At 72.2% G+C, this 50,473-nt stretch carries 36 protein-coding genes and 1 pseudogene; 11 read left to right on the top strand and 26 right to left on the bottom strand.

All coding sequences use genetic code 11. From position 1 onward, the window contains the following. Nucleotides 1-267: 267 nt before the first annotated feature. From AC27L3_RS27750 to thyX, 3 genes are all read right to left on the bottom strand, one after another. Complete coding sequence (locus AC27L3_RS27750; protein WP_487236816.1) at nucleotides 268-1,953, bottom strand: ribonuclease J; 1,686 nt, start codon at nucleotides 1,951-1,953, stop codon at nucleotides 268-270. Between the two features lie 124 nt (nucleotides 1,954-2,077). Beyond that, on the bottom strand, nucleotides 2,078-2,977 hold the full coding sequence (gene dapA, locus AC27L3_RS27745) for a 4-hydroxy-tetrahydrodipicolinate synthase (RefSeq protein WP_487236815.1): 900 nt from the start codon (nucleotides 2,975-2,977) through the stop codon (nucleotides 2,078-2,080). 207 nt (nucleotides 2,978-3,184) lie between these two features. Continuing rightward, nucleotides 3,185-3,931 (bottom strand): FAD-dependent thymidylate synthase, encoded by a 747-nt coding sequence (thyX, locus tag AC27L3_RS27740; RefSeq protein WP_487236814.1) that lies wholly within the window; start codon nucleotides 3,929-3,931, stop codon nucleotides 3,185-3,187. A gap of 217 nt (nucleotides 3,932-4,148) precedes the next feature. Here thyX and AC27L3_RS27735 point away from each other — a divergent pair, with 217 nt between their 5' ends. Beyond that, the gene (locus AC27L3_RS27735; RefSeq protein WP_487236813.1) at nucleotides 4,149-4,391 is read left to right on the top strand and encodes a hypothetical protein; all 243 of its coding nucleotides are present in this window, start codon (nucleotides 4,149-4,151) and stop codon (nucleotides 4,389-4,391) included. A gap of 71 nt (nucleotides 4,392-4,462) precedes the next feature. Continuing rightward, nucleotides 4,463-5,017: a hypothetical protein gene (locus AC27L3_RS27730; protein WP_487236812.1), complete on the top strand. Its 555-nt coding sequence runs from the start codon at nucleotides 4,463-4,465 to the stop codon at nucleotides 5,015-5,017. Between the two features lie 240 nt (nucleotides 5,018-5,257). On the opposite strand, the gene AC27L3_RS27725 is transcribed toward AC27L3_RS27730, so the two are convergent. From AC27L3_RS27725 to eccD, 6 genes are all read right to left on the bottom strand, one after another. After that, on the bottom strand, nucleotides 5,258-5,710 hold the full coding sequence (locus tag AC27L3_RS27725; protein WP_365967531.1) for a tetratricopeptide repeat protein: 453 nt from the start codon (nucleotides 5,708-5,710) through the stop codon (nucleotides 5,258-5,260). Between the two features lie 5 nt (nucleotides 5,711-5,715). Continuing rightward, nucleotides 5,716-6,468 carry a 4-hydroxy-tetrahydrodipicolinate reductase gene (gene dapB / locus AC27L3_RS27720; RefSeq protein ID WP_487236811.1) on the bottom strand — a complete coding sequence of 251 codons (753 nt, stop codon included), beginning with the start codon at nucleotides 6,466-6,468 and terminating at the stop codon, nucleotides 5,716-5,718. Between the two features lie 28 nt (nucleotides 6,469-6,496). Beyond that, nucleotides 6,497-7,876 (bottom strand): M16 family metallopeptidase, encoded by a 1,380-nt coding sequence (locus tag AC27L3_RS27715; protein ID WP_487236810.1) that lies wholly within the window; start codon nucleotides 7,874-7,876, stop codon nucleotides 6,497-6,499. Continuing rightward, a complete protein-coding gene (locus AC27L3_RS27710; RefSeq protein ID WP_487236809.1) occupies nucleotides 7,873-10,089 on the bottom strand; it encodes a polyribonucleotide nucleotidyltransferase in 2,217 nt (738 codons plus the stop codon). The genes AC27L3_RS27715 and AC27L3_RS27710 overlap by 4 nt, the downstream gene beginning before the upstream one ends. A 348-nt stretch (nucleotides 10,090-10,437) precedes the next feature. Then, nucleotides 10,438-10,725, bottom strand: coding sequence for a 30S ribosomal protein S15 (rpsO, locus tag AC27L3_RS27705; protein WP_365967536.1), 288 nt, complete (start codon nucleotides 10,723-10,725; stop codon nucleotides 10,438-10,440). Between the two features lie 193 nt (nucleotides 10,726-10,918). Next, on the bottom strand, nucleotides 10,919-12,352 hold the full coding sequence (gene eccD, locus AC27L3_RS27700) for a type VII secretion integral membrane protein EccD (RefSeq protein ID WP_487236808.1): 1,434 nt from the start codon (nucleotides 12,350-12,352) through the stop codon (nucleotides 10,919-10,921). A gap of 195 nt (nucleotides 12,353-12,547) precedes the next feature. Here eccD and eccCa point away from each other — a divergent pair, with 195 nt between their 5' ends. The 5 genes from eccCa to AC27L3_RS27675 all read left to right on the top strand — a co-directional run bounded on the left by eccCa (nucleotide 12,548) and on the right by AC27L3_RS27675 (nucleotide 20,883). After that, nucleotides 12,548-16,504 carry a type VII secretion protein EccCa gene (eccCa, locus tag AC27L3_RS27695; protein ID WP_487236807.1) on the top strand — a complete coding sequence of 1,319 codons (3,957 nt, stop codon included), beginning with the start codon at nucleotides 12,548-12,550 and terminating at the stop codon, nucleotides 16,502-16,504. A 35-nt stretch (nucleotides 16,505-16,539) separates the two neighbouring features. Further along, nucleotides 16,540-17,091, top strand: a complete 552-nt coding sequence (locus AC27L3_RS27690) for a hypothetical protein (protein ID WP_487236806.1) — start codon at nucleotides 16,540-16,542, stop codon at nucleotides 17,089-17,091. A 94-nt stretch (nucleotides 17,092-17,185) separates the two neighbouring features. Next, entirely contained in the window at nucleotides 17,186-17,611 is a 426-nt protein-coding gene (locus AC27L3_RS27685; RefSeq protein WP_487236805.1) for a hypothetical protein, read from the top strand. A 16-nt stretch (nucleotides 17,612-17,627) separates the two neighbouring features. Then, a complete protein-coding gene (locus AC27L3_RS27680) occupies nucleotides 17,628-19,814 on the top strand; it encodes a DUF6571 family protein (protein WP_487236804.1) in 2,187 nt (728 codons plus the stop codon). Between the two features lie 4 nt (nucleotides 19,815-19,818). Next, nucleotides 19,819-20,883, top strand: coding sequence for a hypothetical protein (locus tag AC27L3_RS27675; RefSeq protein WP_487236803.1), 1,065 nt, complete (start codon nucleotides 19,819-19,821; stop codon nucleotides 20,881-20,883). Nucleotides 20,884-20,955: 72 nt separating this feature from the next. Here AC27L3_RS27675 and AC27L3_RS27670 read toward each other — a convergent pair whose 3' ends face one another. The 7 genes from AC27L3_RS27670 to AC27L3_RS27640 all read right to left on the bottom strand — a co-directional run bounded on the left by AC27L3_RS27670 (nucleotide 20,956) and on the right by AC27L3_RS27640 (nucleotide 27,537). Next, nucleotides 20,956-21,264 carry a WXG100 family type VII secretion target gene (locus AC27L3_RS27670; RefSeq protein ID WP_487236802.1) on the bottom strand — a complete coding sequence of 103 codons (309 nt, stop codon included), beginning with the start codon at nucleotides 21,262-21,264 and terminating at the stop codon, nucleotides 20,956-20,958. A 64-nt stretch (nucleotides 21,265-21,328) separates the two neighbouring features. Then, nucleotides 21,329-21,652, bottom strand: coding sequence for a WXG100 family type VII secretion target (locus AC27L3_RS27665; protein WP_487236801.1), 324 nt, complete (start codon nucleotides 21,650-21,652; stop codon nucleotides 21,329-21,331). A 61-nt stretch (nucleotides 21,653-21,713) separates the two neighbouring features. Beyond that, entirely contained in the window at nucleotides 21,714-22,949 is a 1,236-nt protein-coding gene (locus tag AC27L3_RS27660; RefSeq protein WP_487236800.1) for a S8 family serine peptidase, read from the bottom strand. Nucleotides 22,950-22,969: 20 nt separating this feature from the next. After that, nucleotides 22,970-24,373, bottom strand: a complete 1,404-nt coding sequence (locus tag AC27L3_RS27655) for a hypothetical protein (protein WP_487236799.1) — start codon at nucleotides 24,371-24,373, stop codon at nucleotides 22,970-22,972. 14 nt (nucleotides 24,374-24,387) lie between these two features. Beyond that, nucleotides 24,388-24,849 (bottom strand): hypothetical protein, encoded by a 462-nt coding sequence (locus AC27L3_RS27650; RefSeq protein ID WP_487236798.1) that lies wholly within the window; start codon nucleotides 24,847-24,849, stop codon nucleotides 24,388-24,390. Between the two features lie 89 nt (nucleotides 24,850-24,938). After that, nucleotides 24,939-26,372, bottom strand: coding sequence for an outer membrane protein assembly factor BamB family protein (locus tag AC27L3_RS27645; RefSeq protein ID WP_487236797.1), 1,434 nt, complete (start codon nucleotides 26,370-26,372; stop codon nucleotides 24,939-24,941). Further along, a complete protein-coding gene (locus AC27L3_RS27640) occupies nucleotides 26,287-27,537 on the bottom strand; it encodes an outer membrane protein assembly factor BamB family protein (RefSeq protein ID WP_487236796.1) in 1,251 nt (416 codons plus the stop codon). Before AC27L3_RS27640 ends, AC27L3_RS27645 begins: the two co-directional genes overlap by 86 nt. A 320-nt stretch (nucleotides 27,538-27,857) precedes the next feature. Here AC27L3_RS27640 and AC27L3_RS27635 point away from each other — a divergent pair, with 320 nt between their 5' ends. After that, nucleotides 27,858-28,091 (top strand): DUF397 domain-containing protein, encoded by a 234-nt coding sequence (locus AC27L3_RS27635; RefSeq protein WP_487236795.1) that lies wholly within the window; start codon nucleotides 27,858-27,860, stop codon nucleotides 28,089-28,091. A 16-nt stretch (nucleotides 28,092-28,107) separates the two neighbouring features. On the opposite strand, the gene AC27L3_RS27630 is transcribed toward AC27L3_RS27635, so the two are convergent. The 4 genes from AC27L3_RS27630 to eccB all read right to left on the bottom strand — a co-directional run bounded on the left by AC27L3_RS27630 (nucleotide 28,108) and on the right by eccB (nucleotide 34,022). Next, complete coding sequence (locus tag AC27L3_RS27630; RefSeq protein WP_487236794.1) at nucleotides 28,108-29,523, bottom strand: outer membrane protein assembly factor BamB family protein; 1,416 nt, start codon at nucleotides 29,521-29,523, stop codon at nucleotides 28,108-28,110. Nucleotides 29,524-29,608: 85 nt separating this feature from the next. Further along, nucleotides 29,609-31,177, bottom strand: a complete 1,569-nt coding sequence (locus AC27L3_RS27625) for an outer membrane protein assembly factor BamB family protein (RefSeq protein ID WP_487236793.1) — start codon at nucleotides 31,175-31,177, stop codon at nucleotides 29,609-29,611. Nucleotides 31,178-31,193: 16 nt separating this feature from the next. Then, on the bottom strand, nucleotides 31,194-32,447 hold the full coding sequence (gene mycP / locus AC27L3_RS27620; protein ID WP_487236792.1) for a type VII secretion-associated serine protease mycosin: 1,254 nt from the start codon (nucleotides 32,445-32,447) through the stop codon (nucleotides 31,194-31,196). A gap of 9 nt (nucleotides 32,448-32,456) precedes the next feature. Further along, nucleotides 32,457-34,022, bottom strand: coding sequence for a type VII secretion protein EccB (gene eccB / locus AC27L3_RS27615; protein ID WP_487236791.1), 1,566 nt, complete (start codon nucleotides 34,020-34,022; stop codon nucleotides 32,457-32,459). Nucleotides 34,023-34,327: 305 nt separating this feature from the next. Here eccB and eccE point away from each other — a divergent pair, with 305 nt between their 5' ends. From eccE to AC27L3_RS27600, 3 genes are all read left to right on the top strand, one after another. Next, nucleotides 34,328-35,647, top strand: coding sequence for a type VII secretion protein EccE (gene eccE, locus AC27L3_RS27610; RefSeq protein ID WP_487236790.1), 1,320 nt, complete (start codon nucleotides 34,328-34,330; stop codon nucleotides 35,645-35,647). After that, nucleotides 35,647-36,429 (top strand): hypothetical protein, encoded by a 783-nt coding sequence (locus AC27L3_RS27605; RefSeq protein ID WP_487236789.1) that lies wholly within the window; start codon nucleotides 35,647-35,649, stop codon nucleotides 36,427-36,429. Before eccE ends, AC27L3_RS27605 begins: the two co-directional genes overlap by 1 nt. Nucleotides 36,430-36,717: 288 nt before the next feature. After that, the gene (locus AC27L3_RS27600) at nucleotides 36,718-39,615 is read left to right on the top strand and encodes an SCO5717 family growth-regulating ATPase (protein WP_487236788.1); all 2,898 of its coding nucleotides are present in this window, start codon (nucleotides 36,718-36,720) and stop codon (nucleotides 39,613-39,615) included. 77 nt (nucleotides 39,616-39,692) lie between these two features. Here the strand turns inward: AC27L3_RS27600 and AC27L3_RS27595 are convergent, their stop codons facing one another. The 6 genes and pseudogenes from AC27L3_RS27595 to infB all read right to left on the bottom strand — a co-directional run. Further along, on the bottom strand, nucleotides 39,693-40,658 hold the full coding sequence (locus tag AC27L3_RS27595) for a bifunctional riboflavin kinase/FAD synthetase (RefSeq protein ID WP_487236787.1): 966 nt from the start codon (nucleotides 40,656-40,658) through the stop codon (nucleotides 39,693-39,695). Nucleotides 40,659-40,710: 52 nt separating this feature from the next. Continuing rightward, nucleotides 40,711-45,654, bottom strand: coding sequence for a hypothetical protein (locus AC27L3_RS27590; protein ID WP_487236786.1), 4,944 nt, complete (start codon nucleotides 45,652-45,654; stop codon nucleotides 40,711-40,713). Nucleotides 45,655-45,894: 240 nt separating this feature from the next. Then, the gene (gene truB / locus AC27L3_RS27585; protein ID WP_365967499.1) at nucleotides 45,895-46,797 is read right to left on the bottom strand and encodes a tRNA pseudouridine(55) synthase TruB; all 903 of its coding nucleotides are present in this window, start codon (nucleotides 46,795-46,797) and stop codon (nucleotides 45,895-45,897) included. Beyond that, nucleotides 46,794-47,240: a 30S ribosome-binding factor RbfA gene (gene rbfA / locus AC27L3_RS27580; RefSeq protein ID WP_344435988.1), complete on the bottom strand. Its 447-nt coding sequence runs from the start codon at nucleotides 47,238-47,240 to the stop codon at nucleotides 46,794-46,796. Before rbfA ends, truB begins: the two co-directional genes overlap by 4 nt. A gap of 60 nt (nucleotides 47,241-47,300) precedes the next feature. Beyond that, nucleotides 47,301-47,597, bottom strand: coding sequence for a DUF503 domain-containing protein (locus tag AC27L3_RS27575; RefSeq protein ID WP_344435987.1), 297 nt, complete (start codon nucleotides 47,595-47,597; stop codon nucleotides 47,301-47,303). Nucleotides 47,598-47,723: 126 nt separating this feature from the next. Further along, nucleotides 47,724-50,394 (bottom strand): annotated as a pseudogene (gene infB, locus AC27L3_RS27570) (translation initiation factor IF-2); the annotation flags it as partial. Between the last annotated feature and the right edge of the window lie 79 nt (nucleotides 50,395-50,473).

Here is a 50,473-nt window from a genome sequence, read left to right as displayed (position 1 = left end):
TTCGGGCTTTCCTCCGGGCGCTTCCCTTCGGTGTTTCCAACCTTACCAGATCCGATTTCCGTTCCGTTTCCGGTTCGGAATTCGTTTCCGGCTCCCTGTCGGAGCGGGGTTCCGACTTTATCATCGGATTTTCCCTCCGCTGACCGGGAGTCGATCGTGCACCCGGAGGCGCTCGCTCTTCCCGTCGCGGCGGAGTCGTAAACGTACTGGACGGCCGCGCCCGGACGCAAATCGAGCCGGGGCGGCCGTCCGTACGCTGACGGAGGGTCAGACCTCCACGACGACCGGGAGGATCATCGGGCGTCGGCGGTAGCTGTCGGAGACCCACTTGCCGACCGAGCGGCGCACCAGCTGCTGCAGCTGGTGGGGCTCGGCGATGCCGTCGGCGGCGGCCTTGGCGATGGCCTCCTCGATCTTCGGGACGACGGCCGCGAAGTCGGCGTCGTCGATGCCGGAGCCGCGGGCCTGGATCTGCGGGCCGCTGACGACCTTGCCGGTCGTGCTGTCGACCACGACGAAGACGGAGATGATGCCCTCGTCGCCGAGGATGCGGCGGTCCTTGAGGGATGCCTCGGTGACGTCGCCGACCGAGAGGCCGTCCACGTACACGTAGCCCGCCTGGACCTTGCCGACGATCTTCGCCTTGCCGTCGACGAGGTCGACGACGACGCCGTCCTCGGCGATGACGATGTGGTCCTTGGGGATGCCGGTCAGGGCACCGAGCTCCGCATTGGCCCGCAGGTGGCGCCATTCGCCGTGCACCGGCATCAGGTTCCTGGGCTTGCAGATGTTGTAGAAGTACAGCAGCTCGCCGGCCGAGGCGTGCCCGGAGACGTGGACGCGGGCATTGCCCTTGTGCACGACGTTGGCGCCCCAGCGGGTCAGGCCGTTGATCACGCGGTAGACCGCGTTCTCGTTGCCGGGGATGAGGGACGACGCCAGGATGACGGTGTCGCCCTGGACGATGCGGATCTGGTGGTCGCGGTTGGCCATGCGGGACAGCGCGGCCATCGGCTCGCCCTGGGAGCCGGTGCAGACCAGCACGACCTCGTCGTCGGGCAGGTCGTCGAGCGTCTTGACGTCGACGACGAGGCCCGCCGGGATCCGCAGGTAGCCCAGGTCGCGGGCGATGCCCATGTTGCGGACCATGGAGCGGCCGACGAAGGCGACCCGCCTGCCGTACTCGTGCGCGGCGTCCAGGATCTGCTGGATGCGGTGGACGTGGCTGGCGAAGCTGGCCACGATGATGCGCTTCTGGGCGCCCGCGAACACCTGGCGCAGGACGCCGGAGATGTCGCGCTCGGGCGGGACGAAGCCGGGGACCTCGGCGTTCGTGGAGTCCACGAGCAGCAGGTCGATGCCCTCCTCGCCGAGCCGGGCGAAGGTCGGCAGGTCGGTGAGCCGGCGGTCCAGCGGGAGCTGGTCCATCTTGAAGTCGCCGGTGTGCACCGCCATGCCGGCGGGGGTGCGGATGGCGACGGCCAGGGCGTCGGGGATGGAGTGGTTGACGGCGATGAACTCGCAGTCGAAGGGGCCCAGGCGCTCGCGGTCGCCCTCGGCGACCTCGAGGGTGTAGGGGCGGATGCGGTGCTCCTGGAGCTTGGCCTCGATGAGTGCGAGGGTCAGCTTGGAGCCGATCAGCGGGATGTCCGGCTTCTCGCGGAGCAGGTAGGGGACGCCGCCGATGTGGTCCTCGTGACCGTGCGTGAGCACGATGCCGTCGATGTCGTCGAGGCGGTCCCGGATGGACGAGAAGTCCGGCAGGATCAGATCGACTCCGGGCTGCTCCTCCTCGGGGAAAAGCACTCCGCAGTCGACGATCAGCAGGCGACCGCCGTACTCGAAGACGGTCATGTTGCGGCCGATCTCTCCCAGGCCGCCGAGCGGGGTGACGCGCAGGCCGCCCTCGGGAAGCTTCGGCGGGGGGCCGAGTTCAGGGTGCGGGTGGCTCAAAAGACTCTCCTCACCACGCACGCCACATGTCCATGGGACACATGGCGCGCGTGACCTTGGTGCACTTGCAATTGTCGTTTTCGATCATGAATGATCGTCGATGTTCAGTTGTGAAGTCTTGGTGTTAGAGCTGTACCCCGCCTGCGGCGAGATCGCTCGTCAGCCGGTGGGTCTGCTCGTCGGTGAGCTCGACCAGCGGCAGCCGCAGCGGGCCGGCGGGCAGGCCCTGCAGGGCGAGGGCGGCCTTGGTGGTGATGACGCCCTGGGTGCGGAAGATCCCGGTGTAGACCGGCAGCAGCCTGCGGTGGATTTCGGTCGCCTTGGCGACGTCGCCCGCGGTGTAGGCCTCCAGCAGGGCGCGCAGCTCGGGGGTGACGAGGTGGCCGACGACGGAGACGAAGCCGACCGCGCCGACGGACAGCAGCGGCAGGTTCAGCATGTCGTCGCCGGAGTACCAGGCCAGGTCCGAGCGGGCCATCGTCCAGCTCGCGCCGGCGAGGTCGCCCTTGGCGTCCTTGTTGGCGACGATGCGCGGGTGCTCGGCCAGGCGGACCATGGTGTCGGTCTCGATGGGCACGCCCGAGCGGCCGGGGATGTCGTAGAGCATCACGGGCAGCTCGGTGGCGTCCGCGATCGCCGTGAAGTGGCGGACGAGCCCCTCCTGCGGGGGCTTGTTGTAGTACGGGGTCACGGCCAGGATGCCGTGGGCGCCGGCCTGCTCGGCCGCGCGGGCGAGCTCGATGCTGTGGCGGGTGTCGTTGGTGCCGGCTCCGGCAACGACGTGGGCCCGGTCGCCGACCGCCTCGACCACGGCCCGGACGAGCTGTGCTTTCTCCGCATCGCTGGTGGTCGGGGACTCACCGGTGGTGCCGTTGACGACCAGGCCGTCGTTGCCTGCGTCGACGAGGTGGGTGGCGAGGCGCTGGGCGCCGTCGAGGTCGAGGGTGCCCTCGGCCGTGAAGGGCGTGACCATGGCGGTCAGGACCCGCCCGAAGGGCGTCTGCGGTGTGGAGGTCGGAGCCATGGGGGTCACGCTACTCGTTGCTCACCGTGAGGTGCCCCCTCGGGGAGCGCCTAAGGGATCCCGGCACTGCCTGCTCGGGGGTTCAAGCAGTGCCGGGTCCGTTTTTTCAGCCTAGATGAAGGTGGTTAAACGCCGCAATACGGACACCTGGCTCGCTGGGCCACGCAGCGGGATGTCACCGTCCGTGGCGGGCGCGCCGGGCGGGCCTCAGGGGGCGACGCGGCCGTTCTTGTTGAAGGCCTCGTAGGTGAGCGGCATGAGCTGCGCCCACGCCTCCTCCATCTTCTCGCCCACCATCTCGATCTCCCGCTGCGGGAACGAGGGGACCTTGGCCAGCTCGTGCTGGGTGCGCAGGCCGAGGAAGTGCATCAGCGAGCGGGCGTTGCAGGTGGCGTACATCGAGGAGTACAGGCCGACGGGCAGGACGGCGCGGGCGACCTCGCGGGCGACGCCGGCGTCCAGCATCTCCTGGTAGGCCTCGTACGCCTGGCGGTAGCTGTCCTCCATGACGCGGCCGGTCAGCTCGTGCTGCTCGTCGGTGCCCTGAACGAAGACGTACTTGCCCGGGCGGCCCTCCTGCACCAGCTTGCGGGACTCGCCCGGCACGTAGAAGACCGGCTGCAGCTCCCGGTAGCGGCCCGACTCCTCGTTGTAGGACCAGCCCACGCGGTGGCGCATGAACTCGCGGAAGACGAAGATCGGCGCGCTGATGAAGAAGGTCATCGAGTTGTGCTCGAACGGGCTGCCGTGCCGGTCGCGCATCAGGTAGTTGATCAGGCCCTTGGAGCGCTCGGGGTCCTTGGTGATCTCCTCCAGGGACTGCTCGCCGGCGGTGGAGACACGGGCCGCCCACAGCACGTCCGTGTCGGCGGCGCTGTGCTTGACCAGCTCGACGGTCACGTCGCTGCGGAACGTCGGCTTGGCGTCCTTGACGACGTCGGGGGTGTCGGTCACCGGCGGGGTCCTTCCATGTGCGTTTCTCGAACCGCCGCCAAGACTACGGGCCGCCACTGACAGCCGGCGGCCACCGGCCCGCCGGTCCCTTGCCACAGCGGGCGCCGGGATTCCAGTTGATATTTTTCACAGAAGTTACGGAAAACGGGCACCTGTGCGGCTCTTCGCGCGTCTATCCCTGTGACAGCCCACATCGAGGTTCCTAGGAGAGCCCAACATGTTCCGCCGGCGAGAGCCCGTGCCGTTCGCCTTCGTCGCCGAGGCCGAGCGTTACCGCAGCAACGTCACGCCGCCGCCCCGAGATCGCGCCAGCCGTGTGGAGATAGTCGGCCGCACGCTGGTGGGGCTGACGGTGGCCGCGGGGCTGGTCGGGGCGCTGCTGTTCGGGATGCCGTCCCTGGAGACGGGTCCGCAGAACACCCATCACTCGCAGAAGTCCGAGGCCAACGCGGGCCGCTGATCCCCACCGGGGGCACGGCGGGTACCCTCACGCGGCACGCAAGTTCGAATGTGCTCGAGTGAGGATCCTCTGTGCCCCTGTCCAACCTGGCTGCCGCCGAGTCGGCAGCCCAAGAAGCGAGACCGTCGGCGCCGGAGGACCTCTACGAGGACCGCCGGCGCTGGCGTCGTCCGTACCAGCCGGGGCCCCTGCGGGTCGGTGGTGCGGCGTTGCTGCTCCTGACGGCCGCCGGGCTGATGCTCGCGACCCTGATCACCGCCCTCGCAGGGGCCCTGATCGCCGCCGCCGTGTGCCTTGTGCTCGCCACCGTGCTGGTGACGCTGGCGGTGCGGCTGGTGCGGGCGGGCATCTGGGTCGGCGCCGAGGGGCTGCGCCAGCAGCGGCTGCTGTCCGGCACGACGCTGCCGTGGGTCGAGGTCGGCGACATCCGCGTCGTCCCGCAGCCGGTACGGCGGCTGGGCGTGTTCCGTACGGTCGAGGGGCAGGCCCTGGTGGTCCACCGCGCCCAGGGCGAGCCGCTGCCGGCCCTGGTCGCCGACCAGGGCACCGACTTCCTCGGCCGCCCGCAGGCGTTCACCACGGCCGTCGCCGCGACCCGGGCCTGGGTGGCCGAGCTCCGCGGCTGAGCGCCGGTCCTCGCCATGCGGTGCGCCCCGTAGGGGCGCGGGGCGGTGTCGATGTGCGGCTGCGCCGCGTGGGCGCGATCGGCCGGCGACGGCCCGCACCTGACACGCCACCCCGGGCCCCGGGCAATCTGCGGGCACGTCGTGGCTTGTCGCGCCCACGCGGCGCAGCCGCAGATCGGCACTGCCCCGCGCCCTACGGGGCGCCCTGGTATCGCATGGCGAGGACTCGCCGGGCAAGCCCTACGCCCGTACCGGCCGGCCGTCGTGCAGGGCGATCGCCCGCTGCATGGCCTTGCGGGCCCGGGGGGTGTCCCGGGCGTCGTGGTAGGCCACGGCCAGGCGGAACCACGAGCGCCAGTCCTCGGGGGCCTGCTCGGTCTCGGCCCGGCGGCGGGCGAAGACCTCGTCGGCCGAGTCCCGGTCGATGCGGCCGCCGGGGGTGCGCACCAGCTCGTCGACCGGGAGGCCGCCCTCGGTCTCCAGCTCGCGGGCCAGCCGGCCCGCGTCCCGGGCGAACTTGGTGGTGCGGTAGAGGAACCATGCGCCGATGAAGGGCAGCACGAGCACCGCCAGCCCGAAGGCGACGGTGACGGGGGTGCCCTGTTCGATCAGCAGCACTCCCCGGCTGCCGACCAGGACGAGGTAGACGACCAGGACGGCGGCCAGGGCACTGTAGACGACCTTTGCGCGCACGGTGCTCAGCCCAGATCCAGGAAGTTTTCCAGCCCGAAGGTCAGGCCGGGGGTGGAGACCACGCGCCGTGCGCCGAGCAGGATGCCGGGCATGAAGCAGCTGTGGTGCAGGGAGTCGTGGCGGATGGTGAGCGTCTCGCCGGTGTCACCGAGCAGCACCTCCTGGTGGGCCAGCAGCCCGCGCAGGCGCACCGAGTGCACCGGGATCCCGTCGACGTCCGCGCCGCGGGCGCCGTCGAGGGCGGTGGTGGTGGCGTCCGGCTGCGGCGCGCAGCCCGCCTCGCGCCGGGCGGCGGCGATGAGCTGGGCGGTGCGGGTGGCCGTGCCCGAGGGGGCGTCGGCCTTGTTCGGGTGGTGCAGCTCGACGACCTCGACGGACTCGAAGAAGCGGGCGGCCTGCTGGGCGAAGGCCATGGTCAGCACTGCCCCGATGGAGAAGTTCGGGGCGATGAGCACGCCGGTGGCGGGCGACTCCGCCAGCCACGAGCGCAGCTGCGCGAGCCGGTCCTCGGTCCAGCCGGTGGTGCCGACGACGCCGTGGATGCCGTTGCGCACGCAGAACTCGAGGTTGGTCATCACCGAGTCCGGGTGCGTCAGCTCGACGGCGACCTGGGCGCCGGCCTCGGTGAGCGCCCCCAGGTCGTCGCCCCGCCCGAGCGCGGCCACCAGTTCCATGTCCTCGGCGGCTTCGACGGCCCGTACGGCCTCGGAGCCGATGCGGCCCTTCGCGCCGATGACGGCGACGCGCAGCTTGCTCATCGTCCCTGCTTCCCCTGGATCGACCAGATCACGAAACGGCTTCGTGCAGGCGCGCGGCCTGCTTGTCCTTCAGCGGGCCGATGACCGACAGCGAAGGACGCTGCCCCAGTACATCGCGTGCCACCTGGCGGATCTCGTCCGGGGTGACCGCGGCTATGCGGGCCAGCATGTCGTCGACGGACATCTGGTCGCCCCAGCACAGCTCGCTCTTGCCGATGCGGTTCATCAGCGCGCCGGTGTCCTCCAGGCCGAGCACGGTGGAGCCGGAGAGCTGGCCGATGGCGCGGGAGATCTCCTCGTCGCTCAGGCCGTCGGCGGCGACCTTGTCCAGCTCCTCGCGGCAGATCCGCAGCACGTCGTGGACCTGGCCGGGGCGGCAGCCGGCGTAGACGCCGAAGAGGCCGCAGTCGGCGAAGCCGGAGGTGTAGGAGTACACGGAGTAGGCCAGGCCGCGCTTCTCGCGCACCTCCTGGAACAGCCGCGAGCTCATGCCGCCGCCGAGGGCGGTGTTGAGCACGCCGAGCGCCCAGCGGCGCTCGTCGGTGCGGGACAGGCCCGGCATGCCGAGGACGACGTGCGCCTGCTCGGTCTTGCGGCCGAGCACCTCCACGCGGCCGGCGGTGCGGATGGTCCGGCTGCCGGTGCGGGGCGCGGTGGGCACCGCGTCCGTACGGGTCAGGGCGCCGGCCTTCTCGAAGGCGGCGCGGACCTGGCGGACGACCTTGGCGTGGTCGACGTTGCCGGCGGCGGCCACGACGAGGTGGGTGGGGTCGTAGTGCCGCTTGTAGAAGCGGGCGATCTGGTCGCGGGTGAGCGCGTTGATCGTGTCGACCGTGCCCAGGACCGGGCGGCCGAGGGGGGTGTCGCCCAGCATGGTGTGCGCGAACAGGTCGTGCACGCAGTCGCCGGGGTCGTCCTCGGTCATGGCGATCTCTTCGAGGATCACCCCGCGCTCGGCGTCGACGTCGGCCGCGTCGATCAGCGAGCCGGTGAGCATGTCGCAGACCACGTCGATGGCCAGCGGCAGGTCGGTGTCGAGCACCCGCGCGTAGTAGCAGGTGTACTCCTTGGCCGTGAAGGCGTTCATCTCGCCGCCGACGGCGTCGATGGCCGCGGAGATGTCCAGCGCGCTGCGCTTGGCCGTGCCCTTGAAGAGCAGGTGCTCCAGGTAGTGCGTGGCACCGTTGAGCACCGGGGTCTCGTCGCGGGAGCCCACGTTCGCCCAGATGCCGAAGGTGGCCGAGCGCACGGACGGCAGGGTCTCGGTGACCACGCGCAGACCACCCGGGAGGGTGGTGCGGCGCACGGTGCCGATGCCGTTCACGCCCTTGAGGAGTGTTTGGGTACGGGCGACGGCCCGCCCCTCCGAGGAGGGGCGGGCCGTCTTCCGCGTGCTGCGGGACGTCACTTGTCGGACTCGTCCTTGGTGTCGTCGGTGTTCTCGTCCTCGATGACGGGGACGAGGGAGAGCTTGCCGCGCTGGTCGATCTCGGCGATCTCGACCTGGACCTTGCTGCCCACGCCGAGCACGTCCTCGACGTTCTCCACGCGCTTGCCGCCGGCGAGCTTGCGGATCTGCGAGATGTGCAGCAGGCCGTCCTTGCCCGGGAGCAGGGAGACGAAGGCACCGAAGGTGGTGGTCTTGACGACCGTACCCAGGTAGCGCTCGCCGACCTCGGGCATGGTCGGGTTGGCGATGCCGTTGATCGTGGCGCGGGCGGCCTCGGCGGAGGGGCCGTCGGCGGCACCGATGTAGATGGTGCCGTCGTCCTCGATCGTGATCTCGGCGCCGGTGTCCTCCTGGATCTGGTTGATCATCTTGCCCTTGGGGCCGATGACCTCACCGATCTTGTCCACCGGGATCTTGACGGTGATGATCCGCGGGGCGTGCGGGGACATCTCGTCCGGACGGTCGATGGCCTCCATCATCACGTCGAGGATGTGCAGGCGCGCGTCACGGGCCTGCTTGAGGGCCGCGGCGAGCACGGAGGCCGGGATGCCGTCCAGCTTGGTGTCGAGCTGCAGGGCGGTGACGAAGTCCTTCGTACCGGCGACCTTGAAGTCCATGTCGCCGAAGGCGTCCTCCGCACCGAGGATGTCGGTGAGGGTGACGTAGTGGGTCTCGCCCTCGATCTCCTGGGAGATCAGGCCCATGGCGATGCCGGCGACCGGGGCCTTGAGGGGCACACCGGCGTTCAGCAGCGACATGGTGGAGGCGCAGACCGAGCCCATGGAGGTCGAGCCGTTGGAGCCGAGCGCCTCGGAGACCTGGCGGATGGCGTAGGGGAACTCCTCGCGCGTGGGCAGCACGGGGATCAGGGCGCGCTCGGCGAGGGCGCCGTGGCCGATCTCGCGGCGCTTGGGGGAGCCGACGCGGCCGGTCTCACCGGTGGAGTACGGCGGGAAGTTGTAGTTGTGCATGTAGCGCTTGCGCGTCACCGGCGAGAGGGTGTCGAGCTGCTGCTCCATGCGGAGCATGTTCAGCGTGGTGACGCCCAGGATCTGGGTCTCGCCGCGCTCGAACAGCGCCGAGCCGTGCACGCGCGGGATGGCCTCGACCTCGGCGGCCAGGGTGCGGATGTCGGTGACACCGCGGCCGTCGATGCGCTTCTTCTCCTTGATCACGCGCTCACGGACCAGGGTCTTGGTCAGGGAGCGGTAAGCGGCGGAGATCTCCTTCTCGCGACCCTCGAACTGCGGCAGCAGCTTCTCGGCGGCGAGCTCCTTGACGCGGTCGAGCTCGGCCTCGCGCTCCTGCTTGCCCGCGATGGTCAGCGCCTGGGCGAGCTCGCCGCGCACGGCCTCGGTGAGGGCGGCGAGGACGTCGTCCTGGTAGTCCAGGAAGATCGGGAACTCGCCGACCGGCTTGGCGGCCTTGGAGGCGAGGTCGGCCTGGGCCTTGCACAGCACCTTGATGAAGGGCTTGGCGGCCTCCAGACCGGCGGCGACGACCTCCTCGGTCGGCGCCTCGGCACCGTCCTCGACCATCTTGACGGTCTTCTCGGTGGCCTCGGCCTCGACCATCATGATCGCGACGTCGCCGTCCTCCAGGACGCGACCGGCGACGACCATGTCGAAGACGGCGTCCTCCAGCTCGCTGTGGGTCGGGAAGGCGACCCACTGGCCCTTGATCAGGGCCACGCGCACACCGCCGATGGGGCCGGAGAAGGGCAGGCCCGCGAGCTGGGTGGAGGCGGAGGCGGCGTTGATGGCGACCACGTCGTAGAGGTGGTCGGGGTTGAGCGCCATGATCGTCGCGACGACCTGGATCTCGTTGCGCAGGCCCTTCTTGAAGGACGGGCGCAGCGGGCGGTCGATCAGGCGGCAGGTGAGGATCGCGTCCTCGGACGGGCGGCCCTCACGGCGGAAGAAGGAGCCGGGGATCTTGCCGGCTGCGTACATCCGCTCCTCGACGTCCACCGTCAGGGGGAAGAAGTCGAGCTGGTCCTTGGGCTTCTTCGAGGCGGTGGTGGCCGACAGCACCATGGTGTCGTCGTCCAGGTAGGCCACGGCGGAGCCGGCGGCCTGGCGGGCCAGGCGGCCCGTCTCGAAGCGGATCGTGCGGGTGCCGAAGGCGCCGTTGTCGATGACGGCCTCGGCGTAGTGGGTCTCGTTCTCCACCAGGGGTGTCTCCTCAGTCGCGTCCCTGCCCGTGTGGCGGGGACGGTGGCGGAGGGTGCCGCGTGCTCTTGCGGGGGCCGGTCTTCGATCGAAGCACCCGGAATTCCCTGTTCCGGGGGCCACTACCGAGGACCGGCGGAGAGCCGGCGACCCTCCTCGTCAGGTGTGTCGTTCGGTATGCCGTTGTGGGACCAGACTACAAAGGTTCGGCCCCGCGCTGCTCCTCACAGCGCCGAGTGCGCTCCGTCCGGTGTGCCCGCCAGGGGCGGGGCCGGCGTACGCGCCCGGGTCCGGCATACGCGAAGGGAGCGGCCCCCAGCGTGTGGGAACCGCTCCCTCCATGGCGTCTTACTTGGCGCCGGCGGCGCCGCGGCGGATGCCGAGGCGGTCGACCAGCGCACGGAAGCGCTGAATGTCCTTCTTGGCCAGGTACTGCAGCAGGCGGCGACGCTGGCCGACCAGGATCAGCAGACCACGACGGGAGTGGTGGTCGTGCTTGTGCATCTTGAGGTGCTCGGTCAGGTCGGTGATGCGGCGGGTGAGCAGCGCGACCTGGACCTCGGGGGAACCGGTGTCGCCCTCCTTGGTGGCGAACTCGGCCATGATCTGCTTCTTCGTAGCGGCGTCGAGCGACACGCGGTACTCCTTCTCGAGTCTGTTTTCAGCCACCGAGTGCCCCTGGTCTTAACCTCAGGGGAGCTTCCGTTACTCGGGAGGCGGGGTCCGCTGGGCGCTGCCCCCAGGGCCTCGAGGGCGATCCGGAGGCGCGTACACAAACGGCCACCGGACACACTACCAGCCCACCGGCCGGCCCCCGCCCCGGGGCGGCTCAGCCGCCGGTCAGGCCGCGTGCGGTGGCGTAGACGTCCAGCACCGCGAGGCACAGCGGGACGAGGGAGAGCAGGAAGACGCTCTCGGCCACGTCCGAGACTCTCCCCCAAAAGGGTGACAGACCCTTGCGGGGGACGATCAGCCCGACGCCGGTGAACAGGGCCGCGACGGCGGCGACGGCGGCCGTCAGCCAGATCGTGCGCACGTCGGAGGAGCCCGCGGGCGGGTTCAGGGCCAGGCCCAGGACGAGCAGGGCCAGCGCGGCCAGGCCGGCGCCGAGGACGGCGGCGACCTGCGCGGTGTAGCGGAAGAGGCGGGCCCGCAGCAGCATCGCGAGCCCCGCGGCCAGCGCCAGGGCGCGGGCCCAGGGGCCCGAGGAGAAGGCCAGCACCGCGCCGGCGCCGGTCACCACGGCCGCGCAGCCGCCGACCAGGCCCAGCAGCAGCTCGTGGCCCCGGCGGGCCTGTGCCGCGATGCGCTCGGCGTCCACCGGCTCGCTGCCGGCGCCGCCGCGGGGGGCGTCGAGGTCGTCGGCGGCCGCCGCGCGCGGGGCGGCGTAGCCGATGGGCAGCCGGGCCACGCGGGCGGACAGAGCGGGCAGGAAGGCGAGGGCGCCGATCGCCGTCACGGCGCACACGGCGGCGACGCCGGCGGGCGCGGCGCCGGTGAGGATCGCCCCGAAGGTGGCCAGGACGCCGGTGGCGGAGGCCACGACGGTGGCGACGAAGGGGGCGTCGCCCGCGGGGGTCAGGGCGGTCAGGACGACGGAGGCGACCAGCACGGTGGCGCAGCCCAGCAGGAACTGCAGGCGGCCGGTGCCCTCGCCCGCGGCGGGGCCGAGGATGCCGGAGCCGGCGATCAGCAGGTGGGGCACGGCGGCCAGGCCCAGGGCGACGGCCGAGCCCCCGTCGCGGTAGACCCGGGCCCGTACGCCCGCGAGGGCGACGAGGGTCAGGGCGACGGCGGCGGCGACGATGCCCGGCAGGCCGTGCATGTCGTGGCGGACGGGGTCGGCGCACCACAGCGCGAAGCCGGTGAGCACCAGCAGCAGCGCCCCGGCCAGGAGCCCGGCGCCGCGCAGCAGCCGGGTGTCCCACAGGGCCCGGTCGCGGGTGACGGCCGCGGCGACGGCGTCGGAGACGTCGTCGTGGACGGCCGGCGGCAGCGACTCGGCGAACGGCCGCAGGGCGAGGATCTCGCCGTCCACCACGCGCTGGGCGGCCAGCGTGCGCGAGGCGTCCAGGACGGTGCCGTCGCGGCGTACGAGGTGGTAGCCGGTGGGGGTGCCGGGAGGCTGCGTCTGGCCGGTGAGCCGCAGGATCTCCGGGTGGACGTCGGCGACGGGGAGGTCCTCGGGCAGTGCGACGTCGATGCGGCTGTCCGGTGCGACGACGGTGACCCTGCAGAAGCCGGTCGTGGCGGGCGTGCTCACCCTGATGTGCCCCCTGATCTGTCTGGCGGTGCGGACGCAACGTCTCGGGGCTGGTCACCCTACCGGGGGCGAACGTCCGTGCGTCGCCGGGTGCGTACGCCGATAGGATCTTCCGGTCGCGCGAGGGGAGGACCGGCTCCACAGGGGTGCCGGGTGTGCAACCGGCCTCTCGGGCCTAAGGGGTTGAGCCGCTTCGTGAGCCAGGTCGTCGTCAAACGCCCGCCGCGGGCGCTGCCGCCGGAGCCGCCGAGCGCCGAAGTGCGGCTGGAGACGCCGCCCGAGCTGCCGCGCGGCCGTCAGGAAGGCATCCTGATGCAGCTGCTGCCCACCTTGGGCATGGCTTCGTCGATGGTCTACTTCTTCATGCCCGGCGCCCACCCCATGATGAAGATCATGGGCGTCCTGATGATGTGCTCGACGCTCGGCATGACGGTCGCGATGATCGTGCGGCACCGCCAGGGCTCCCAGGGCCAGCTGGCCGACGCGCGCCGCGACTACCTGCGCTACCTCGCGCAGACCCGGCGCGCGGTGCAGCGTACGGCGCGTGCGCAGCGCGACGCGCAGCTGTATGTGCACCCCGCGCCCGACCAGTTGTGGTCCGTGGTCGCCGAGGGCAGCCGCGTGTGGGAGCGCCGCCCCGGCGACGACGACTTCGCGCAGGTGCGCGTCGGCCTGGGCCCGCAGCAGCTGGCCACCCCGCTGATCGCCCCGGAGACGGCGCCCATAGACGAACTGGAGCCGCTCACGGCCGGCGCGATGCAGCGCTTCCTGGCCGTGCACGGCTCCCTCGACGGGCTGCCGATGGCGGTGTCGCTGCGCGCCTTCTACCACGTCACCCTCTCGGGAGAGCCGCAGACGGTGCACGGCACCGCGCGGGCGCTCGTGGCCCAGCTGGCCGCGCTGCACTCCCCCGAGGACCTGGTGATCGCGATCGCCGCCCGCCGCGGCGCGGACCACTGGGACTGGGCCAAGTGGCTGCCCCACGTCCAGCTGCCCGGCACCGTCGACGGCGCCGGCACCCGGCGGCTGCTCGGCGACGACCTCGTCGAGCTGGAGGAGCTGCTGGCCCCGCGCCTGGAGGGCCGCCCCCGCTTCAGCCGGGAGGGCCGCCCGCTGTTGGAGCAGCCGCACGTGGTCGTGCTGCTGGAGGGCGTCGCGGTGCCGGCCGGCTCGGTCCTGGCCGCGCCCGAGGGCCTGCAGGGCGTCACCGTCATCGAGGTCGTCCCCGGCGAGCTGGACGAGCTGCGCGGCGGGCTGGCCGTGACCGTACGCCCCGGTGCGCTGCGGCTGCACTCGCAGGTCGCGGTGTACGAGGGGGTGCCCGACGTGCTCGCGCCCGAGGTCGCCGAGGCCCTGGCCCGGCAGCTGGCGCCGCTGCGCCCGGGCGGCGGCGACGAGGACGAGCCGCTGCTGGCCAACTGCGACTTCACCGACCTGCTGGGCCTGGGCGACGCCGGTTCGGTGGAGGTCGCGCGCACCTGGCGCCCGCGCACCCCGGCCGAGCGGCTGCGGGTGCCGATCGGGGTCGGCGAGGACGGCTCGCCGGTCATGCTCGACCTGAAGGAGGCCGCGCAGGACGGCATGGGCCCGCACGGCCTGTGCGTCGGCGCGACCGGTTCCGGCAAGTCCGAGCTGCTGCGCACGCTGGTGCTGGGGCTCGCGGTCACCCACTCCTCGGAGTCGCTGAACTTCGTCCTCGCCGACTTCAAGGGCGGCGCGACCTTCGCCGGCATGTCCGGCCTGCCGCACGTCGCGGCCGTCATCACCAACCTCGCGGACGACCTCACGCTCGTCGACCGCATGCGCGACTCCATCACCGGCGAGCTGCAGCGCCGCCAGGAGCTGCTGAAGTCCGCCGGCAACTACGCCAACATGCACGACTACGAGAAGGCCCGGGCCGCGGGCGCCCCCCTGGAGCCGCTGGCCTCGCTCGTCCTGGTGATCGACGAGTTCAGCGAGCTGCTGACGGCCAAGCCCGACTTCATCGACATGTTCATCCAGATCGGCCGCATCGGCCGGTCGCTGGGCGTGCACCTGCTGCTGGCCTCCCAGCGCCTGGAGGAGGGCCGGCTGCGCGGCCTGGAGACGTACCTGTCGTACCGCATCGGCCTGCGCACCTTCTCCGCCGCCGAGTCCCGTACGGCACTGGGGGTGCCGGACGCGTACCACCTGCCGACCGTGCCCGGCTCGGGCTACCTGAAGTTCGGCACCGACGAGATGACGCGGTTCAAGGCCGCCTACGTCTCCGGCCCCTACCGGACCGCCGCCTCCGGCACGGCCGAGGGCGGGGACCTGCCCGTCGAGCGGCGACCGGTGCTGTTCACCGCGGCGCCCGTGCCCGTGACGTACGCCGCGCCGCCGGCGGAGCCGGCCCGTACGGACGAGGGCTCCACCGACGCGATGCCCGACACCGTCCTCGACGTCGTCGTGCGCCGGCTGGAGGGCCAGGGTCCGCCCGCCCACCAGGTGTGGCTGCCGCCGCTGGACAAGGCGCCCTCCCTCGACCAGCTGCTGCCCGCCCTCGCCGAGACCCCCGGCCGCGGCCTGACCGCGCCGGAGTACCCGCGCCAGGGCCAGCTCGTGGTCCCGCTCGGCGTCGTCGACAAGCCCTTCGAGCAGCGGCGCGACGTGCTCTACCGCGACTTCTCCGGCGCGGCCGGCCACATGCTGGTCGTCGGCGGCCCGCGCTCGGGCAAGTCCACGCTGCTGCGCACGCTCGTCACCTCCTTCGCGCTCACGCACACGCCCGCCGAGGTGCAGTTCTACGGCCTGGACTTCGGTGGCGGCGGCATGAGCGCCATCGCCGGGCTCCCCCACGTCGGCGGCGTCGCCTCCCGCCTCGACCCGGAGCGCGTCCGCCGTACCGTCGCCGAGGTGGCGGGCATCCTCGCCCGCCGCGAGGAGCACTTCCGGGCGCACGGCATCGACTCCGTCGCCACCTACCGGCGCCGCCGCGCGGCCGGCGACTTCGCCGACCAGGGCTGGGGCGACGTGTTCCTGCTCATCGACGGCTGGGCCGCGTTCAAGCAGGAGTACGAGCTCTTCGAGGGCGTCGTCGCGGACATCGCCTCCCGCGGCCTGGGCTACGGCATCCACGTCGTGGTGACCGCCTCCCGCAACATGGAGGTCCGCCCGGCCCTGAAGGACCAGCTGCTGAGCCGCCTCGAACTGCGCCTGGGCGACACCATGGACTCCGAGTTCGACCGCAAGGTCGCCGCCAACGTGCCCGCCGGCGTGCCCGGACGCGGCCAGCTGCCGGAGAAGCTGCACTTCATGGCCGGCCAGCCGCGCATCGACGGCGGCGACGACCCCGCCACCATGACGGACGCCACCGCCGCCCTGGTCGCGGCCGTCGACGCCGCCTGGAGCGGCCCGCACGCGCCGCGCGTCCGCCTGCTGCCGCGCATGCTGCGTGCCGACGAGCTGCCCAAGGGCTTCGAGTTCCCGGAGCGGGGCGTGGCCATCGGCATCGACGAGACGGCGCTGGAGCCGGTGTTCGTCGACTTCGAGACCGATCCCTTCTTCCTCGTCCTCGGCGAGAGCGAGTCCGGCAAGACGGCCGTGCTGCGGCTGCTGGCCAAGCAGATCGCCGAACGGTACGGACCGGACGAGGCGAAGATCGTCGTCGGCGACTACCGGCGCTCGCTGCTGGGCGCCGTCCCCGAGACCCACCTGCTGGAGTACGCGCCCCTCGCCTCGGCCCTGACGATCCACGCGGAAGCCCTCAACGGCCTGATGCAGCGACGCGCACCCAAGCCCGACGTCACACCGCAGCAGCTGCGCGACCGCAGCTGGTGGACCGGTCCGCGGTTCTTCTTCTTCGTCGACGACTACGAGCTCGTGGCGGCCGGCAGCGGCAACCCGCTGTCCGTCCTGACGGAGAACCTGCCCTTCGCCCGGGACATCGGCATACGGTTCGTCATCGCCCGCAACTCGGCGGGCGCCTCGCGCTCGATGTTCGAATCCTTCATGCAGCGGATCAAGGAACTCGGCGCCCAGGGCCTCGTCCTGTCCGGCGACCCCGCCGAGGGCGACCTCCTCGGCGGCGTCCGCCCCCGCCCCATGCCCCCGGGCCGCGGCGTCTTCGTCTCGCGGAAGAGGGGGACGCCGCTGGTGCAGGTGGGGTGGGTGCCGGAGGTGACGGAGGAGTGACGGAGGAACACGGAGACGACAGGAAAGCTCGCGGTATGACGCGACCTGCTCCGAGCCGGCTGGAATACCTGGGCGAAATCGAGAGACTCGCCCGTGAGGTCCGCTCCGCCGCGACGGAGGAGGGGTGGCTGTCCTACGACTTGGATCCCCAGGACGCGACCGCCCTCCAGCGCGCTGTGAACGCGCTGGCACGAGCCCTGCAGCACCACCACTTTCCCGGCGACGGCTGCGTCGAGGAGGACCGGCCCCTGCTCGAGTTGGCAGGTGTGGTGCTCCTCCGGCCGGGAGCGATGCCGTCGGCGCTGGACGAGACGTACGAACAGACCTGCCTGCGCATCGGAGTGGAACCCCGGCAGGAGGGCTGGGCCCTGTGGAACACCTGGGGCGGGGGACGGGCCCGCATCACCATGGTCGTCACGGCCGTCGACACCACCGAAGGACTGCTCGCCAACTGGTCGCGCGGAGTGGACATCCAGCCCGTCCGGCCCCTGCCGTCGCAGGTCGCGCTGATCCAGCAGGGCTGGGCAGGGCCCATGACGCTGTCTCCGCGGGCCGTGAAGCAGACGGGCTTGCTGGATCCCGCCTGAGCCAAAAGATCGACAAGGGTGGTGCCCGCGGGGCGCCACCCTTGTTAGGTTCGAACGCGCGAATGCCTGTTGTCGTACACGGGGGTTGGACATCGTGACGTTCGAGGAAGAGTGGGCCGGTTTGCGCGCGGAAGCGCAGTCGCGGATGCAATTGAACGGTGCACCGGGACCGGCCGGGGGCCCCGACCTGAAGTCGTCGGCCGCGAGGAAGAAGGCGGCGGTCTCCGCGCTCGAGCAGCACGTGGAGCCGGACACACAGGCGGCCGGGAAGTTGATGGACGAGACGTCGGAGGCGGCGGCCAAGGGCTTCCACGGCTGGGCGACCGGCGCCGGCATCACCGAGGCCCTCAAGGGCTGGCGCGCGTCGGTGAAGTCCCTCCAGGCGCGCCTGGCCGCGGAGAAGTCGGCGCTGAGCCAGACGCACCACCTGCTGACGGGGGCGGATCTGCAGCTGGGCGGCCAGTTCGGGCTGCTGAGGCCGCTGCCTGCGCCGCCGCAGAGCACCGGCTCCGAGCACTGAGGGGACGAACGTAACCATGCTCACGTACCACCAGGTCCTCACGGCGGACCTGGGCCTGCTGACGACCGCGGCGGACCAGTGGGACGCGGCGGCGAAGAAGTTCGAGACCGTACAGAAAACGTACGACGGCCAGGTCAAGAGCGTCACGACCGACGGCTCCTGGAGCGGCCAGGCCCAGCTCATCGCCCAGCCGAACATGCACCGGACCTCCACCGAGTTCACCTCGGCGGCCAAGGAGGCCCGCGCGATCGCCTCCCTGCTGCGGGACGCCCACACGCAGTTCACGGAACTGCGGGGCAAGCTGAAGTCGGCGGTGGCGGACGCGGAGAAGGCCGGCATCAAGATCGACGACCAGGGACGCGCCACGGCCACCATCCGCAACGACCCGGCGGCCACCCACGACCCGGACTTCAAGAACCAGACCGCGAAGATCGCCGAGGCGGAGGCGTCCTGGACCCGCCACATAGCGGAGCTCGTCCAGGCCTTCGACGACACCGATCAGGGCGTCAAGCTGGCCCTTTCGGCGGCCGTGCAGGACTCCAATCCCCTGGACGGCCTGAACGACTTCAACGGGAGCGCCGAAGGCGACATCGAAAAGGCCGAAGTCCGGGAAGCCACCTCCCTGGCGAACAAGCTCAGGTCCGGCGACCGCCTGAGCGAGCAGGAAATCAACGAGATGCAGTGGCTCCTGCGGGACGTCGGCCACGACGAGCAGGCCAGTCGGACCTTCCTGAACAACATCGGCCCCGACGGCACGATCGAGCTGACCAACAAGCTGAACGGCCTGGCGTACGACGGCGACAAGAGCCACCAGCGCAACTACCTGGGCATCGAGACGAGCCTGGCAGGCACGGTGGCCACCGCCACCGCGGACCCGCGTTCGTCGTTCTACGGCAAATGGCGCGAGGGCCTGCGGAGCGCCGGCGAGAAGAACTTCGGCAAGAAGACGGACCCCCTGTACGGCTACCAGACGTTCGTGGGCCTGATGGAACAGGGGAAGGGCCGCTACAGCGGAACGTTCCTCAACGACCTGGGCGACGACATCATTGCTGCGGAGAAGAAGCACGAGGGAATCTGGACCCAGTGGACGCGCCCGCGCCCCGGCACCGCCAGCGATCCCCTCGACCACCTGCTCGGCGTCATGAGCAGAACCCCCGACGCGGCAACGTCGTTCCTCGACCCCGGCGCGGACGGGAAGAACGGGCACCTCAAGTACTTGCTGAAGGACCGGGACTGGCCGAGGATCGCGCTCAACGGTCCGGGGGCGCTCATGTTCATGGACGACCCGACGAGCAAGGCGGGTCTGGGTGCGGCTCTGGAAGCAGCCGCGACCGGCCACGAACCGGGCACCAAGCACACGCTCGGCGGCCACACCGAGGCCCAGGCCCGGGTCATGCACGACACGATCAGGGTGCTCAATTCGGACGGCCACGGCGACAAACTGCCGGCGAACCTGCGCGGCTCGCTGGGCAACATGCTCGCCGACTACACCGGTGACACGCACCAGATCCTTTCCCGTACCCGAGAGGACTACAAGGTCTCCGGCACGGAGGGCAAGGTCTGGGAGGACGGCGGCGTCGTCCACATGGCCGTGGGCAAGGACGACCTCGTACGCGTCATGCGCGGCGTGGCGGACGATCCCGCAGCATTCGCCCGAATGTACAACGCCGAGCGCCAATACGCTGCGGACACCTTGTCGAGAGTCCCCTTCAACGGCGACCCCGACACCCGTGCCGCTGTCATCGAAGCAGCGTCGTCCGCTTACGGCTTCTACGACGGGATCAGCTCCGACGTCGTCTTCGACAAACGGGACAAGGCAATCCAATGGGCGAGGGACGTGAGCCACGCCGTGACGGGCACCTCGGGCGCTCTCCTGAACTTCATCCCGGCGGACGTCGCCGAGGGCGTACCCATGCCCAAGGGCGTGAAGGTGGGAGCCGACGTTCTCAACCGGATCACCGACTTCACCATGTACGAATGGACGAAGGAACAGATCAGCGAGGCGAGTGCCGCCGCCGGCGCGGAGAACCGCGCCAAGTTCAACCACGGCCAGCGCCAGGTCGACAGCCTCGTCGTCGAATGGGGCAGGGTGAACGGACACGACCCCAACGAAGGGGTCATACGACACCTGGTGGGTTCCGGCCAGGAGCGGCACAACAGCGCTCGCGACGAAGCCTTCATCTCCTTGGACCGGGACAAGTAATTCCATGACTCGACGAAAAGCGATCACCGCATCGGCGGCCCTGCTCTGCGCGATGATCATCATCGCCGGAGGTGTCTTCTACTTCTCCGGCGGCTACGACCACTGGCGCGACGGCAGGTCCTTGGCCGACGCCTGCGACGGCGCACTCGACGTCGATCAGGTGCGTTCGGCGTTGGACAGCAACAGCGTCCGGGCAGATCGCAGCCATCCGGAGTACCTCACGCACGGCAAGGACGGGCGCATCGCAGTCTGCCGGCTGAAGGACCGGGAGAGTGGCCAGGTCGTCAACGTGGACATTCACTGGGGTTCCGACATGACAGCCGCCGCTGACACGCTGAAGCACCGGTTCGTCAAGGACCCCGGGATCGCAGCGGTTCCGATCGGATACGGCTGGCGCGGCTCCATGGTGTCGGTCGACGAGGTGCTCTACGGGGCCGTCGAACTCAGCTGCACCAACAAACGCGATGAGAGCCTCATCGTCAATCTGTTCACCTACAAGGATGCGAAGGATTCCGATCAGCGACGGAACTTCGCCCGGATGGCAACCAGTACCGCACGCTCCGCAGCACAGCACTTTGACTGCGCGTCCAAGCCCGGGAAACCGGTCCAGCAGGTCCCGCCGGACCCGATCAGGAACCCCACTCCGCTCGCCCACGCGAAGGGGACGTGCGCTCCCGTTGCACGCGATACCGAAACGGCGAAGAAGGCCGGCGTCGCATCCGTGTCGGAAGCACCGACCGACCCGGACACTCCGGCCGAGGACTGCTACCTGCGCAATGCCGAGGGGAAAGGGATCTACCGCCTCACGGCCCTGTACGGACACTTCGCCAACGGCCCTCGCCACGGCAGCTCACCCGATCTGGCCGAGGACTCCGGATTCGGGGAAGGAGCCCGCTACGGCTACGCCACGGCCGCGTGCCCGCGGGACAAGGAGCGTTCCCTCTATGTGATCTCGGCCCCCGCATGGACGAACCGCTCCCCCGACCCCGAGTTCGCGCACGCCGCACTCAAGGCCTTCGCCGAGGAATCCGCCCGGAACCACGGCTGCACCGACCTGCGACTGCCCTGACGGGCTATCACAACGAACGGGTGGGCAACCGACCGACGGTTGCCCACCCGATGCAGTACTGCCGCTCGGCGGTCAGTAGCCTTCGCTGAACAGCTGCGACGCCCGGCGGTCCGTCGCGTGGTAGTGGTCGCTGCCCTCGAGGATCTTGTCCGACACCCGGCCCAGAATCTGGCCGATGATCTCCGCCTTCTTCTGCAGCTGGTCGTGCGCCTGGTCCATCGCCGCCTTGGCCTCGCCTTCCCAGCCGGCCGAGACGGCCTTGACGGCCGCCTTCATGGCGTCGATCTCCCGCTGGACGACCCCGGCAGCGGCCTTGATCTGGCCCGCGGTCTCCTGCAGCGAGGCGTATGTGACGACGAGTTCGCCACCGTTTCCTGACACGTTCCCACTCCCCGTGTTCGTGGGGCCTTCGCCCCGGCCTAGTCGTTCGGCTTACAGCTCTGGCTCAGCTGTAGTCGTGGATCGCACTGACGCCCTTCACGCTTGCGGCGATGTCCTGGTCGGTGGCACCGGTCAGCGTGTGCGTCTTGGCCACGGCCTCACGAACGTGATCGATGAGCCGCCGCACGGCGTCGTGCTCCTGATTCAGCTGCTCCTGCGCCGAACGGAAGACACCGTGGGCCTCGCCCTTCCACTGCCCCCCGTCAACAGTCGCAATGGCATTGGCGAGCGTGCGCAGGTTGCCCGTGAATGCCTGGCTCGACTGGTCCATGGCGTTCGTGAATGCCCTGAACGCATCGTCCTGGACCTTCTGCCTGTTTCCCGACATGTTTCACCATCCCCCATGAGTTGTTGGCGAATTGAATCGCCCCGAAATCACGCCCAGCAATCTAGCCGACCGGTCGGTCGCCGGTTGACCAGTGAGAAGCGGTCCTGTTGCGACGCCGCACCAGCACGATCCCGGTGACGACGGCGGCCACGACGACGACCGCTGCGCCTGCACCGACACTCAACCAGAGGGTGCTGACATCGCTGTCGTCACTGCTGCTCTCCGCCGCGGGGCGCTGCGCGCCCCGGGCCGACGACTTGGGTTCACTCGAAGGCGTAGGCGCGGCGTTGGCCAGCAGCGGGTTGACGCCGGCCGGACCGGGGTCCCCCTCCCCGTCCAGGACGACCTTGCGCGGGCGGACGATACCGTAGCCGATGTAGGGGCTCGGGATCTTGCCGGTGGTCGGTTTGCCCGCGGTGTCCAGCATGACGCGCAGCACCTGGTTGTTGGTCCAGTCCGGGTGCTTCGCCCAGATGAGGGCGGCGGAGGCGGAGGCGAGGGCGGTGGCTTGGCTGGTGCCACCGCTCATGCACGAACCCGTGGTTTTCGTGCATCGCTCGGGAATCCGGTCGCCCGGCGCGGCCAGGGCCACGTTGCTGGCGCTGTTTGACCACTTGGTCACCGCACTGGTGCTGTCGATGGCGCCAACAGAGACGACGCCGGGAAGCGCAGCCGGGTAGTTGGGGAGGTTTCCCTCGTTGCCGTCGTTCCCCGAGCCGGCAAAAACCAAAGCGCCCTTGCCCAGCGCATACTTCACAGCCGCGGCGCTCTGCGGCGTCTGCTGCACTCCCCCTGGTCCGGCCATGGAGATGTTGAGGATACGGGCACCGTGATCGACCGCGTATCGAATGGCTCTGGACATGAGCGGATCCGTGGCGTCCGCCGCTGCCGACCCGATGGCTCGGACCGGCATGATCTTGGCCCCCGGTGCCAAACCTTGAATGCCGCCGCCCATGCCGCTCCCTGCGATGAGCGCCGCCATGTTCGTTCCGTGGCCGTCCTCGTCGGTGTTGGGGCCCAAGGGCCTGTTGGAGACGTCTTCGCCTTGCACCAGGCGCCCCTGAAGCTCGGGAATCGTTGCATCGACGCCGGTGTCGATGACCGCAACGGTGATTCCTTCACCCCGGCTCACCGTCCACATGCGCTCGGCCTGCATCCCGTCCAGATACCAGGCCGGGCTCGTTGATCCCTCAGCCGCGGCATTCGGCACGGGGCCTGCGAGGACTACGAGTCCAGCGGCACAGGCGGACAACATCGGCAGCATGTGCCGATGCATTGTGCGGAACACGCGCGGCATGGGTGAACGCTCTCCTGACGCTACTCGACGACGGGCGGGACGGTATCGCGCCGACCGACGTTCCACGTTTCCTTGTCTTCGGTGACAAACGCGGGACGTGTCGAGCCACTGCGCCGTGTACCACCGCTCGGGGCAGCAGTATGTGGTGGCAACGGTGCGGATGCCGGGGCGCCTCGTACCAGCCCAGAGCCACCCGAGGTGAACTCGGTCTGCGAACCCAGCGCAGAGGCTGAGCCACTCCCAGGGACACGCGGAGTGCCGATGATGCCCCCGGGTTGCCGCGCCGGTCGCCCACCAGGGCCGACGGCGCCCATGGAGGGTCCGGGGTATCCACCCATACCCATCGAGCCCCGGCCACCCGCCCCGGGCTCCGCTCCCACGACAACGCCTCGAGGCAGACCGGGTACTGCGGATTCGCCACGGGGGCGGGAGGGAAGCCCGCCGACGACGCCATCGCTCGGGCCGAGCCGATCTTGGGGACCTGGGACCCCGAGTCCTGGCCTCCCTCGTACGGTTTCAGCGGGTGGCCCGGTCCTCGCATTCCCCACAAATGGCTGACCGGGCATGGGCATCGGAAGCCGGCGGGAATCGGCCGGGTCAGCCGTTCGGACGATGCCCTGCGTCGGGTCGCCCGTTGGGGGCAAGGTGGTCACCGGCGGCAATGCGGCCGTGGAGTCGATGGTCGTCCCCGACACCCCGCCGGGTGACGGAATGGTGACGCCACCATGCTCCACTGCCCCATGGTTCGGAGTAGCCGCTCCTCCGCCTGCAGGCGCCGAGGGGACAGCCCCATGGACGTTGTGGGGTGCGCTGACTGCGGACCCCACCGGGACGGCCGACGAGCCATAGTTCTGGTCGCTGGCCGTGCCGAACGTCTTGGAGGCACCGCCTGGGGCGTTGGTGGGGCTTTCCCATCCGCTGATGGGCTTGGCGAGCTCTGCAGGCAGAGCAAACCGCGGCTCCTCCAGCTTCCCCAGATCCGCACCCGCCGTCGTGTAGTACGAGTCCACCAGCCGCATCGCGTCGACCGCCGCCTGGCGGTCCTTCTCCGCGGCGGCCATGCGTGCCTTCTCCTTCTCCGCATCCACGAGGCACGGCGAAGTGCTGGGCTTGGGCATCTGGGACTGGGCCTTGGCCAGACCCTCCCCCGCCTTGGTCATGACCGCGCCGGCGGACGACGTGTAGTGGGCCAGCTTGGTGGTCTGCATGACCATCTGCTCGCCCCACTTGCGGAACGCGTCGCCGCCCTCGCCGTCGAGCTTGACGCGGGCCACGTGCTCCTTGAGGTCCTTGCTGATGCCGTCGAGGGCGTCGAAGGCGTCCTTCAGTGCCTTGCCGACCTCGGTGAGGCGTTCCGGCTTGCCGTTGGCCACCATTGCGTACAGCTCTTCGTGGGTCTTGCCCTGGAATTCGCTCTCCGACATTCCGTTCCCCTCCCCTACAGTCCTGCTCCGGCGGTTCCGCCCTCGCCGGGCGCCGGGGGTGGCGGCGTGCTGCTCTTGCCGGTCAACTGTCGCTCGTACTCCCCTGCCCGCTTCTGGATCGCGCGCATGCGCGCGGCTTCGTCGGCGTCGACGCCGTCGTAGCCGCGTTCGGCGATGACGGCGGCGAGGCCCATGGCCTCGATCTGGTCGCCGAACTGCTTGGAGAGCAGTTCCAGCCGGGCGTGCACCTTGTCGTAGAGCGCGGCCAGTTGCTGTGCCGAGCCGAAGTTCTGGCCGAAAGTCTGCGGAGGGACCTTCTGGTCGCCGATCGTCTTCGGCGAGGCGGAGGATTTCTCCAGCTTGGCCAGTGCCTCGTCGATGCGGTTCTTGAACGTCGTCAGCGTTTCGGCTTCTTTGGCCAGGTAGCCGTTGCCCGAGGGCGTCGAGCCCTGGCCGGCCGAGTCGCGCGTGGTCACCGAATCCTCCCCCATGTGGCGCCGCTTGCTGCGGTGCGGCGCTTACAGCACTTTAGCCACTCGTGTTGCACGGGCCCACCGGGATAGCGTCAACCTGCCATGACGGCAACGACCACGTCCGTGTCCTGGGATTCCAGTGAGCCTTCGTTCACGAGGAGCAGCTGTCCTCCTCGCAGGTGTGCAGTCGTGCTCCTGCCGTGGGCGAGGCGGGACTCCGTCGTGCGCAGGTCGCCGGACAGGTGCGTCGTGTGCGTGGCCTTTCCGTTCGTGGTCGCGACGGTGGCGAGCTCGCCCACCCGCTCGGGTGTGGCGGGGACGTAGACGGTCAGCTTGCCGTCCTGGACCGTCACGGGCAGCGCGGTCCGGTTGGCGTCGGCCTTGTACGTCCAGCGCTCGTGCCCGGTCGTGAGGTCGAATGCCCTGGTCGCTCCCTTGCCCGCGATGTAGACGGTGTCCCCGTCGACGAGGAACTCCGGGCACTTGCTCATGGAGGACGAGCAGGAGTGGCTGTCGTGGTCGCGGCGGAGGGCGATACGGGAGCGTTCCTTGCCGTCCTTGTCGTCCAGGGTCACCACGTGGGTACGGACGCCGAGGCCGTTGCCGACGAGGAGGACGACCGGGCGGGTGGAGAGGATGTCGTAGACCATCTCCCCCTCGTTCCCCTGCCATTTCCACCGGGGGTGGTCGAGTGCTTTGGGGTCGTGGGCGCTGACGGTGGTGCGCCGGTCCGCGCAGTAGCGCCGGGTCACGAACTGGGCGCCACCCGCCGTGCCGACGTCCTCGCACGACGGCTCACGCAGCGATTCGGCCAGCAGCTTCCCGTCCGACAGCTCGAACACCTTGGTCCCCGTGGCCCAGGTGATCAGGCCCCTGCCACCGCTCACCGATACGGTCGGCGCCACCCGCCATTTGTCCCGTCGGAAGTTGTCCATTTCGGGGTCGTCCTGGGTGAAGCGAGCGACGTCACCAACCCACAGCTGTACACCCCGCCGGATGTCGATGGCGGTCACCACGCCGCAGTTGCCGCCGAAGTCGAGCGCCAGGAAGATGCGTCCCTCGTCGCTGTCCCGTGATGCGGAGCACAGTGTGCCGTCCAGCACCATGGACCACTGTCTCTCCCCGGACTTGAGGTCGTACGCCGTCAGCATGTCGGGCTCGGCCTTGACGACCGAAGTCGGTGTGAACCAGGTTCCCGGCGCCCATTGCGCGTTTTTCGACGGTGCCGTCCGGGCTGTCTTCTTCCATGCCTGGGCACCGGCTTTCAGGGATGAGCCGTCCTGGGGGCCGGCGGATTTTGTGCCGGAATCCGGACGGAACCAGATCCAATAGCCGGCACCGCAGGTGAGCAGGAGAACGACGGCGAGCGCGATGCCCCAGGTGCGTCGCGGCAGGTGGCGTGACAACAATGACTCCGTTCGAGCAGGGCTGTGGGGGCGGTCAGTTGAACGACAGCAGGAGGTGGGAAGAGGAAATCCCGAGCCCGGAGGCAATGACGACCCTGCCGTCCTGGAAGTACACCTCACCGAAAAGCGCCGCTTCCCTTTCCTCGCGAGCGCTCTCCGGCGGCAGCCGCTTGACCACGGTGGGAGTTCCGTCCCGTGGTTCGAGCGTCACGAGCCGGCCGCCCTCGTCGCCCTGCGCGTACTGGTAGATCAGGGGCTTGTCACCCAGGAACTGGAGCGGAACACCTACCCGCTTGCCGCCCGCATCGCTTGCCCAGCGCTTCTCCCCGGTGGCCAGGTCGATGGCGATGATCTTGTTGGTGCTCTCTCCGCTCGGACCGCTTGCCGTACCTTCCGTGGAGAGGTAGACGGTGTCCTTGCTGAACACGGCATTCGCCGCGTTGCCGTTACCGGTGAGCGAGATCCGGTTCCGGGTCCGGCCCTCCGGGGTGAGGGTGATCAGGTCGCTCGAGTTGTCGCGTTCATCGGTTTTGGCAACGGCGACGACGACGGGATCCACCGAGGGAATTCCCATCATCTTCAGGCCGTCCGGCACCTTCCAGGTCCAGATGTCCTTGCCGGTACCCGGGTCGATGCGCTGGACGAACATGCGGTCGTGGGGACACTTGATCACCGACAGCAGAGTCGTCCCCTTGGTCGAGTTGCGGTACTCCACGCAGTTGAGGAGCAAATCCTTCTTCGGCTGAGCGAGAACCCTGCCGTCGTCGACTGCGAACGTTGCCGATTCGCTCCACGACAGAACCTTGACGGTGTCGTTGACGAGCACGATCTGCATGTCCGTGTATCCGCCGCCGTACCTGCTGGGCAGTTTCTTGTCCCACTTCGCGCGGCCGCTTCTGAGGTCCACAGCCATCAGATCGGAGCAGCTGGAGCCGTCCTTCGCATAGGCGACGACACCGACGTCCTTCTCGGCCCGGCGGGACGTCGCGCAGAGCGTTCCGGGAATGCGTACATTCCACTGCTGCTTGCCGTGAGCCATGTCGTAGGCCGTGACGTTGCCGGTCCGTGTGCGGATGACATTGCCGTTCGCGAACCAGGTGGTCCACCCCTTGCCCCTGGAGGCGGTCTGGTCGTCCTTGTCCGGGTTGGTGACGAGCCAGTCCAGTTGGGAGTCCATCCGGCCCGTCACCGGCGGCTTCACCGGCGGCTTTCCGCCGCCACCGCCACCGCCGCCCCTTCCCCACAGCCACCAGCCGCCCCCGCCGAGGCCCGCGGCGAGAAGCACCAGGGCCAAGGTGATGAGCAGCGCCTTGCGGCGGCCGGATGTGCCGGGCGTGACGGGTGTGACGGGCGGCGGCGGGGGTGGTGGGGCGGCCGGGCCGAAGGGTGGCGGCGGGGGGCCGAAGCCGTGGGAGGGCTGCGGGGGTATCGGCGGGTGTGAAGGCGGTGGTGGCTGAGTCATAAGGGGACGCCTTTTCGTCCGGGGATGGTGGGGTGCGAAGTGGGAGCCTGGCCGAACTCCCGCGCGGAGTGACCGCGGATTGCTAGCGTCGGCGGCAGTGCCCGTATCCGTACTGTCGGACGACCGGAAGAGGAGCCTGCGCGGTGGCCACGGAAGAAGAGAAGGAAGCGCTGTACGCCATGGACATCTCGGGCGCGGAGTGGATCAGTGCGCCCGGGGACACCTCGGACGAGCGGGTGGAGATCGCGTACCTGGAGGGTGGTGCCGTGGGGATGCGGTCCGCGGCCGATCCGGACACCGTGCTGCGGTACACCGCCAGCGAGTGGGAGGCGTTCGTGCTCGGTGTCCGGGACGGGGAGTTCGACATCGAGGTGTGAGGCCCGGGGCGTCCGCTCACCAGGGAGCGCTGATCGCGAGGACCATGCCTGCCTGTTCGTCGGCGAACTGTCCGTCGTTGACGAGGAGCAGGCGGTCGTCGACCAGGCGGGGGAAGCCGTCGATGCGGCTCATCATGGCCTCGTTCTTGCGGTCCTTGTCCGTGTCGGAGTGCTCGACCGTGCGGACGGCCTTGCCGGTGGCCGTGTCCAGGTAGGCGATGCGCCCGCGGCGTTCGGGAGTGGCGACGGTGTAGGCGGCCAGGCGGCCGCCGTGCACCGCGACCGGGATGGTGTAGCGGTTGGGGTCGGCCTTGTAGGTCCAGCGTTCCTTGCCGGTGGCCAGGTCGTAGGCCATGGTGACGCCCTTGCCGGAGACGTAGAGGGAGTCCTTGTCGGTCAGCGCGCCCGTGCAGCCGGAGTCGGCGAGGAAGCAGGTGCCCAGCTGCCAGAAGCTGTTGTAGGGGACGCGCGTCCTCTCCTTGCCGCTGTCGGGGTCCAGGACGACGAAGTCGTACCGGGCGTCCGGGCCGGCCTTGCCCGGTGCCTGGGCGAGGACGAGCGGGTCGGTGGAGATGATGGACAGGAAGCCGTCGCGGCGCGGGAGCTTGGTCGTCCACTTCGGCTTGTCGAGGTTCTTCGGGTCCAGGGAGCGGATCGTGATCTCGCCGTCGGACTTGAAGTCGCAGTAGGTGATGGCGATCAGGCGTGCGCCGCCGGCGCTGTCGACCATCTCGCACGCCTTGCGCTTGATCGATCCGACGCGCTTGCCGTCGGAGAGGCGGCGGGTCTGTTCGCCGGCGCCCCAGGTGGCGTAGAGGTGGCCGTCATGGACGGCGAGTTCGAGGGCGGCCTTGAGCCACTTGCCGGGCTTGAGGGCCTCCGCCTCGTCCTTGTCGTCGACGAGGAGCTCGTCCCACTTGCGCTTGCCGTCGCGCAGGTCGAAGGCCAGCAGGCGGGCGCAGACGCCCTCGTACTCGACGGAGACGACGGCCGTGCCGCCGTCGGACTCGCGCGACGCCGCGCACAGGGAGCCGGCGAGCAGGAACGACCACTTCTTCTCGCCGGTGCGGATGTCGTACGCGGTGACCATGTCCGGTTCGGCCTTGACCACGAGCGAGTCGGTGAACCAGGTGCCGAGGGCCGAGCGCATGCTCTTCTCGTCCGGCTTGGTGCGGGATGCGGCGGTCCAGACGACGGAGCCTGCCGCGGGGTTCTTGCCGCCGCCGCCCTTGGAGCCGCCGCCCGCGGGTCCGCCGTCGGTGAAGGACCACACCGCCCAGCCGCCCGCCGCGAGGACGACGGCGAGGGCGAGGCCGACGAGTGCCGGCCTCAGCCATGCGCGGCGGCGCCCGGGGGTGCCCGCACCACCGGTGGCGCTGGCGGTGAACTGGGACAGCCTGGGCGGCGTCTGCCCGTACTGGGGTGTGTGCACCGGGCTCCTGCTCCTGGTTTCGTTCTTCTGCGGGTCGGGCTGGTCGGACTGGTCGGACGGTTCGGGCGGTTCGGGCCGGCCGGTGTCAGTGGAAGGACATCATCATCGTCCGGTCGGTCATACCGATCTGCGAGACGACGTAGAAACGGTCGTTGCGGAAGTACACGGTGCCGAGCCGCCCGATCTTGTACTCCTCGTCCGCCGATTCCTGCGGCAGGTTCATGAAGACGGCGGAGCTGCCGTTGGCCGGGTCGAGGGAGAGCAGCTTGCCGGCCTCGTCCTTCGACGCCTCCTGGTAGACCAGCAGCCGTCCGTCGTGCATGGCGACGGGCCGGTAGCGGCGGTTGCCGGCCAGCTCGGTGGTCCAGCGGGGCTTGCCGGTGGCGAGGTCGACGGCGGCGATGGCGTTGGCGTAGACGCCGTCGGTCTCCTTCTTGCCGTTGATGGTGGCGAGGTAGAGGGTGCCGTCGTCGGTGACGGTGCTGCGGCAGGAGTCGAGGAGCCGCGTGCAGTCGCCGAACTCGTACGGCCCGGCGGAGGCGGAGATCAGGCTCTTCAGGCGGCCGTTGTCATCGAGCACGACGACGTCCGTCGGGTCGGTGTCGTCCTTGCGCGCCACGGTGACGACGGGCGGGTCGACGGACAGGACGTTGTGCGCTTCGAGACCGTCGAGGAGCTTCCAGGTCCACTTCTCCTGCCCGGTCTTCGGGTCGACCGACATCACGAAGCTGCGGTCGTACAGGCCGCACTGGGCGACCGTGAGCTGCCGGGCACCGCCGCGGCCGGCGACCGACCCGGCCGCGCGGCAGCCGTAGTCGTGGGGCGTGAGGCGCTCGCCGGTGCGCGCGGTGAACACGCGGGGCTCGACGCCGTCCGCGAGGGTGAGGATGCCCTGGGCGAGGGAGATGTTGGCGGTGCGGTGACTGTCCTTGCGGCCCTTGGAGTCGGTCAGTTCCTTCGTCCACAGCATCCGGCCGTGCTCCAGGTCGACGGCCATGACCATGTCGCAGGCGAACTCCTCCTTGCCGTAGACGACGGCGGCGATGCCGTTCTCCTGCTGCGGGGAGCTGGTGCAGGCGAAGCCGGGGACGGGGAGGGTCCAGCTGGGCTTGCCCGTGGCGATGCTGTACGCGGTGACGGCTCGGCTGCTGCGCATGATCACGTTCTTGTCCGTGAACCACGGCTCCGCCATGTGCTCGGCGCTGCCCTTGTCCGCGTCGGGGACGGGCGCCATCCAGTCCAGCTTGGCGTCGACGGCCTTGGCCGGCGCCTTGGAGGCACGCGCAGGATCGTTTCCGCCGCGGCCCCACAGGAACCAGCCGCCCGTGCCCAGGCCCGCGACGAGCAGCAGGCCGAGACCGATCGCGAGGGCCGTACGCGGGCCTCTCCCGCCCGCCCGCGCCGGGACGACGGCGACCGGCGACGCCGGCTCGGTCGGCGCGGTGGGCGAAACGGGCGGCTGTACGGGCGCCTGTACGGGCGGCGGCACCGGAGCGGCAGGGGAAACCGGCGCGGCAGGGGAGCCCGGTGCGGGCGGCGGCACCGGCCCCGACTGCGGCACCGGTCCCGGCTGCGGGAGCGGCACGAAGGGTTGCGGTGCGGTGCCGAAGCCGGGGCCCGGGTGGCCGTCCTGTGCGCGATGTGGCTGGTTCATGGGTTCCTTCGTGCCTTCATGCGGTTCCGCCGGCGCCGGAGGGCCGGTTGCGGCGGTTGGGGTCCCGGTGGCCCCGGTGGTCGCGTACGACGACGGCCGCGCCCGCGATCACGGCGACGAGCAGGGCGGTGCCGCCCAGGGCGTACGTGGCCAGGCGCACCTGGCGCTCCTGCGGGGTCTCGCCGAGGGCGAGCGGCGCGGGCTGCGGGGCGGCCACGCGGTGGGCCGGTCCTGCGGGGAGGCTGACCCGGTCGAGCGGGCGGTCGTCCTCGGTGAGGGCGCGGACGGGGTCGACGACGCCCCAGCCGATGTAGCGGTCGCGGGTGGTGGAGACGCGTTCGGCGGTCTGCTCGATCTGGGCGACGACCTGGTTCTGCTTCCAGTCGGGGTGCTTGGCCCGGATGAGGGCGGCGACCCCGGTGACGTACGGCGCGGAGAAGCTGGTGCCGTGGTCGACGCAGTGGCCGCCGCCGGGGACGGTGGAGACCATGTCGACGCCGGGCGCGGCGACGCCGATGAAGTCGCCGGACTGGGAGAAGGGGGCGCGTTCGTTGTTGCGGTCGGAGGCGCCGACGGCGAGGACGCCGGGGTAGGCGGCCGGGTACGTGGGCTTGGAGCGGCCGTCGGCGCCGTCGTTGCCGGCCGAGGCGACCACGACGACGTCGTGGGCGAGGGCGTCGGCGACGGCGCGCTCCAGGTCGGAGTCGGGGCGCAGCGGGACGGCGGTGTCCTGGGAGATGTTGATGACGCGGGCGCCGGCGGCGACGGCCTGTTTGATGCCTTCGGCCAAGGTGCGGGAGGTGCCGCTGCCGCGTTCGTCGTTCTGCCGGATGGGGATGACGACGGACTCGGGTGCGATGCCGACGAATCCGCCGGCGGGCGAGGGCCGGGCGGCGATGATGCCGGCGACCTTGGTGCCGTGGCCGACGGGGTCGACGGTGGGGCCCTTGCCGGCGTCGTTCGCGCCGGAGAGCAGGTCGACGCCGCTCTTGGCGTCGACGGCGTCCTTGAGCTGGGGGTTGGTGACGTCGACGCCGGTGTCGATGACGGCGACGCGCACGGGGTGTCCCTGGGGGTCGCGGCCGCGGGTGTCCTGCCAGAGCTGGTCGAGCAGGATGCGCTGCAGGGCCCAGGGCGTGCCCTTGATGGGCTTGGCGGGGTAGGTGCACTCGCCGCTGCCGTCGAGCACGGTGGGTGCTGCGGGGGCTGCGGGGGCGGCGGTGGTCAGGGACGCCAGCAGTGCGGCGGTGAGCAGGGCCGGGGTTCGCATGAAGGCTCCCTACGAACCCTGCGGCTGCTTGGCGCTGTTGGTGTCCAGCCGGGGTCCGGTCGGCAGGAACTGCGACCAGTTGGCCGGTACGGGCACGGGGGCGACGTCCTTGTAGCCGAGGCGGGTACGGGCCTGGTCGGCGTCGGTGGCCCCGGGCCGCGCGGGGTCCGGCGAGGGAGCGTCGCCGATGCGGGAGCGGTCGGTGGCGCTGTCGCCGTTGGACTGGACGGCGTAGCGCAGCCCGGTGTCGGTGACGAGGAAGACCGGGCCGCTGTTGGTCTGGCGGCCGGTGACCTGGCGGTAGAGCAGCCCGGAGCCGGGGGTGACGTAGGCGCTGGTGGCGCCGTCGGGAATGGTGGCGGGGTAGTCCTTGCCGGCCCAGACGCCGAGGTCGGGGTTGCCGCCGGGGTCGAGGCCGCCGAAGAGGCTGCAGACGGTGTCGTTGCCGTCGCCGCCGGCCACGGGGTCGGCGGAGTTGGCGGGGCGGGGCACCTGGGCGGGCCAGTGCATGCCGCCGTAGAACTCCTCGGCGTCGGGGGTGAAGTCGGCGGCGCTGACGCGCTCGGGGGTGCCGGCCTGGCCGAGGGGGGCGAGGGCGCGGCTGCTGAGCAGCAGCTTGGCGGTGAACTCCGAGACGCGGGCGACCTTGCCGGGGAGCACGACGTAGTGCTGGGTGGTGGTGCCGGTGGGCGCCTGGAGGATCATGCCGACGCGGCCCGCCCGGCCCTTGAGCGTGGGGACGCCGGCGGGGTCGCCGACGTTGCCGTGGAGGGTGGGGAAGGTGATGGGCGTGCCCTCGCGGAGGGTGCCGAGCCATTCCTTGGTGACGCGCTGGGGCTGGGCGCCGTCGTTGAAGAGGGCGCGCAGCAGCAGGTTGCGGTCGGCGGCGTCCTGGTTCTGCCAGTCGGGGCCGCCGATGAGGTAGCGGGTGCCCTTGGGGTCGACGAGGTAGCGGGCCTCGTCGGGGCCCTGGACGTACAGCGCCTGGGCGCCGCGCAGCCGTCGGGGGCCGGTGAGCTGCTTGGCCTTGGGGTCGCCGGCGGCGAAGAGGAAGACCGCCTTCTGGGTGGTCCTGCCGCCTCCGCCGGGCTGCTGGCAGACGGCCCACTGCTTGGGCTTGCCGGCCTGCGCGGCGGTGGGCATGCGGTCGGGCGCGTAGGGGATGCCGAGGGTGGGGCCGCGCGGGATGTGGCCGTCGTCGAGCTCGGACTCCCGGACCTTGATCACTCCGCCCTTGCCGGGGTCGAGCAGCAGCCGGGCGGAGGCGAGGTTGAGGACGGGGTGGAGCTGCTTCTTGCCGTCGGTGGTCAGGACGACGTAGCGGGTGGTGGAGTCGCTGCCGACGATGACGTGCGCGGCGACGTCGTCCCAGCCCTTGGGGGCGACGGGCTTGAAGACGCCCCAGGCGCCGAAGCCCGCGACGAGCAGGGCACCGACGACGATGCCGGGCAGGATCGTGCGCAGCGGCCGGGGGGCACCTTCCTCCGAGCCGGTGAGGGAGGGCTGCAGGAAAGCGGCGACCGTCCGTTTTCTCGCGAAGGTGTAGGCGTTGAGTTCGTCCCGCCGTGATGCCATGTGGAGCTGCTTCTCCCCCGGTTTTCCGATGCCGTTTCGTCGTCTTGCCGTCGTTGTCTTTGTTGCTGTCCCGTCGTCGCGAATCCACCGATTTCGCGGGGTTGTTCCGCGGCGCACGTGCTCCGGTCGAGCGCCGTCGCCCGGGCGGGGCCGGTGTCGGACCGAGCCTCTACTATGCCCGTAGGTGATCGCCACGTGTCGCCGGGGGACGGTCCCGGAAAGGGCGGCGACCGGTTTTCCGCCGGTGTGTCCGACCGGTGTGCGTGGAGCTGGATTCGGCGGATTTCGAGGGGGCTTGACGGGTCATGGCAGCCGCGACGCGCGTACGGCCGGAGGGCGGCCCGGGGCCCGGTGCGGGCGTGCCCGCGGCCGGCGCCGTGCAGCCCCGGCCGGCCCCGGGGCGCGGTGCGCTGGGGCCGGTGCGACTGCAGCAGCTGGTGCTGGTGGAGCTGGCGGCGGCCGTGGTGCTGCTGGGCTGGCTCGGCGGCCGGCTGCTGCTGGCGCCGGCGGTGGTCCTGGCCGTGCTGCTGCTCCTGCCGGCCGTCCTGCGACGCGGGCGGCGGCCCGCCGTCGAGTGGCTGATGTCCGTGGTCGCGCTGCGCCGGCGGGCGCGCCGGGCGGCGGCGCAGCCGGTGCCGCCCGGTACGGATCCCCGGCTGGCGCCCCTGGTCGAGTGCGAACCGGCCCTGCGCACCTCCTCCTTCGTCGACCGGACGGAGCGGGAGGTCGGCCTGGTCGGCGACGGCACGTTCCTGACGGCGGTGCTGCGCGTCGACGGCGTCGACCGGCCGCTGCGGGCCGACCGCACGCACAAGGCGCTGCCGCTCGCGCTGTTGCGGGACGCGATGGACGTCGACGGCATCGCGCTGGAGTCCGTGCAGGTGGTGCAGAGCACCCTGCCGGCACCCGCCCCGCACCTGCCCGCCGATTCCCTCGCCGCGCGCAACTACGCGCCGCTGCAACAGCTGACGGGCGCGCCCGCGGTGCGCCAGACATGGGTGGCGCTCAAGCTCGACCCGGAGCTGTGCCGGGAGGCGGTCGAGGCACGCGGGGGCGGTACGACCGGGGCCCGCCGCTGCGTGCTGCGCGCGGCCGACCAGCTGGCGAGCCGGCTGGCGGGAGCCGGGTTCCGGGCCGCCCTGCTGTCCGAGGACGCGCTGACGGCCGCCCTCGCGACGGCTGCCGACCTCAACCCCGCCGCCACCGCCCAGGCGGGCCGTACGGGCACGCCCGCGCGGCGGACGGTGGAGAGCGCACGCGCCTGGCGCTGCGACGACCGCTGGCACACGACGTACTGGCTGGGCCGCTGGCCCCGGCTGGGCGGTGCAGGTGCGAGCGGTGCGGGTGGTGCGAGCCTGCCGCAGTTGGCGGCGCTGCTGATGTCGCTGCCCGCCCTGTCGACGACGCTCAGCCTGACGCTCGGCCGCGGGCGCATGCTGGAGGGGCGGCACACGCCCACCATGACCGGGCATGTCCGGATATGCGGGCGCAGTGCGGACGAGTTGACGGCGGTCCGCCGCGAGTTGGAGCGGGCCGCCCGCGCGGTGAAGGTCGGCCTGGTGCGGCTGGACCACGAGCAGGTGCCGGGCGTCCTCGCCACACTGCCGCTGGGAGGAACACGCTGATGGCCACGACCACGTACACCGGCGCCCCCGCCGCCGGACCGGCGGCCGGGGCGGCCCCGGCACCCGCGGCCCCCGGCCGCCGGGCACGGACCGGCTTCGGGCTGCTCGGGCCCCGGCGCGGCCGGCACGAGCTGGCGGCCGAGGAGTTCGACGCCCTCGCCCTGCCCGTCGGCGACGACGGGATCGTCATCGGCGCCGACGAGCACGGCGCCCCCGCCGTGCTCGGCACCGGCCGCCCCACCCCCTTCGACATCGTCCTCGTCGGCGGCGTCTGGACGGCACAGGTCCTCGCACTGCGCGCGGTCGGCACGGGCGCACGCGTCGCGGTCGAGACCGGGCGCCGGCAGATGTGGACGGCCCTGGCCCAGGCGGCCAACACCGGGCAGCAGGCCATCACCCTCCACGACGTCGGCCGCGTGCCCCCGCAGGGCCCGGCCGTGCACAGCCCCGTCCTCGTCGTGCGCGACTGCGGAGTACGCCCGCCGCGCGGCCGTACGGGCCCGGCACCGTGGCAGTCCGTCCTCACGCTCCTGCCCTACCCCGGCCCCACCGCTCCCCGGCTCACCGCCCGCGCCGACGTCGTCGGCATCCAGCGCGTCTCGCCCGACGAGGCCCGGCGACTGGGGCGGGCCATGAACCTGCCGCCCCACGACGTCGACACGCTCTCCACGCTCCCCGACGGCGTCACCCTCTGGTGCACGCGCACGTCACGCACGTACGTCACGACCCGGCCCACCGAACCGGAGACGGGGCTGCTGGGCGCCGCCCGGCGCATGGACTGACCGACGACACCCAGGTGTCCGGCGGGCCCGCCGGGGAAGCCTTGCCCTGCCGGGGCGTCCCGTGAGGGCGTCCCGCAAGGGGCGGACGGGGAGGCGGGGGCGGGCCTGCCGCACAGATGCGGATGACGATTAGTCTGTATGACCGTACGCACGCACTGGAGGACCCGACGCCGGTCCTGTCATGCGACAGACGGGGAACATCCGGGCGTTCGAGGTCGGCAGTAACGGTCGGCCCGCCAGACGACTCCACACACCCACGGGCGCCGGACCACACCAGTAGGAGGCATTGTGAGCAGCGATCGGGACGAGATCCGCGCGGCCGGAAGGACAGCCGGCGAGGACCGGCCCGACGCCGAACACGAACCCGAACACACGGGCGAGTTCACCATCGACTACACGCCGCCCGCGTGGTACACGCAGAGCACGCCGCCGGCGGCGGGCACCTCTGCGGGCGTCGACACGGGTGCGCCCGCGCCGGCATCGGCGCCGGCGCCGGCCGAGCCCACGCCGGCGTCCGACGGCTGGACGGCGCCCCCGGCGCCGCAGGCGTCGCTGCCGCCCCTTCCTCCGAACTTCCCGCCCGCCGCCGCCCCGGCGCCCGCCTGGCCCCCGCCGCCGAGCCCGGAGGGCGCTGCGCCGTCCGGCGGCGCGGCTGCCGGTTCGCCGTTCGGCGGTACGCCGGACGCCGGCGCCCCGAGTGAGGCCGCTGCGGCCGGCTCCCAGGCCGGCAATGCGCCGAGCGCCACTGCCCCGGCGGCCGGTGCAGCGAGCGAAGCCGCTGCGGCGGGCCACCAGTTCGGCGGCGCGCCGACGGCCGACGCCGCCGCGGCAGGGCCGCAGGGCAGCGCGCCCACCGGCACCCCGGCAAACGCGGCCCCTACGGCGGGTGCCGCTGCGCCGAGCGGCCAGTTCGGCGCTACGCCGACGGCGGATGCCGGTACGGCAGGGCCGCAGAGCGGCACACCCACCGGCGGCCCGGCAGACGCAGCCCCTGCGGCGGGCACCGCCGCACCGGGCGGCCAGTTCGGCAGTACGCCGACGGCGGATGCCGGTACGGCAGGGCCGCAGGGCAGCGCGCCCACCGGCACCCCGGCAAACGCGGCCCCCGCGTCGGCTACCGCCGCACCGGGCGGCCAGTTCGGCGGTACGCCGGCGGCGGATGCCGCGGGCGCGGCCGCTGCCCCGGCAAGCGAGGTCGGGACGGCCACCCCTGGGTTCGGCGGTGCCGCGGGCGAAGCCGCTCAGAGTGCCCCTCAGTTCGGCGGTACGCCGGCGTCCGGCGCACCGGATGCGAACGCCGGCACCCCGGTCGAAGCCGCACCGAGCAGCCCTGCGTTCGGTGGCGCCCCGGCGGGCACGGCACCGGATGCGAACGTCGGCACCCCGGCTGAAGCCGCTCCGACCGGTACCCCGTTGGGCGGTGCGCCCGGCGCCGCCGCCCCGGGTCCCGGCGTGCCCGGCGAAGCCGCTCCCGGCAACCCCCCGTTCGGCAGCGCTCCCGGTGCCGAGCCGAGCGCCCCCCACTTCGGTGGTACGCCGGCGGCCGGCGCGCCGGGCGCAAGCGCCCCCGCCGGCACTCCGGGCGAAGCCGCTCCCGGCAGCCCTGCGTTCGGTGGCGCCCCCGCCGCCCCGGCTCCCGCCACCCCGCAATTCGGCGCCGCGCCGGCGGCCCCCGCCCCGGGCGCCGGTGGTGACTGGCATCTGCCCGCCGCGGCCGCCCCGGCCGCCCCGGCGGTGCCCGAGGCCCCTGCCCCGCAGGGTGGGTACGGCTACCCGGGTCCCGGCGCGCCCGGCGCCCCCTCGCCGTACGCCGGTTACGGGACGCCCGCCCCGGCCCCCGCCCCCGGCGGCTACGGATATCCGCAGGCGTCCGGCGGCTACGGGTACCCCAACGTCCCCGGCCAGCCGGGCCCGTACCCGGGCCAGCAGCCCGTACCGCCCGCCCCCGACGGGCAACCGCAGCCGCAGGCCGAGGCACCGGCCGATCCGCGGGCCGGCGGCGGGTGGCCGACGGTGACGCCGGAGCAGCGGCAGCGGTCCGTGCACGGTGCCCCGCTCGGGTTCACCGCGGCCGTGGAGCTGTCCTCGGAGCGGCTGCTGAAGAGCAAGCCGAAGCCGAAGAAGCAGAGTCCGGCGGCCCGGTTCAAGTTCGGCGGCAAGAAGGAGGAGGCGGAGCGGCAGCGGAAGCTGGAGTTGATCCGCACGCCGGTCCTGTCCTGCTACCGCATCGCGGTCATCAGCCTCAAGGGCGGCGTCGGCAAGACGACGACGACCACGGCCCTGGGGGCGACGCTGGCGACCGAGCGTCAGGACAAGATCCTCGCGATCGACGCCAACCCGGACGCCGGTACGCTCGGCCGCCGGGTGCGCCGGGAGACGGGGGCGACGATCCGTGACCTCGTGCAGGCCATCCCGCACCTCAACAGCTACATGGACATCCGCCGTTACACCTCGCAGGCGCCCTCCGGACTGGAGATCATCGCCAACGACGTGGACCCGGCGGTTTCCACGACCTTCAACGACGAGGACTACCGGCGCGCCATAGACGTGCTGGGCAAGCAGTACCCGATCATCCTCACCGACTCGGGCACCGGCCTGCTCTACAGCGCGATGCGCGGGGTCCTCGACCTCGCCGACCAGCTGATCATCATCTCGACGCCGTCCGTGGACGGCGCGAGCAGCGCCAGCACCACGCTGGACTGGCTCGGCGCGCACGGCTACGGCGATCTGGTCTCGCGCAGCATCACCGTCATCTCCGGTGTCCGCGAGACCGGCAAGATGATCAAGGTCGAGGACATCGTGTCGCACTTCGAGACCCGCTGCCGCGGCGTCGTCGTGGTGCCCTTCGACGAGCACCTGGCCGCGGGCGCCGAGGTCGACCTGGAGATGATGCGCCCCAAGACGCGCGAGGCGTACTTCAACCTCTCCGCCATGGTCGCCGAGGACTTCGTGCGCGCCCAGCAGCAACAGGGCCTGTACGCCGCGCCGCACCACCAGGCGCCGCCGGTGCCGGGTGCGTACGCGCCCGAGGCGGGCCAGCCGGTGCCGGGGCAGCCGATGCCCGGCATGCAGCCCGGGATGCCGGGTGCCCCGGGTGCGTACAACCCGTACGGTCAGCCGCAGCCCGGCGCGTACCCGCCCCCGCCGCAGGACGGCGGTGGCTGGGCGATCCCGCCCCAGCAGTGACACCCCAGCAGTGACACAGGAGAAGGCCCCGGGCACTCGTCGAGCGCCCGGGGCCTTCCCCGCGGATGAGGGGTGCCTCAGCCGGTGACGGCCGCCGCCTCGTGGGCCGCGACGAGGTCGCGCGCCCGCTTCACGTCGTCGGCCATGCAGGCCAGCAGCGCCTCGATGGACTCGAACTTCTGCATCCCCCGCAGGTAGGCGAGGAAGTCCACGGCGGCGTGCAGCCCGTACAGCTCCAGGCCGACGCGGTCGATGGCGTACGCCTCGACGGTGCGCTCGGTCGCGTCGAACTGCACGTTCGTGCCGACGGAGATCGCCGCCGGCATGGCCTCGCCCCCGACGGTCAGCCAGCCCGCGTACACCCCGTCCGCCGGGATCGCCGTGTGCGGCAGCGTCTCGACGTTGGCCGTCGGGAAGCCGAGCTCGCGGCCGCGCTGCGCACCGCGCACGACGACGCCCTCCACACGGTGCGGGCGGCCGAGGATCTCCATGGCCCCGGTCACGTCGCCGTCGGCGACCAGACGCCGCACCAGCGTCGAGGAGAACGGCAGCCCGCCGCCCGCCTCGCCCGAGACGAACAGGTCGACGACCTCGACACCGAAGTCGTACGTGCCGCCCAGCTCGCGCAGGAAGGCGACGTCACCGGCGGCACGGTGGCCGAAGCGGAAGTTGGGGCCCTCCACGACGTGCTGCGCGTGCAGCTTGTCGACGAGCACCTTCACCACGAAGTCGGCCGGCGAGAGCTGGGAGAAGCCGGTGGTGAACGGCAGCACCAGCACCGCGTCCACGCCCAGCTCGGCCATCAGCTCCGCACGCCGCGGGTGCGGCGCCAGCAGCGGCGGGTGGCTGCCCGGGCGCACCACCTCGCTGGGGTGCGGGTCGAAGGTGACCACGACCGAGGGGACACCGAGCTCCCGGGCCCGCTCCACGGCCCGGCCGATGATCAGCTGATGCCCCCGGTGCACGCCGTCGTACGAGCCGATGGTGACGACGCTGCGCCCCCAGTCCTGGGGGATGTCCTCCAAGCCACGCCAGCGCTGCACTGTGCCCGCTCCTCGCCCGAACCCGAACCTTTGTCTGTCTGATGACGCAGGTCTAAGAGTGCCATGCCGGTTCGCGGCCTCCCGCATCGGCCGGGGCACCGGCCTTCGCGTGCGCCGGGTCCGCGCCGTCCCGCGCGTCCCCCGAGCCCCCTTCGCCTCCCTTCTCACGGCCGGCGGTCAGCCGGATGCGGGCACTCGGACCGACGACCACGGCCCACTGGGCCGGGGCGGACTTCAGCCACCCGCGGACCTGATCGCCGAAGGCGGGAATCTCGCGGGCCAGCTGGATCAGGCGCCGGTCGAAGAAGGCGGCGCCCTCCGGAGTGCGGGCCATCAGCAGGCCCGTGCGGTGGACGAGATCACGCGTACGGGCCTCGGTGCGCTCGGCGGCGCCCGCCGCCACGGCGCGCAGCAGCGCGTCCAGAACGGTCACCTCCCGCTCGTACGGGCCGTACGGCCCGTACTCCTCGCGCTCCATCAGCACCTCCAGCAGCTCCTGGCGCAACGGCCGGGAGACGGGCGTGCCGGGATCCGCCAGGACGGGCGCCAACGCCCGGCGCACCGGTGGGGTGCCGGACTGCAACAGGGCCGCGACCAGCGGAAAGAGGACGGCCCGAGCCCCGGGCCCGTGCTCCAGGCGGCGGTCGACGAACGCCGCGGCGTTCTCGGCGCCCTCCGGGCGGTGCTCGACGTGCTCCCGCACGAGGGCCGCGACCCGGCGGGCGAGCACCGGCTCCCGCACCTCGGCGAGGGTGCGCAGCACCTCGCCCGGCCCCTCCCCCGGCTCGTGCAGCCGGGCCCGGAAGGCGTCGAGCACGGCATCCGCATGACTGGCCAGGGCCGGGGCCAGCACGGCCGACGGCAGATGCGGGTCGCCCTGCGAGAAGCGGGCGAGAGCCTGCGGCAGGTACTTGCCGCGGGTCTCGGGATCCCGGACCAGCAGGGCCAGCGCCGTGCCGTGCAGGGCACCCTCGGCGGGGCGCGCGAGCAGAGCGAGCGCGGAGAAGCGCAGCAGCTCGCGATCGGCGGCCGTGACCACGTGCGGGGCCGTCTTCAGCCCGTAGGCGGCCGCCGCCACGTGGCGCTCCACACGGTCGTCGTGGGCCCAGCGGTCGACGGCCCGGCACAACGCGGACGGCTCGTCCTCGGCGAGCGCGGCCAGCAGCTCGTCGGCGCGCGGATGACCGGCGTCCACGAGCGCCTCGGCGAGATCGTCGATGGCCCGCCGGCGGTGGGTGTGCAGCAGGGCCTGCGCGGCCGTGGCGACCGTCGGGCGCATGCCGTCGCCGTCCGGCGGCACCTGCAGGAAGCGGTTGTCCCCGAACCAGCGGCACAGCAGCGGCTGCGCACCGTACGGGTCGTCGATCAGCAGCGCCGCCACGGCGGTCAGGAAGCGGTCGGCCGCGTGGACGGCGGCGGCACTGCCGCCCTCCGCCCCGGCATCGGGCTCGTCGTGCTCCTGCGGCCCGGGCGGCAACTCGTCCTCGTCGGGCCCGGCGAACCCGTGCGGATCGCTGGGCGCGTGCGGCTCGTAGCCCTCGGGCCGGGCCGAACTGTACGAGACCCCCGGCCCCCGGCGCCCCACGACAGGCGGCCGCCGCGCCCCGGCATCCTGCCGCCCGGACGCACCGGCGGCGCCCTCGGCATCCTGCCGCCCGGACGCACCGGCGGTGCCCTGGACCCGGCCGCCCCGGCCACCGGTTGCTGCGGGGGCGCCCTCGGCCCGGCCGTCGCTGCCAGCCGCTCCCGGGCGGCCGGCAGCCCGGCCGTCCCGGCTGCCGAACCACCCCACGTCACCCTCGGCACCGGCACCCCGCCCGGCGGGCGCCCCGGGCTCGCCCTGGGCATCGGGGCCCTGCCCAGCGGACGGGCCGGCGGCGCCCTGAGCCCGGCCGGCCCGGACACCGGTCGCTCCGAGGACGCCCTCAGCCCGGCCGTCCCGGCTCCCGGTCGTTCCAGAGGCCCCCTCGGCCCGGCCGTCCCGGGCACCGAACCACCCGAGGTCACCCTCGGCACCGGGACCCCGCCCCGCGGGCGCGCCGGGCTCGCCCTGGGGCTCCGCAGCCCGGCCGACGGTCGCTGCGTCGTCACTCTCGGCCCGCCCGTCCCGTCGGCCGAACCATCCGAGGTCGGCACCGGCCGTGCCGGGCCCGTCCGGGGCCTCCGCAGCCCGCCCACCGGGGGCGCCCGTGGCGTCCTGGACCCGGCCGCCCCGGCCATCGGCCGCTGCCGGAGCGCCCTCGATCCGGTCGCCCCGGCCATCGGACGTGTCGGGTCCGCTCTCGGCGCGGCCGGGCGCGGCGGTGGTGTCCTCGGGGCTTCTGGTCCACGGTTCGCCGACTTCGGCGTCCGCACCGCCGCGCGCCTCCGCCCCGCCGTCCCGGACGGGGCGGGCCCCGTCCGTGCCGGCCCGCTGCCCCGGCACGCCGGGGCCGCGGCGGTCCCCCGCGCCGGCTCCGGCCGGGGGCTCGGCGTCCGCCGCGTCCAGTTCCGCGCGGCGCGGCGGGGGCAGGGAGCCGGGGGGTGGGGCGTCGGCGGGGAGGAGGATGCGCAGGAGTTCCAGGCGGTCGGCCAGGGCGAGCGGGAGGCGCAGCCAGAACCAGGGGCCGAATTCCGCCAGGCCGCCGAGCGTGGCCGCGGCCTCGCTGTCGAAGCCGCCGACGGCGACGGAGCGGGCGGTGGTGCGCTCGGCGAGGAGGCGCAGCACGCCGAGGTAGGGGGTGGCGTCGGGCACCCGCAGAAGGGTTTCGCCGAGCAGGTGGGCGGCCCACCAGGAGGGGTCGCCGAGGCGGCGGCCGGCGCCCTCCTCCTTGGCCTCGGCGTCGGCGGTGCGCTGGGAGAGGGTTTCGACGGCGTGGACGAGGGCGCTCAGGCGCCGGGAGAGCTCGGTGGGGCCGGAGCGGCGTGCCAGCAGGAGCATCGACTGGAGGACGGGGCCGATGCGGTGGCGGGGCACGGGGAGCGGGCGGGGTTCGGCGGGGGCGGCGCCGCGCTTGCGGCGGTTCTTGCCGGCGGCGGCGCGGGCCGCGGCCTTGCCGGAGCCGGGTGGGGGCGGGACGTGGCCGCCGGGGGCGGGCATGGGGCCGGCGCCGGCGCGGGAGGGCAGGCGGACGGCGGCTTCGGCGGGCGGGCCCTCTGGCTCGTACCAGCGGTGGACGAGGGCGTGGAGGGCGGCGTCGAGGTCGAGGTGGGTGCCCTGCAGCCAGTCGGCGAACTCCTCGTGCGCGAAGCGGTAGCCGGTGCCGGCGGGGACGAGCAGACCTTCGGTCAGGACGGCCGAGGCCCAGCCGGTGCGCCAGGGGAACAGCTCCTCGAAGGCTTCGCGTTCGAGCTCGCCCTGGCCGGGCCCGAGGCAGCGGCGGGCGGCCTCGTGGACCTGGCCGGCGACGCGGGCGGCCAGCCGCCGCACCGCCGGGCCGCGCAGCTGGGGGCGGCGGGCGGCGGCCAGGCGCACGGCGATGCGCAGGCAGACGAGGTCGAGGTAGGCGGAGAAGACCTCCCAGCGGTCGGGGGCCGCCTCCCCGGTGCCGCCGGTGCCCTCGGTGCCGTCGGGGAGGGCGGCGCGGACCTCGGCGAGGAGCCGGAGGGCGAGGGGGTGGGCGGCGTCGTCGGGGGCGATGGCGTCGGGCGGGATGCCGTAGGAGGCGCGCACCTCGGCGGCCTGGCCGGGGGCGAGGCGGGGCAGCCGGGAGCAGGGCGGCAGGGCGCGGGGCCCGGCGGGCGGCGGGGCGCAGGGGCCGCCGGCCCGGTGCAGGGTGCCCTCGGGGAAGAGGGTGCCGGCAATCTCCCAGTGCTCGGGGCGGCAGGCGACGATGAGGCGGGTGGCGGTGCGCCGCAGCCAGTGCACGGTGGCGGAGGTCCAGGCGGGCAGCGCGTGGGCGAGGACGGGCGGCATCTCCTCGGGCCCGTCGAGGAGGACGAGCAGGGGCCGGCCCATGCTGCGGGCGAGCTCGGCGGTGGCCTCGGGGGTGGCGGTCGAGGTGTCGCCGAAGGTGCCGCCGGGGCCGGCGGAGGCGGTGACGATGCGGCCGGCGGCGGCGAGGGCGCGGGCGAGGGCGTCGCGCAGGCTCTCGTCGCCGGCGCGCAGGTCGGCGCCGCGCAGCCAGATGGTGGGTGCGGGCTCGGCGCCGCGGGCGCGGCGGGCGGCGAGGGCGCCGAGCTCGGTGGTGCGGCCGGTGCCGGGGTCGCCGACCAGGCCGAGGACGAGGGCGCCGTCCCCGGCCTCGCCGGGCGGGCCGTCGAGGAAGCGGGCGAATTCGCGCTCGATCTCGGGCCGCTCGACGGGGTCGCGCCAGACGCGGGGGGTGACGACGGAGCCGAGGGCGGTGGCGGTGAGCTGCAGGGCGCCGGCGAGGTTGAGGTCGGGGCCGAAGGCGGGGACGGTGGCGGAGTTGCGGTGGAGCAGCTCGGCGAGGGGCCCGCCGGGGGCGGCGAGGGCGGCGGCGCGCAGGGGGATGGCGAAGCCGGCGGCGCGCCGGTCGGCCTGCAGGGCGGTGCCGAGGACGGCGAGGACGGCGCCGGTGCCGGCGTCGAAGACGGGGCCGCCGGTGGCCTCCTCGCCGAGGCGCAGGGCCGAGCGTCCGGAGAGGGACAGTTCGAGCGCGGTGCCGAGGAGGTGGAAGCGGTCGGTGGCGGTGTAGGTGACGGGGACGTCGCCGATGATGCGGCCGCTGTGCCAGCGGCCGGCGCGCAGCCGTACGTCCTTGCCGCTCTCGATGCGCTCGGCGGCGGCGACGGGCAGCGGGGGGACGGTCAGGCCCTCGGTGCGCACGAGGGCGAGGTCGTACTCGGGGAGGGCGACGACGCTGTCGGCGCCGACGACGCAGGTCAGCTCGCCGGGGGCGTGCAGGACCAGGCGTGCGAGGCCGTCGACCGCCTCGTGGCTGGTGATGAGGGTGCCGCAGTCGTCCGCGAGAAATCCGGTGCCTCGCGCCCTTCCCGCGAGGTCCGTGATGCGTACCAGCGACTCCTCGGCATCGGTCCGCCGACCGTTCATCCGTCGAACCTCCCCGCCGTGCTCGTACACACGACGGTAGGCAGCGGATGATCGGCGAAACCAGGTCTCACGCCGAACGCGCCCCCTTCCACCCCCCTGGTTCACTCCGAGCGCCTGCCCGTTGGGGTGAATCATCCGTCCCGGATGGATAGAGACCAGTGGGAGGGGGATCGTGGGGCGGGAGGGCGTGCACACGCCGCCCGCCCCACGGTGGTGCCCGCGGGGAGCGGGCGGGGTGCGTCAGCCGAAGACGGCCAGGCTCTTGGCGCGGCCGCCCTGGTTCTCCAGGAGCACCAGGAAGCGGCCGTCGGGGCCGAAGGCCGCGATCGGGCCGGTGGTGTCGAACGGCGGCACCTTGATGCGCACGCCGTTGCCCAGCAGGCGGGCCTGCTCGGCGGTGACGTCCCAGCGCCGGAAGGCGGCGCCGACGGCCTGCTCGACGGGCATCACGGTCAGCTCCTCCTGGAGCTGGTCGAGCGTGCGGGCCTCGGCGATGCCGTAGGGGCCGACGCGGGTGCGCCGCAGGGCCGTCAGGTGGCCGCCGACGCCCGTGTCGGCGCCCAGGTCGCGGGCGAGGGCCCGCACATAGGTGCCGGACGAGCAGACGACGGAGACGAGCACGTCCTGCACGGGCGTGCCGTCGGCCGCCTCGGCGGGGTGCACGGCGTGCACGGTGAAGGAGGAGACCGTCACCGGGCGGGCGGGGATCTCGAAGTCCTCGCCCTCGCGCGCCCGCTTGTAGGAGCGCTTGCCGTCGATCTTGATGGCGCTGACCTTGGAGGGCACCTGCATGATGTCCCCGGTCAGCTTGGCGACCCCGGCGTCGATGGCCTCGCGGGTGACCGCGGAGGCGTCCCGGGACGAGGTGATCTCGCCCTCGGCGTCGTCGGTGATCGTGTCCTGGCCGAGCCGGATGGTGGCCACGTACTCCTTCTCGGTCAGCGCGAGGTGACCGAGGAGCTTGGTGGCCCGCTCGACGCCGAGGACGAGCACACCGGTCGCCATCGGGTCGAGCGTCCCCGCGTGGCCGATGCGCCGGGTGCGGGCGATGCCCCGCATCTTGGCGACGACGTCGTGCGAGGTGAAGCCGGCCGGCTTGTCGACGATGACCAGGCCGTCCGGGCCGTCGTACTTCTGCTTCATTCGGCGGTCGCGTCCCCGTTGTCACCCGGCTTGCGGTAGGGGTCGGCCTCGCCGGCGTAGTCCGCGCCGGAGGACGCCTGGCGGACCTGGGCGTCGGAGGCCCGTGCCCGGTCCAGGAGGTCCTCGATGGTGCGGGCGGTGTCCGGCAGGGCGTCCGCCACGAAGGTCAGCGTCGGCGTGAACTTGGTGCCCGCCGCCTTGCCGACCTCCGAGCGCAGGATGCCCTTGGCGCTCTCCAGGCCGGCCGCGGCGCTGGCGCGCTCCTCGTCGTCGCCGTAGACCGTGTAGAAGACCGTAGCCTCCCGCAGGTCGCCGGTGACTCGCGTGTCCGTGATGGTCACGTGCGAGCCGAGCCGCGGGTCCTTGATTCCGCGCTGCAGCTTCTGGGCGATCACCTCGCGGATGAGGTCCGCCAGCCTTTTCGCCCGCGCGTTGTCGGCCACTGGTCCGTCTCCTTCTCGTCTTTCCAGCAATGTGCTCTGGGGGCGGCCACGACGGCCGGTTCAGTCGTCGTGGTCGCCGTGGAACCGCCGCCGTACCGACAGCAGCTCCACTTCGGGCCGTGCGGCGACCAGGCGCTCGCAGCGGTCCAGGATGTCCGTGAGGTGCCCCGCGTCCCCGGAGACCGCCGCCACTGCAATGGTGGCGCGGCGGTACAGGTCCTGCTCGCCGGTCTCGGCCACGCTGACCGCGTATTTGCGGTGCAGCTCGGCGACGATCGGGCGGACGACGGAGCGCTTCTCCTTCAGCGACCGGACGTCGCCGAGGAGCAGGTCGAAGGACAGTGTCCCTACATACATGTGTGACGGGTGAAGCCCACCCGGGAGGCGTGAGGTGCAGGTCCGCTTGAAACCGTACACGCAACGGCCGGGGCCGATCGACGGAAATATGATCCCGCCGACCGGCCCCGGCTGCAGCTACGCGGATCAGCCGCGCGGCTTCTCGCGCATCTCGTACGTCGCGATGACGTCGTCGACCTTGATGTCGTTGAAGTTTCCGAGGTTGATACCACCCTCGAAGCCCTCGCGGATCTCGGTGACGTCGTCCTTGAAGCGACGCAGACCGACGATGGTGAGGTCCTCGGCGACGACCTTGCCGTCGCGGATGAGGCGCGCCTTGGTGTTGCGCTTGACCTCGCCGGAGCGGATGAGGACACCCGCGATGTTGCCCAGCTTGGACGAGCGGAAGATCTCGCGGATCTCCGCCGTACCGAGCTCGACCTCTTCGTACTCCGGCTTCAGCATGCCCTTCAGGGCCGCCTCGATCTCCTCGATCGCCTGGTAGATGACCGAGTAGTACCGGACGTCGACGCCCTCGCGCTCGGCCATCTGCGTGGCACGGCCCTCGGCGCGGACGTTGAAGCCGATGACGATCGCGTCGGAGCCGGACGCCAGGTTGATGTCGGACTCGGTGACCGCACCCACGCCGCGGTGCAGCACGCGGATGTCGACCTCCTCGCCCACATCGAGCTGGAGCAGCGAGGACTCGAGAGCCTCGACCGAACCGGACGCGTCGCCCTTGATGATGAGGTTGAGCTGCTGGATCTCGCCGGCCTTGAGCACCTTGTCGAGGTCCTCGAGGGACACCCGGCGGGTGCGCTTGGCGAAGGCGGCGTTGCGCTCGCGCGCAGCGCGCTTCTCGGCGATCTGGCGGGCCGTGCGGTCCTCGTCGACGACGAGGAAGTTGTCGCCGGCGCCCGGGACGTTGGTCAGACCGAGGACGAGGACCGGGGTCGAGGGACCCGCCTCCTCCACGTTCTGGCCCTTGTCGTCGAGCATCGCGCGGACACGGCCGTAGGCGTCACCGGCGACCATCGTGTCGCCGACGCGGAGGGTACCGCGCTGGACGAGGACGGTGGCCACGGCGCCGCGACCGCGGTCGAGGTGGGCCTCGATCGCGATGCCCTGCGCGTCCTGCTCCGCGTTGGCGCGCAGGTCGAGCGCGGCGTCGGCGGTCAGGACGACGGCCTCGAGCAGCTTGTCGATGTTCAGACCCTGCTTGGCGGAGATGTCGACGAACATCGTGTCGCCGCCGTACTCCTCGGCCACCAGACCGAACTCGGTCAGCTGACCGCGGACCTTGGTCGGGTCGGCACCCTCGACGTCGATCTTGTTGACCGCGACCACGATCGGCACGTCGGCCGCCTTGGCGTGGTTCAGGGCCTCGATCGTCTGCGGCATGACACCGTCGTTGGCCGCCACCACGAGGATCGCGATGTCGGTCGACTTGGCACCACGGGCACGCATGGCGGTGAACGCCTCGTGACCCGGGGTGTCGATGAAGGTGATCTTGCGCTCTTCGTCGTTGACCTCGGTCGCGACCTGGTAGGCACCGATGTGCTGGGTGATGCCACCGGCCTCGCCCGCGACCACGTTGGTCTTGCGGATCGCGTCGAGGAGTCGCGTCTTACCGTGGTCGACGTGACCCATGACGGTCACGACCGGCGGACGCGCGACGAGCATCTCCTCGCCGCCCTCGTTCTCACCGAACTCGATGTCGAACGACTCGAGGAGCTCGCGGTCCTCCTCCTCCGGGCTGACGATCTGAACCTGGTAGTTCATCTCGTCGCCGAGGAGCTGCAGCGTCTCGTCGGAGACGGACTGCGTGGCCGTGACCATCTCGCCGAGGTTCATCATCACGGCGACGAGCGACGCCGGGTTGGCGCCGATCTTCTCCGCGAAGTCGGTGAGGGAGGCACCACGCGACAGGCGAATGGTGTCGCCGTTGCCGCGCGGCAGCATCACGCCGCCCACCGACGGGGCCTGCATGGCCTCGTACTCCTGGCGACGCTGACGCTTGGACTTGCGGCCACGACGGGCCGGACCACCGGGACGGCCGAAGGCGCCCTGCGTGCCACCACGGGCACCCGGACCACCGGGACGACCGCCGAAGCCGCCGGGACGACCGCCGCCGAAGCCGCCGCCACCACCGGGGCCACCGCCACCGGGACGGCCGGCGAAGCCGCCGCCGCCACCCGGACGACCGCCGCCGCCCGGACCGGCCGGACGACCGGCGAAGCCGGGACGACCGGCACCGCCACCGGGACGACCCGCGCCGCCACCGGGACGACCGGCGCCACCGGGGCCCGGACGCGGGCCGGCGGCCGGACGCTGCGGCATCATGCCCGGGTTCGGGCGGTTGCCGGCGGGGCCGGGACGCGGAGCGCCGCCCGGAGCCTGCGGACGGGGCATCGCACCGGGGGTCGGACGGGGACCGGCGCCCTGCGGACGCGGGCCACCGGGGCCGCCCTGCGGGCGGGGACCGGCGGGGCCGGGCTGGCCGGGGCGGGGCGCGCCACCGGGACGCGGGGCCTGCGGCCGGGCCATGCCGGTGGAGCCACCGGAGGTGAAGGGGTTGTTGCCCGGGCGGGGACCGGCCGGACGGGCGCCGGGGCGCGGGGCACCCTGGCCACCGGGGCGCGGACCGGCCGGACGGCCGCCCTCACGCTGACCGGACGGGCCCGGACGGGCGCCGGGGCGCGGCGCGGGGGCGCCGGCGGGCTTCGGCGCGGCCTGGAGACGTACCTGTCGTACCGCATCGGCCTGCGCACCTTCTCCGCCGCCGAGTCCCGTACGGCACTGGGGGTGCCGGACGCGTACCACCTGCCGACCGTGCCCGGCTCGGGCTACCTGAAGGTCGGCACCGACGAGATGACGCGGTTCAAGGCCGCCTACGT

The organism is Streptomyces sp. PKA51, assembly GCF_057552455.1.
The sequence above is the reverse complement of the archived record's forward strand: the minus strand, read 5'-3'. Positions and strand labels throughout refer to the sequence as shown.

Bases quoted from the DNA above. Each gene is read 5' to 3' on its own strand.
- dapA (WP_487236815.1), bottom strand. From the start codon at position 2,977: ATGGCTCCGACCTCCACACCGCAGACGCCCTTCGGGCGGGTCCTGACC.
- AC27L3_RS27735 (WP_487236813.1), top strand. From the start codon at position 4,149: ATGTTCCGCCGGCGAGAGCCCGTGCCGTTCGCCTTCGTCGCCGAGGCC.
- dapB (WP_487236811.1), bottom strand. From the start codon at position 6,468: ATGAGCAAGCTGCGCGTCGCCGTCATCGGCGCGAAGGGCCGCATCGGC.
- AC27L3_RS27690 (WP_487236806.1), top strand. From the start codon at position 16,540: ATGACGCGACCTGCTCCGAGCCGGCTGGAATACCTGGGCGAAATCGAG.
- AC27L3_RS27680 (WP_487236804.1), top strand. From the start codon at position 17,628: ATGCTCACGTACCACCAGGTCCTCACGGCGGACCTGGGCCTGCTGACG.
- AC27L3_RS27675 (WP_487236803.1), top strand. From the start codon at position 19,819: ATGACTCGACGAAAAGCGATCACCGCATCGGCGGCCCTGCTCTGCGCG.
- AC27L3_RS27665 (WP_487236801.1), bottom strand. From the start codon at position 21,652: ATGTCGGGAAACAGGCAGAAGGTCCAGGACGATGCGTTCAGGGCATTC.
- AC27L3_RS27660 (WP_487236800.1), bottom strand. From the start codon at position 22,949: ATGCCGCGCGTGTTCCGCACAATGCATCGGCACATGCTGCCGATGTTG.
- AC27L3_RS27655 (WP_487236799.1), bottom strand. From the start codon at position 24,373: ATGTCGGAGAGCGAATTCCAGGGCAAGACCCACGAAGAGCTGTACGCA.
- AC27L3_RS27625 (WP_487236793.1), bottom strand. From the start codon at position 31,177: ATGAACCAGCCACATCGCGCACAGGACGGCCACCCGGGCCCCGGCTTC.
- mycP (WP_487236792.1), bottom strand. From the start codon at position 32,447: ATGCGAACCCCGGCCCTGCTCACCGCCGCACTGCTGGCGTCCCTGACC.
- eccB (WP_487236791.1), bottom strand. From the start codon at position 34,022: ATGGCATCACGGCGGGACGAACTCAACGCCTACACCTTCGCGAGAAAA.
- eccE (WP_487236790.1), top strand. From the start codon at position 34,328: ATGGCAGCCGCGACGCGCGTACGGCCGGAGGGCGGCCCGGGGCCCGGT.
- AC27L3_RS27605 (WP_487236789.1), top strand. From the start codon at position 35,647: ATGGCCACGACCACGTACACCGGCGCCCCCGCCGCCGGACCGGCGGCC.
- AC27L3_RS27590 (WP_487236786.1), bottom strand. From the start codon at position 45,654: ATGAACGGTCGGCGGACCGATGCCGAGGAGTCGCTGGTACGCATCACG.
- truB (WP_365967499.1), bottom strand. From the start codon at position 46,797: ATGAAGCAGAAGTACGACGGCCCGGACGGCCTGGTCATCGTCGACAAG.
- AC27L3_RS27575 (WP_344435987.1), bottom strand. From the start codon at position 47,597: ATGTATGTAGGGACACTGTCCTTCGACCTGCTCCTCGGCGACGTCCGG.